At 58.6% G+C, this 55607-nt stretch carries 55 protein-coding genes, 5 tRNA genes and 1 pseudogene (1 of these 61 running past the window's edge); 42 read left to right on the top strand and 19 right to left on the bottom strand.

The features are described 5' to 3' along the window. The 14 genes from ACTQW0_RS04850 to folB all read left to right on the top strand — a co-directional run. Positions 1 to 2334, top strand: the 3' portion of a protein-coding gene (locus ACTQW0_RS04850; protein WP_441038751.1) for a GAF domain-containing SpoIIE family protein phosphatase. Its footprint begins 12 nt before the window's first position; 2334 of the gene's 2346 nt are visible here — the last part of the coding sequence; the start codon falls outside the window, past its left edge; the stop codon is at positions 2332 to 2334. An 81-nt stretch (positions 2335 to 2415) separates the two neighbouring features. After that, complete coding sequence (locus ACTQW0_RS04845) at positions 2416 to 3162, top strand: anti-sigma factor antagonist (RefSeq protein ID WP_441038749.1); 747 nt, start codon at positions 2416 to 2418, stop codon at positions 3160 to 3162. Positions 3163 to 3267: 105 nt separating this feature from the next. Then, positions 3268 to 3343, top strand: a tRNA-Gly gene (locus tag ACTQW0_RS04840). A gap of 35 nt (positions 3344 to 3378) precedes the next feature. Then, positions 3379 to 3452 (top strand) — tRNA-Cys (locus ACTQW0_RS04835). Positions 3453 to 3494: 42 nt separating this feature from the next. Beyond that, positions 3495 to 3570: transfer RNA gene (locus tag ACTQW0_RS04830), tRNA-Gly, on the top strand. Positions 3571 to 3664: 94 nt separating this feature from the next. After that, positions 3665 to 4576: an alpha-amylase family glycosyl hydrolase gene (locus ACTQW0_RS04825; RefSeq protein WP_441567150.1), complete on the top strand. Its 912-nt coding sequence runs from the start codon at positions 3665 to 3667 to the stop codon at positions 4574 to 4576. 81 nt (positions 4577 to 4657) lie between these two features. Then, positions 4658 to 4733, top strand: a tRNA-Gly gene (locus ACTQW0_RS04820). Between the two features lie 3 nt (positions 4734 to 4736). After that, positions 4737 to 4811 (top strand) — tRNA-Val (locus ACTQW0_RS04815). Positions 4812 to 5027: 216 nt separating this feature from the next. After that, positions 5028 to 5210, top strand: coding sequence for a hypothetical protein (locus ACTQW0_RS04810; RefSeq protein ID WP_427718618.1), 183 nt, complete (start codon positions 5028 to 5030; stop codon positions 5208 to 5210). Positions 5211 to 5777: 567 nt separating this feature from the next. Continuing rightward, on the top strand, positions 5778 to 8000 hold the full coding sequence (nrdD, locus tag ACTQW0_RS04805) for an anaerobic ribonucleoside-triphosphate reductase (RefSeq protein ID WP_441567148.1): 2223 nt from the start codon (positions 5778 to 5780) through the stop codon (positions 7998 to 8000). Between the two features lie 426 nt (positions 8001 to 8426). Further along, entirely contained in the window at positions 8427 to 9008 is a 582-nt protein-coding gene (nrdG, locus tag ACTQW0_RS04800; protein ID WP_154517419.1) for an anaerobic ribonucleoside-triphosphate reductase activating protein, read from the top strand. 67 nt (positions 9009 to 9075) lie between these two features. Next, positions 9076 to 9633 carry a GTP cyclohydrolase I FolE gene (gene folE, locus ACTQW0_RS04795; RefSeq protein WP_427718613.1) on the top strand — a complete coding sequence of 186 codons (558 nt, stop codon included), beginning with the start codon at positions 9076 to 9078 and terminating at the stop codon, positions 9631 to 9633. Positions 9634 to 9635: 2 nt separating this feature from the next. Then, positions 9636 to 10217: an HD domain-containing protein gene (locus ACTQW0_RS04790; protein ID WP_195838586.1), complete on the top strand. Its 582-nt coding sequence runs from the start codon at positions 9636 to 9638 to the stop codon at positions 10215 to 10217. A gap of 43 nt (positions 10218 to 10260) precedes the next feature. Next, positions 10261 to 10746, top strand: a complete 486-nt coding sequence (gene folB, locus ACTQW0_RS04785) for a dihydroneopterin aldolase (RefSeq protein ID WP_427718610.1) — start codon at positions 10261 to 10263, stop codon at positions 10744 to 10746. A 6-nt stretch (positions 10747 to 10752) separates the two neighbouring features. Here folB and ACTQW0_RS04780 read toward each other — a convergent pair whose 3' ends face one another. Then, positions 10753 to 11529: a M48 family metallopeptidase gene (locus tag ACTQW0_RS04780; RefSeq protein WP_427718607.1), complete on the bottom strand. Its 777-nt coding sequence runs from the start codon at positions 11527 to 11529 to the stop codon at positions 10753 to 10755. A 74-nt stretch (positions 11530 to 11603) separates the two neighbouring features. Further along, entirely contained in the window at positions 11604 to 12617 is a 1014-nt protein-coding gene (locus ACTQW0_RS04775; RefSeq protein ID WP_427718605.1) for a dipeptidase, read from the bottom strand. A 120-nt stretch (positions 12618 to 12737) separates the two neighbouring features. Here ACTQW0_RS04775 and ACTQW0_RS04770 point away from each other — a divergent pair, with 120 nt between their 5' ends. The 3 genes from ACTQW0_RS04770 (at position 12738) to ACTQW0_RS04760 (ending at position 14629) form a co-directional block, all read left to right on the top strand. Further along, a complete protein-coding gene (locus ACTQW0_RS04770) occupies positions 12738 to 13166 on the top strand; it encodes an FKBP-type peptidyl-prolyl cis-trans isomerase (RefSeq protein ID WP_055286916.1) in 429 nt (142 codons plus the stop codon). Between the two features lie 3 nt (positions 13167 to 13169). Beyond that, a complete protein-coding gene (locus ACTQW0_RS04765; protein WP_441015839.1) occupies positions 13170 to 13748 on the top strand; it encodes an urease accessory protein UreE in 579 nt (192 codons plus the stop codon). Between the two features lie 83 nt (positions 13749 to 13831). Continuing rightward, positions 13832 to 14629, top strand: a complete 798-nt coding sequence (locus ACTQW0_RS04760) for an HAD-IIB family hydrolase (protein ID WP_427718600.1) — start codon at positions 13832 to 13834, stop codon at positions 14627 to 14629. Positions 14630 to 14705: 76 nt separating this feature from the next. On the opposite strand, the gene ACTQW0_RS04755 is transcribed toward ACTQW0_RS04760, so the two are convergent. The 5 genes from ACTQW0_RS04755 to ACTQW0_RS04735 form a co-directional block, all read right to left on the bottom strand. Continuing rightward, a complete protein-coding gene (locus tag ACTQW0_RS04755) occupies positions 14706 to 15086 on the bottom strand; it encodes a Fur family transcriptional regulator (RefSeq protein WP_154517406.1) in 381 nt (126 codons plus the stop codon). A 61-nt stretch (positions 15087 to 15147) separates the two neighbouring features. Continuing rightward, entirely contained in the window at positions 15148 to 15558 is a 411-nt protein-coding gene (locus ACTQW0_RS04750; protein ID WP_427795950.1) for an acylphosphatase, read from the bottom strand. Positions 15559 to 15560: 2 nt separating this feature from the next. Continuing rightward, positions 15561 to 16667, bottom strand: a complete 1107-nt coding sequence (locus ACTQW0_RS04745; RefSeq protein WP_427718592.1) for a Gfo/Idh/MocA family protein — start codon at positions 16665 to 16667, stop codon at positions 15561 to 15563. 74 nt (positions 16668 to 16741) lie between these two features. Beyond that, positions 16742 to 17227, bottom strand: a complete 486-nt coding sequence (gene rnhA / locus ACTQW0_RS04740; protein WP_370450639.1) for a ribonuclease HI — start codon at positions 17225 to 17227, stop codon at positions 16742 to 16744. A 141-nt stretch (positions 17228 to 17368) separates the two neighbouring features. Further along, entirely contained in the window at positions 17369 to 18316 is a 948-nt protein-coding gene (locus ACTQW0_RS04735) for a LysR family transcriptional regulator (protein WP_427793852.1), read from the bottom strand. Positions 18317 to 18590: 274 nt separating this feature from the next. Between ACTQW0_RS04735 and ACTQW0_RS04730 the strand changes: the two genes are divergently transcribed. The 3 genes from ACTQW0_RS04730 (at position 18591) to ACTQW0_RS04720 (ending at position 21399) form a co-directional block, all read left to right on the top strand. Further along, positions 18591 to 19901 carry an O-acetylhomoserine aminocarboxypropyltransferase/cysteine synthase family protein gene (locus ACTQW0_RS04730; RefSeq protein ID WP_441545515.1) on the top strand — a complete coding sequence of 437 codons (1311 nt, stop codon included), beginning with the start codon at positions 18591 to 18593 and terminating at the stop codon, positions 19899 to 19901. Between the two features lie 317 nt (positions 19902 to 20218). Continuing rightward, positions 20219 to 20995, top strand: coding sequence for a hypothetical protein (locus tag ACTQW0_RS04725; RefSeq protein WP_441545516.1), 777 nt, complete (start codon positions 20219 to 20221; stop codon positions 20993 to 20995). 185 nt (positions 20996 to 21180) lie between these two features. Continuing rightward, on the top strand, positions 21181 to 21399 hold the full coding sequence (locus ACTQW0_RS04720; protein ID WP_154517389.1) for a hypothetical protein: 219 nt from the start codon (positions 21181 to 21183) through the stop codon (positions 21397 to 21399). Positions 21400 to 21490: 91 nt separating this feature from the next. On the opposite strand, the gene ACTQW0_RS04715 is transcribed toward ACTQW0_RS04720, so the two are convergent. Both ACTQW0_RS04715 and ACTQW0_RS04710 read right to left on the bottom strand, forming a co-directional pair. Further along, complete coding sequence (locus ACTQW0_RS04715; protein WP_441545517.1) at positions 21491 to 22405, bottom strand: ketopantoate reductase family protein; 915 nt, start codon at positions 22403 to 22405, stop codon at positions 21491 to 21493. 116 nt (positions 22406 to 22521) lie between these two features. Then, a complete protein-coding gene (locus tag ACTQW0_RS04710; protein WP_441545518.1) occupies positions 22522 to 23292 on the bottom strand; it encodes a cyclase family protein in 771 nt (256 codons plus the stop codon). Positions 23293 to 23454: 162 nt separating this feature from the next. Between ACTQW0_RS04710 and ACTQW0_RS04705 the strand changes: the two genes are divergently transcribed. The 5 genes from ACTQW0_RS04705 to ACTQW0_RS04685 all read left to right on the top strand — a co-directional run bounded on the left by ACTQW0_RS04705 (position 23455) and on the right by ACTQW0_RS04685 (position 28858). Next, positions 23455 to 24645 carry an aldo/keto reductase gene (locus ACTQW0_RS04705; protein WP_441545519.1) on the top strand — a complete coding sequence of 397 codons (1191 nt, stop codon included), beginning with the start codon at positions 23455 to 23457 and terminating at the stop codon, positions 24643 to 24645. Positions 24646 to 24740: 95 nt separating this feature from the next. Continuing rightward, positions 24741 to 25607 (top strand): deoxyribonuclease IV, encoded by an 867-nt coding sequence (locus ACTQW0_RS04700; RefSeq protein ID WP_441545520.1) that lies wholly within the window; start codon positions 24741 to 24743, stop codon positions 25605 to 25607. 147 nt (positions 25608 to 25754) lie between these two features. Further along, complete coding sequence (locus ACTQW0_RS04695) at positions 25755 to 26615, top strand: ABC transporter substrate-binding protein (RefSeq protein WP_441567145.1); 861 nt, start codon at positions 25755 to 25757, stop codon at positions 26613 to 26615. A 116-nt stretch (positions 26616 to 26731) separates the two neighbouring features. Then, a complete protein-coding gene (locus ACTQW0_RS04690) occupies positions 26732 to 28093 on the top strand; it encodes an ABC transporter permease subunit (RefSeq protein ID WP_441068495.1) in 1362 nt (453 codons plus the stop codon). Between the two features lie 12 nt (positions 28094 to 28105). After that, positions 28106 to 28858 (top strand): amino acid ABC transporter ATP-binding protein, encoded by a 753-nt coding sequence (locus ACTQW0_RS04685; protein WP_441545521.1) that lies wholly within the window; start codon positions 28106 to 28108, stop codon positions 28856 to 28858. A gap of 155 nt (positions 28859 to 29013) precedes the next feature. On the opposite strand, the pseudogene ACTQW0_RS04680 reads toward ACTQW0_RS04685, so the two are convergent. The 3 genes and pseudogenes from ACTQW0_RS04680 to ACTQW0_RS04670 all read right to left on the bottom strand — a co-directional run. Further along, positions 29014 to 29112 (bottom strand): annotated as a pseudogene (locus ACTQW0_RS04680) (flavodoxin domain-containing protein); the annotation flags it as partial. A 46-nt stretch (positions 29113 to 29158) separates the two neighbouring features. Beyond that, positions 29159 to 29428, bottom strand: a complete 270-nt coding sequence (locus ACTQW0_RS04675) for a DUF3793 family protein (protein ID WP_441567143.1) — start codon at positions 29426 to 29428, stop codon at positions 29159 to 29161. Further along, complete coding sequence (locus ACTQW0_RS04670; RefSeq protein WP_441567141.1) at positions 29403 to 30683, bottom strand: IS256 family transposase; 1281 nt, start codon at positions 30681 to 30683, stop codon at positions 29403 to 29405. The genes ACTQW0_RS04675 and ACTQW0_RS04670 overlap by 26 nt, the downstream gene beginning before the upstream one ends. Before the next feature lie 180 nt (positions 30684 to 30863). On the opposite strand from ACTQW0_RS04670, the gene ACTQW0_RS04665 reads away from it, so the two are divergent. Continuing rightward, positions 30864 to 31247, top strand: coding sequence for a heavy-metal-associated domain-containing protein (locus ACTQW0_RS04665; RefSeq protein ID WP_441038723.1), 384 nt, complete (start codon positions 30864 to 30866; stop codon positions 31245 to 31247). A 20-nt stretch (positions 31248 to 31267) separates the two neighbouring features. On the opposite strand, the gene ACTQW0_RS04660 is transcribed toward ACTQW0_RS04665, so the two are convergent. Both ACTQW0_RS04660 and ACTQW0_RS04655 read right to left on the bottom strand, forming a co-directional pair. After that, complete coding sequence (locus tag ACTQW0_RS04660) at positions 31268 to 31693, bottom strand: hypothetical protein (RefSeq protein WP_427727796.1); 426 nt, start codon at positions 31691 to 31693, stop codon at positions 31268 to 31270. Then, positions 31686 to 33257, bottom strand: coding sequence for a Y-family DNA polymerase (locus tag ACTQW0_RS04655; protein ID WP_441545522.1), 1572 nt, complete (start codon positions 33255 to 33257; stop codon positions 31686 to 31688). The genes ACTQW0_RS04660 and ACTQW0_RS04655 overlap by 8 nt, the downstream gene beginning before the upstream one ends. A gap of 235 nt (positions 33258 to 33492) precedes the next feature. Between ACTQW0_RS04655 and ACTQW0_RS04650 the strand changes: the two genes are divergently transcribed. Beyond that, entirely contained in the window at positions 33493 to 33996 is a 504-nt protein-coding gene (locus ACTQW0_RS04650) for an iron-containing alcohol dehydrogenase (protein WP_441038719.1), read from the top strand. A 199-nt stretch (positions 33997 to 34195) separates the two neighbouring features. Further along, the gene (gene pgi / locus ACTQW0_RS04645) at positions 34196 to 35890 is read left to right on the top strand and encodes a glucose-6-phosphate isomerase (protein WP_118345572.1); all 1695 of its coding nucleotides are present in this window, start codon (positions 34196 to 34198) and stop codon (positions 35888 to 35890) included. Positions 35891 to 36031: 141 nt separating this feature from the next. Here the strand turns inward: pgi and ACTQW0_RS04640 are convergent, their stop codons facing one another. The 3 genes from ACTQW0_RS04640 to ACTQW0_RS04630 form a co-directional block, all read right to left on the bottom strand. Continuing rightward, positions 36032 to 37336, bottom strand: coding sequence for a type IV secretory system conjugative DNA transfer family protein (locus tag ACTQW0_RS04640; protein ID WP_441038716.1), 1305 nt, complete (start codon positions 37334 to 37336; stop codon positions 36032 to 36034). After that, positions 37329 to 37946, bottom strand: coding sequence for an ATP-dependent Clp protease proteolytic subunit (locus ACTQW0_RS04635; RefSeq protein WP_441038714.1), 618 nt, complete (start codon positions 37944 to 37946; stop codon positions 37329 to 37331). The genes ACTQW0_RS04640 and ACTQW0_RS04635 overlap by 8 nt, the downstream gene beginning before the upstream one ends. 63 nt (positions 37947 to 38009) lie before the next feature. Then, a complete protein-coding gene (locus ACTQW0_RS04630; protein WP_441545523.1) occupies positions 38010 to 38900 on the bottom strand; it encodes a hypothetical protein in 891 nt (296 codons plus the stop codon). 773 nt (positions 38901 to 39673) lie between these two features. On the opposite strand from ACTQW0_RS04630, the gene deoC reads away from it, so the two are divergent. From deoC to ACTQW0_RS04560, 14 genes are all read left to right on the top strand, one after another. Continuing rightward, a complete protein-coding gene (deoC, locus tag ACTQW0_RS04625) occupies positions 39674 to 40348 on the top strand; it encodes a deoxyribose-phosphate aldolase (RefSeq protein ID WP_441031630.1) in 675 nt (224 codons plus the stop codon). 149 nt (positions 40349 to 40497) lie between these two features. Then, on the top strand, positions 40498 to 41340 hold the full coding sequence (locus ACTQW0_RS04620) for a Cof-type HAD-IIB family hydrolase (protein ID WP_197032805.1): 843 nt from the start codon (positions 40498 to 40500) through the stop codon (positions 41338 to 41340). 63 nt (positions 41341 to 41403) lie between these two features. Continuing rightward, complete coding sequence (locus ACTQW0_RS04615; protein WP_441031627.1) at positions 41404 to 42063, top strand: HAD family hydrolase; 660 nt, start codon at positions 41404 to 41406, stop codon at positions 42061 to 42063. 150 nt (positions 42064 to 42213) lie between these two features. After that, a complete protein-coding gene (locus tag ACTQW0_RS04610) occupies positions 42214 to 42957 on the top strand; it encodes a GntR family transcriptional regulator (protein WP_441031625.1) in 744 nt (247 codons plus the stop codon). Positions 42958 to 43175: 218 nt separating this feature from the next. Continuing rightward, entirely contained in the window at positions 43176 to 44639 is a 1464-nt protein-coding gene (locus tag ACTQW0_RS04605) for a YfcC family protein (protein WP_441031623.1), read from the top strand. 9 nt (positions 44640 to 44648) lie between these two features. Beyond that, a complete protein-coding gene (locus ACTQW0_RS04600; protein ID WP_441031621.1) occupies positions 44649 to 46232 on the top strand; it encodes an amidohydrolase in 1584 nt (527 codons plus the stop codon). 1 nt (position 46233) lies between these two features. Then, positions 46234 to 47085: a sugar phosphate isomerase/epimerase family protein gene (locus ACTQW0_RS04595; RefSeq protein ID WP_117840177.1), complete on the top strand. Its 852-nt coding sequence runs from the start codon at positions 46234 to 46236 to the stop codon at positions 47083 to 47085. Between the two features lie 62 nt (positions 47086 to 47147). Beyond that, entirely contained in the window at positions 47148 to 48116 is a 969-nt protein-coding gene (locus ACTQW0_RS04590) for an SIS domain-containing protein (RefSeq protein WP_022094440.1), read from the top strand. A 14-nt stretch (positions 48117 to 48130) separates the two neighbouring features. After that, on the top strand, positions 48131 to 48994 hold the full coding sequence (locus ACTQW0_RS04585) for a PfkB family carbohydrate kinase (RefSeq protein WP_441038712.1): 864 nt from the start codon (positions 48131 to 48133) through the stop codon (positions 48992 to 48994). Between the two features lie 121 nt (positions 48995 to 49115). Further along, a complete protein-coding gene (gene frlD / locus ACTQW0_RS04580) occupies positions 49116 to 49916 on the top strand; it encodes a fructoselysine 6-kinase (RefSeq protein WP_441031616.1) in 801 nt (266 codons plus the stop codon). Positions 49917 to 49943: 27 nt separating this feature from the next. Further along, a complete protein-coding gene (locus tag ACTQW0_RS04575; RefSeq protein ID WP_427718524.1) occupies positions 49944 to 50804 on the top strand; it encodes an amidohydrolase family protein in 861 nt (286 codons plus the stop codon). A 2-nt stretch (positions 50805 to 50806) separates the two neighbouring features. Continuing rightward, positions 50807 to 51235, top strand: coding sequence for a secondary thiamine-phosphate synthase enzyme YjbQ (locus tag ACTQW0_RS04570; RefSeq protein WP_117735290.1), 429 nt, complete (start codon positions 50807 to 50809; stop codon positions 51233 to 51235). Positions 51236 to 51268: 33 nt separating this feature from the next. Next, positions 51269 to 52078 carry a BtpA/SgcQ family protein gene (locus tag ACTQW0_RS04565; protein ID WP_441031613.1) on the top strand — a complete coding sequence of 270 codons (810 nt, stop codon included), beginning with the start codon at positions 51269 to 51271 and terminating at the stop codon, positions 52076 to 52078. A gap of 6 nt (positions 52079 to 52084) precedes the next feature. Then, positions 52085 to 53602, top strand: coding sequence for an FGGY-family carbohydrate kinase (locus ACTQW0_RS04560; protein WP_441031611.1), 1518 nt, complete (start codon positions 52085 to 52087; stop codon positions 53600 to 53602). 81 nt (positions 53603 to 53683) lie between these two features. On the opposite strand, the gene ACTQW0_RS04555 is transcribed toward ACTQW0_RS04560, so the two are convergent. Then, the gene (locus ACTQW0_RS04555; protein ID WP_441031609.1) at positions 53684 to 54466 is read right to left on the bottom strand and encodes a TatD family hydrolase; all 783 of its coding nucleotides are present in this window, start codon (positions 54464 to 54466) and stop codon (positions 53684 to 53686) included. A gap of 14 nt (positions 54467 to 54480) precedes the next feature. After that, entirely contained in the window at positions 54481 to 55278 is a 798-nt protein-coding gene (locus tag ACTQW0_RS04550; protein WP_441031607.1) for a tRNA threonylcarbamoyladenosine dehydratase, read from the bottom strand. Positions 55279 to 55607: the final 329 nt, after the last annotated feature.

The following is a 55607-nucleotide window of genomic DNA, read 5'->3' as shown; positions in this document are numbered from 1 at the left end:
GAGCGCAATGAGTGGGTTGACGTTGCCCAATTGGTCGATATTACGAGCGATGCTGTCATTATCTGCGAGCTCGACGGAACCATTTTGCATGTAAACAATCGCTTGCTCGACTTGATCTGCGAGGAACGTTCCGATGTGATCAACGGGGACGTTAAAGATCTCTTGTACTCGTCAGCATTTGAACGCGCGACAGAACATCGTCTTCCTTTTGAGACCAATGGTACCGAGAGCGAGCTGATGCTTAAGCTAAGTGACGGCTCCTTTATTCCCGTCCTAGTTTGTGCCGGCTCGGTTACGCCGCCTCGTATCTTTGGCCGCCGTGCGCCGCGTGTTCTCGTGGCGCTCCATAGTATCGAAGAGCAGTATTCGCATGACCGTCAGCTCAAGCGTGCGCTTTCGGAGCTCAGAGTGGCGAATAAGCGCCTCTCGGGCACGTTGTCGGTCATTATGAGCACGGTGGGCTCCGATGAGCTGCCTAGTTTGTTGGATACCGTTTTGAACCAGCTTGTAGGAACCCTCGATGCCTCGGGTGCTGCCATCTATTTTTCTGAGAGCGGCGGTTTTAAGCTTCGCGGTGTTTCCAAGGAGCTGTATGACAGCTACCTGCCCGAGTTTATGCCGTATGGTGCGGGTATCCCGACGTATGTGCTCCGTGAGTCTCGTGCCTGCCGCCTGTCGATTCAGCAGGACCTTGAGGGCGATAGGATTGCCTCGGGTATGTTCATGGACCTGGACAATCGTTCTAAGCACCTGCTACGCGTGCAAGATATGCCTCCATACCGCAGCGAGATATGTCTTCCCGTGTTTTATGGCACTCAGGTGCTCGGTGTGTTGGAGGTCGGTTGGAAACGTCCGCAGGCGCCGCTTGCCTATGATGTCAACGTGCTCGAGGTCATTTGCGATTATCTCTCCATCCAACTAGTCGGCATGGCATCGAGTCTGCGTTCACGTCGCACGGCAGAGCTTGGCCGTTCTCTCAACGTGCTGCGCGATGAGTTGTTTGCCTATCTCGATGATCCTATTGCCGCCTCGCGTGCGGTGTCGACCGAAATCTGCGCTGTGCTCAGTTGCCATTTCTGCCCCGTGGAGTATGATGCGGGCCTCGGAACCTATGTCATCGATTTTGAAGGCGGCAGTCGTGTGGCATTGCCGGGCGATCCGGAGTCACTCTTCTTTTCTGTCACGACGCCGGCGGCGCGCCTGGGGGCAATTTCCGATGGATTTGAGACATCGGTGCTGGGCGGGACGAGCGCCGACGACCTCAAGCACGTGCGCCTTACGCGCGTGGACGAATCCACGACTATGGGCGCATGGTTGAGAGCCCACGGCCTGCCGTGTCAGGGACTTTATGTCGATTCCGGTATCGAGGCGGGGCGCTGCCGCTCGGAGGCGGATGGTACGCGAAGCAACGATGCAATCGTGCCCGCTGATATCGCCAAGGGACCGACGAGGCGCGTTTTGCTGCTCCGTGATGGCAGCCAGGAGCCAATCGACGACCTTGAATACGACTACATGGTGCATTTGGCACACGACTTTGAGCTGATCTATGAGGGCGAGTCTCAAAAGCGTGAAGAGCGTCATATCGCTCAGACGCTTCAGATTGGCATGAGAAATTCGCTAGGCGACGTTCCGGGCATCGCAACCGATTCGGTATACCTGTCGGCAACGAATTCGGCGTTGGTTGGTGGTGACTTCTATACGCTTGTCCGTCTTCCCGACGATTGCGCCGTTATGATATTGGGCGATGTCTCCGGCAAAGGAATTGAGGCGGCGTCGATGTCGGCGCTCGTCAAGACGGCGTTGACGGCTTATGCCTGGGAGGGTGCGGGACCCGCTCGCATGGCCCGCTCGCTCAATAGCATGCTCATGGGCTTTTCGAGGGTCGAGACGTTTGTGACGGCGTTTATCGCCAAGATTGATCTTAAAGCGGGCCGCGCTACCTATTGCTCTGCGGGACATCCTCCCACTATGGTCATTAGGCCGTCGTCGACGCCGCATGGCGGAGGAGAGACCTGCGGGGGAGAAGTGGAGCTCCTTGGGTGCCAATCGGGCGTGATCGGTGCCTTTGAGAGCATGGTGTACGAGACGGGCGTGTTTACGTTCGATCCTGGTGACATGCTGTTTATGTATACCGACGGAACGATCGAAGCGCGCGACCGCTCGGGTGCTTTCTTTGGCGAGCAACGCCTGCGCGACCTTCTACTCTCTGTTTCGGGTGAGGGCGTATCGGGCATCTGCGGTAAGGTCTTGGGCGAGCTTGACCGCTTTACCGACTCGGCGCTGGACGATGACATTGCATTGGTGTCCCTTGAGTTTTTACGGGGTCGATCGTAGGTCGCGACGTTGGGCATACAGAATCCTAACGGTTGCAGAAAAGTTTGCATCGAGCGAGCTCTTTTGGGGAACCATGGTCGCATGAATGAGTGGAATGACATAGCGGTTTTGGCGCCACCGGGCGATATCGATATCGCCTCGGTGCCCGAGCTGCGCCGACGGTTGGATAATTTAATCGACCGGGGCGTGCGCCGTGTTGTCATCAATTGCCAGACCGTGGGTTTTATCGACTCGACGGGTTTGGCGTTTTTGCTTACGCGTGCCAGAGAGCTTATGAGACGAGAAGGGCTGCTTTCGCTTGTTAACGCCTCCGATGAGGTCGTTCGCTTTTTGGAGATTGCCCGACTTGTCGACATCCTTCATGTTGCGGGTCCGGTGCGGGAGTCGATTCCCGCCATTCCGGTGGGGGAGTTGCCGCGATGGAGCAAGAGCGTCAAGGTGCAGCGAGGCATCGAGAATCTCCCGTATTATCGGCACCGTGTGGCCGAGCTTCTCGAATCGCTTCCCCTGAGGCGTGATGAGCGCTATGACGTCGCATTAGCGTTGGGGGAGGCATTGGGTAACGCATATGACCATGCGGGCGGTGTTGGCTGCATCCTGACGATTCAGGCCTATGGGGACCGTGTTGTGCTTGAGGTGCTTGATCGAGGTTCTGGCTATTCTATCGATGGGGCGAGCGAACCTATGGCGTCCGAGGAACGCGGACGCGGTATCAAGCTTATGCGCATGCTCGTCGATAATGTGGAGGTTGCCCGTCGCACGGATGGTGCCGGCACACGCGTTCGGATGGTGAAGCTGTTTAGTTCGGCATTGGAATCGTGCGCTTAGCGCTTTGGGTTGACATGATTTTCCTGAGTGAACTTGCTTTGGGCAACTTTTTTGAAAAAAGTACTTGCGTCTTTTGGATAACTCGCGTAAATTAATAACCCGCAAGCGGACATGGCTCAGTTGGTAGAGCACAACCTTGCCAAGGTTGGGGTCGCGGGTTCGAGCCCCGTTGTCCGCTCCATTGCATTTCCGGACCGTTCTTAACGGTCCTTTTTCGGCGAAGTGGCCAAGTGGTAAGGCAGAGGCCTGCAAAGCCTTTACCCCCGGTTCGAATCCGGGCTTCGCCTCCAGGCAACATCCGGGCGCTCCGGCGCCCGTTTTGTTTTACATATGCGGACATGGCTCAGTTGGTAGAGCACAACCTTGCCAAGGTTGGGGTCGCGGGTTCGAGCCCCGTTGTCCGCTCCAAGCACAACAGCCCGACTACCACGGTAGCCGGGCTTTTTCGTACCCATTGCAGAGGCTCGAACCCGAGAGGGAGCGAGCGTCTTGGGGCGTGGCCGTGGCGTTATTTGCCGCGAATAACAGCTTTGGGCGTATCATCGCGGGCATTACCCAGCAGATGGACTATCTTGAGCGGCTGGGCATCGAGGCCATCTGGTTGAGCCCGTTTTACCCATCGCCTCTTGTCGATGGTGGCTATGATGTGGCGGACTACTGCGATGTCGACCCACGTCTCGGCTCGCTTGACGACTGCGATGACATGGTCGCTGCGGCTCACGCGCGCGGCATCAAGGTCATCGTCGACATCGTGCCCAATCATTCATCCAACCAGCACCCCTGGTTCAAAGCCGCTCTTGCCGCCCGCCCCGGATCGCCCGAGCGCGCCCGTTATATCTTCCGCGATGGTCGCGGCGAACATGGCGAGCTGCCTCCCACCAATTGGAATGCCAACTTTGGAGGCCCCGCCTGGACGCGTGTTGCGGACGGTCAGTGGTATCTGCATATGTTTACGCCCGAGCAGCCGGACTTTGTCTGGTCATGCCCCGAGGTTCATGCGTTCTTTTGCGACGTCCTGACGTTTTGGAGCGATCGAGGCGTCGATGGCTTTCGCATTGATGTGGCGCACGGTCTCGCCAAGGACCTCGACCGCGATGACCTAGACCGGTGGCATCTCGCCGAGGGCGATGACATGGTTGACGACGGCACCCATCCGCTGTGGGACCGCAACGAGGTCCACGAGATCTATCGCGAGTGGCGACGCGCTATGCCCTGCCGCAAATCAAGGCGACGCGCTACCACCAGATTTCGCTCGACTGGCTCTTACGCGACGGGTCGTCTTATGACGAGGACCGTGAACTCGGCGAGCGCCGCGCGCGGGCGGCCCTTTTGCTTGAGCTGGCGCTTCCGGGCTCGGCATACGTGTATCAGGGTGAGGAGCTCGGCCTTTTTGAGGTGGCTGATGTCTTCGTGAGGTTCGCGAGAGCGTCGCAAAACTTTTCAAAAAAAAGTTCTTGCATAGGATGCGGGTATCACGTAAGATTAATCCCTGTAAGCGGACATGGCTCAGTTGGTAGAGCACAACCTTGCCAAGGTTGGGGTCGCGGGTTCGAGCCCCGTTGTCCGCTCCATTTGGGCGTTTAGCTCAGGGGGAGAGCGCTTCCCTGACACGGAAGAGGTCACAAGTTCAAATCTTGTAACGCCCACCAAATGTTCGCAGTCCAGAGGCTTTGCTTCTGGACTGTTTTGTTATAAACACACATAATATGCCGTCAAATTATCGACCTCGGTCGCTTTTTCACGTTGCATTTGCTGCCCAGCATAATTTGTCGTTATTGGCCTCTTGGTCTCGTGGGAGATGATTATTTTGATCATAACCGTGCACGTCGCCCGCGTTTCCATGGTTGACCCCCGCGCAATCTTTTATGGTGATCGGTTTTGGCGAGATTGCCTTCCAGGGAGGATTCGGAACGATTGAAGGCCGTATGTTCTTCGCGCGCTGGGCGGGCCTTGTCACAAAGGGGTGGGCTTTTGTGGTTATCGCCGGCGTGCTGCTCGATCCCTTTACAGCGGCTCTCGGCCGCATGATAGCTCGCGAAGAGAACTAATAGCTCCTCGCCTATCGAATGCCGGCGGACGGGGTGTCGGGGCTGTAGTCTTCCGAGCGTTTGCAGCCCCGTCGCTCCGTCCGCCGGCATTCGACCGCAACATGTTGGTCAAGCATAATCTTTTGGATTCTTTTCGCGTGATCGGCTTGGTTTTGGTAGGATTTGTCGGCGGCTTGACTAGGGGGTTTTATAACTGCCTTGCAGGTAGCCGCGTTGGTAACGTTTTACCGACTTGCCAAGAAACCCTCATAATTAATGCGTCTGTAAAATGACCAATTGCTTTGACCTGCTGAAACACTATATGTTGTGTTTGACCTAAAAAAAGAATACAGGATATAGAGGCGTCTTTGTCGTATGATAGATAGCGGACAGAGAACGAAGACCTTGTTCGTCCCATTTGGACACGCCTTTGAGCCGCTTGATCGGCCGCGAGGATTGTCCGCATGAGGACCTATGGTTTATCGAGAACACAGATTGCGCGACGGCGCCGCAAGACAGGGACAAGCCCTGCCAGGCATCGTTTGGCTCTGAAGCGCAATGGGATTACGACGCGAAAGAGGCAAGAGGATGAAGATCATCAAGCGCAGCGGCACCGAGGTTGCCTTTGACATCGATAAGATCGTCAATGCGATTCGCGCCGCCAACTTGGAGGTCGAGGAGGGCTCTCGTCTTACCGACCGCCAGGTGATCTATGCGGCGCAAAACGTCGCCGAGGCATGTGAGAAGGCCGGCCATACCGTATCGGTCGAGGAGATCCAGGATCTGGTCGAGGACGAGATCATGCGTCTCGACTGCTACGAGGTCGCTCGCCGCTACATCATCTATCGTTATGTTCAGAGCCTGAAGCGCCAAAAGAACACGACCGACGACAAGATCCTGTCGCTGATCGAGTGCAATAACGAAGAGGTTAAGCAGGAGAACTCCAATAAGAATCCGACCGTCAATTCCGTTCAGCGCGACTATATGGCCGGCGAGATTTCCAAGGACCTGACCCAACGCGTGCTGCTGCCCCAGGAGATCGTGGATGCCCATAATGAGGGTCTGATCCATTTCCACGATTCGGATTACTTTGCCCAGCACATGCACAACTGTGATCTGGTGAACCTGGAGGACATGCTCCAGAACGGCACCGTTATCTCGGGCACGCTGATCGAGAAGCCGCACAGCTTCTCGACCGCCTGCAACATCGCGACGCAGATTATCGCCCAGGTTGCTTCCTCCCAGTACGGCGGTCAGTCTATTTCGCTGACCCATCTCGCCCCGTTCGTTGAGGTGAGCCGCCAAAAAATTCGCGGCGAGGTCGCTCGCGAGCTTGAGGAGCTCGGTGTTTCGGCATCTGCCGAGAAGGTTCGCGAGGTCGTTGAGGAACGCCTGCGCGATGAGATTCGTCGCGGCGTCCAGACGATTCAGTATCAGGTCGTGACCCTTATGACCACGAATGGCCAGGCGCCGTTCGTGACGGTCTTTATGTATCTCAATGAGGCCCGTACGCCCCAGGAGAAGCACGACCTTGCCATGATTGTGGAGGAGACGCTTCGTCAACGCTATGAGGGCGTTAAGAACGAAGCCGGCGTGTGGATCACCCCGGCGTTTCCCAAGCTCATCTACGTGCTCGAGGACGATAACATCCGCGAGGATTCGCCGTACTTCTATCTGACCAAGCTCGCCGCCAAGTGCACCGCCAAGCGCATGGTGCCCGACTACATCTCCGAGAAGAAGATGCGCGAGCTCAAGCTGTCTAAGGGCGAGACCGCCGGCAACGGCGATTGCTATACCTGCATGGGTTGCCGCAGTTTCCTGACGCCCGACCGTTCGGGCAACGGCTTTAACAATGTCGCCAACGCTCTGAACTATGACCCGACCAAGCCTAAGTACTATGGTCGCTTTAACCAGGGTGTTGTGACCATCAACCTGCCCGATGTCGCGCTGAGCTCGCATCAGGACATGGACAAGTTCTGGAAGATCTTCGATGAGCGCCTTGAGCTGTGCCACCGTGCCCTGCTGTGCCGTCATGAGCGCCTGATGGGCACGCTTTCGGATGCTGCGCCGATTCTTTGGCAGTACGGTGCCTTGGCGCGCCTTAAGAAGGGCGAGACGATCGACAAGCTGCTCGTGGGCGGCTATTCCACCATTAGCCTGGGTTACGCCGGTCTGTATGAGTGCGTCAAGTACATGACGGGCCACAGCCACACCGAGAAGGAGGGCACGCCGTTTGCCATGGCCGTCATGCAGCACATGAACGACAAGTGCGCCGAGTGGAAGGCCGAAAGCGATATCGACTTCTCGCTGTACGGCACCCCGCTTGAGTCGACGACCTACAAGTTCGCCAAGTGCCTGCAGCACCGTTTCGGCATTATCCCGGGCGTGACGGACAAGGGCTACATTACTAACAGCTATCACGTCCACGTGTCCGAGGAGATCGATGCCTTCGACAAGCTTAAGTTTGAGGGCATGTTCCAGCAGCTTTCGCCGGGCGGTGCTATCTCCTACGTTGAGGTTCCCAACATGCAGGACAACCTCAAGGCGGTCATTCGCGTAATGCAGTACATCTACGACAACATCATGTACGCCGAGCTCAACACCAAGAGCGATTACTGCCAGGTGTGCGGCTATGACGGCGAGATTCGCATTGTCGAGGACGATGGCAAACTGGTGTGGGAGTGCCCCAATTGCGGCAATCGTGACCAGGAGAAGATGAATGTCGCCCGTCGCACGTGCGGCTACATCGGTACCCAGTTCTGGAACCAGGGTCGAACCGAGGAGATCCGCGACCGCGTGCTGCATCTCTAATAACCACCCCAGGCTGCCCCGTAGCGAGGCCCCGGACCTTTAATCGCTATTTCGGACAGTCCTGGCTCACGACGGAGGCGCCACTGGCGCCTCCTGTTCGTGCGGAGCTCATATCGAGCAAAGGTCCGGGGCCTCGCTACGGGGCAGCCAAGTTGATGTAGCTGAGATGCAGCATGCGGTCTGCTCACTCCTCGAAGTTCTTAGCGGTAATAATTCGAGCTGCAGCTGCGATTTACTTGCGATGGCGGTTGAGCCACAACCCAGTTTTTATTGGGCCTCGAACCCCATACTCGATGTTCGCTTCGTTCACCGAGTGTCGCTCGCGAGGGGTCTGGAGCATATCGTCCCGCCCGCAGTTTCGCAGGCCGAAGGCCGAGAATGTTTGAGGACGGGATGATATGCTCCAGACCCCCAGGAAGGTTACCTATGAACTACGCGAACATTAAGTATTTCGACATTGCTGATGGAGAAGGCGTTCGTACTTCTCTGTTTGTGAGTGGGTGCCGTCGTGGGTGCAAGAATTGTTTTAACTCCGTCGCGTGGGACTTTGCCGCGGGTGAACCGTTCGATCGTGCCGTCGAGGACAAAATCATCGATAGTCTTGATCATCCCTTTATTGATGGCCTGACGATTCTGGGCGGGGAGCCTATGGAACCCGAGAACCAGGCGGGGCTCGTTGATTTTATCGAACGCGTGCGTGCGACCTATCCTGTGGAGTCTGGGAAGACCATTTGGTGCTTTACCGGTGATGTGCTCGAGGAACTAATGCCGGGCGGCCGTCACCATACCGACGTGACGGACCGTATCCTTGCTTGCCTCGACATGCTGGTAGACGGTCCGTTCGTTCAAGATCTGTACGATATCTCGTTGCGCTTTAGGGGCTCGAGCAATCAGCGCGTGATCGACATGAACGCCACGCGCGCTCGTGCTGCGCGCGAGGGCGTTGCGCTTTGCGACGCTGTGGAGCTTTGGCGGGACGATCCGGTCTATTCGACCCATACTATGTAGCTGGAAGAGGTTGCGTGCCAGCGTGGTACCATAGCGCGAACGCGAAATCGAAAAAAGTGAGGCCCAGATGGTCGATCAGGAAAAAGTCGAGACTGCTATTAAGCTGCTGCTTGAAGGTATAGGCGAGGACCCAACTCGTGAGGGCCTGCTGGAGACCCCGGCACGCGTCGCCCGTATGTATGGCGAGATTGCCGGCGGTATGGGCCGGAGTGCCGAGGAGCACCTGTCCAAAACCTTTGCCGTCGCTTCGAACGATTTGGTTATCGAGCGCGATATTACGTTTTACTCGCTGTGCGAGCACCATCTGCTGCCGTTTTATGGCAAGGCTGCGATCGGCTATATCCCTAACGGTCGCGTGGCGGGTCTGTCTAAGCTTGCTCGCACGGTTGAGGTCTATGCCCGTCGTCTGCAGCTGCAGGAGCAGCTGTGCGCGCAGGTTGCCGATGCCCTCATGGAATATCTTGCTCCCCAAGGGGCGATCGTGCTGATGGAAGCCGAGCATATGTGCATGACCATGCGCGGCGTGCAAAAGCCCGGTACCAAGACCGTAACGCTTGCTCGTCGCGGTGTCTTTGAGACCGATCCCGCGCTCGAGGAGCGATTCTTTAGGATGCTGGGCCGCTAACCATGAGAGTCGTCAACGACTTTACATCGAAGACCGATGAGGGGACGCCGCGTCGCGGTTTTATGGCTTCGGGCCTGACTCCCTTTGGCGCCATGCCTCGCATTGATTACATTTGTGCCAACGGGCTGTTCCGGCGGCACCTGGGCAACATTGCACAGTTGGAATCGGGGCGCATCTTTTGCCGCCACGGTATTGACCATCTGCTGGATGTCGCGCGCATTATGTGGATTAAGAATCTTGAGGAACAGCTCGAATTTGACCGCGAGGTCATCTACGCCACGGCACTTCTTCACGATATCGGCAAAGATGAACAGTATGAATCGGGTATATCCCATGATGTTGCAAGCGAGCGCGTCGCTGATGCGATTCTTGGCGGCATGCCCGATGACGTGGCATTTGATCCGGCCGATGCCGCGGCCATTAAGACGGCCATTTTAGGCCATAGAAAGCTGCGCGTGAACAGCCAACCGCTTGAGCGTCTGCTCTATGCAGCTGACAAAGCGTCGCGCGCCTGCTTTGCATGCCCCGCGCGCAATGCCTGCAACTGGAGCGATGATAAAAAGAACCTGTCGATTCGCGTGTAGTTGGTTTGCGCGGTCGGGGTTCTAAACGAAGGAGACGATCGCGATGACCAACAAGAAACTGCCCGAGAATGCAACCAAGACTGAAGGCGCCGAGCTCGCCCGCCGTGGAAGGGGCGAAATATCCACCGCAACGGCGGTGCCCCACGTGAGCTATGACGATCTGCGCCATGCCGATCGCATCACCGTTGAAGGTCTTGAGGTCTTTGCCAACCACGGCGTGTATCCCGAGGAGAACGCCCTGGGTCAGAAGTTCATCGTGTCCTTGGTGCTCTATGCCGACCTGCGTGCAGCAGGGGAGCACGATAACCTGGATGCCTCGATTGACTACGGCTCAGTGTGCCACGATGTCGATGGCTATCTGCGCGAGCATACGTTTAAGCTCATCGAGGCCGCAGCCGAGGGCGTGGCCCAGATGCTGCTACGTCGTTACCCTCTGCTGCTCGGCGTGCGTGTTAAGCTCGATAAGCCTTGGGCGCCCGTCGGTCTTCCCCTGGCAAGCTGCGGTGTCGAGATCGAGCGCGTGCGCTAACCGGTTCTAATACGTCTCTATGGGTGGCTGCTTGAGCCGCTGCGACAGAGCTCTATTGTTGGGGCAGTACGTGTCGAGCAGGGCGTGAAACCGCTGATTGTGGCTTGGCTCGAGCAAGTGGACGAGCTCGTGGGCGACAACCATGTCAAGGCACTCGACGGGGTAGGCGGCAAGCTCGCGTGCGATGCGAATGGCACCGGTTTTGGGCGTACACGAGCCCCAGCGCGTTTTCATGCTGCGCACGGAAGCGCGGGAAGCGACGACACCCATTGCGATTTCGTATGTGCGCACCATATCGCGCAGCGCCGTGGTGACCTCGGATGTATAGAGCTGGTCGATGCGGGCTTGGAGCTCATCGGGCGTTAGGCCGTCGAGGGCCGTGCGCTGCTTTGCCTGCGCGCGCCCACTTGGCTCGTCGGTACCCATAAAACTTGCGAAGGTGGCCTGTTTGGGTCGCGGTGCGGGTGATGCAAAGTTGTGATCGAGCGCATCTTGTACCGTGATGGGCTTGCCCCAAAGCGCAATGATGGACGAGGGGCTGAGCGGCTCTCGCTCCGTCGCCTGACGTTGCTCGCGCTGGGCAAGTCGGCTGATAATCCAGGCGCTGTTGCGCTTCACAAATGCTTCGATACGCTCGCGGGTGGCACCGAGCGGCGCACTGGCGTGGACCTCACCGCTCGATGTGACGCGTAGGTTGAAGTTCTTGACACGCTTTTTGGTAACGACGACGGGGATGGGCATCCCATCCGGTCGGGATACGGAAATCGTAAACTGCTGCGTCAAAAGCGGTCCTTCAGATTGGGGACGGGCCGGCATGTCGACCGTTCGGCATGCCGGCCCGCTCAAGGGATGTGAAATTAATAACGCTCAAAGAAGGCAAGCGCGTTGTCGCTGCAGAGCTTTTGCATCACGGTCTTGCCAAAATGCTTGGAGAGCATGTTCTGGAACTCGGGCATCTTGCTGGCATCGGAGAGGAAAGCGGGCACCGTGGCGCCGTCCCAGTCGCCGCCGAGCGCGATGACGTCCTCGCCGCCCAGGTCGAGCCAGTGCTCGATATGTGCCGCCAGCTGATCGAAGGTGACGTCTGCGGCGGTCTTGTCGGTTGCGTCGTTGGAAAGGAACTCGCTGCAGTAGTTGAGGCCGACGATGCCACCCATGTCGCGAATGGTGCGGAACTGGTCGTCGGTAAGATTGCGTTTGGCGCCGCAAACCGCACGGGAGTTGGAGTGGCTGGCGACGAAGGGACGCGTGGCGCGGACGGCGACCTCGTCAAAGCACTCATCGTTGAGATGGGAGACGTCAAGCACCATGCCGGCGTGCTCCATCTGCGTAAGTGCCTCGATGCCGGCGGCGGTGAGGCCGGCGTGGGTATCGTGTCCGCTCGCGAGCGGCCCCTGCGCGTTCCAGCTGAGTGATGACATGAGTACGCCCAAGCTCTTGAGCACCTCGATCAGTGCGGGGTCCTCGGCAAAGAACGTGGCGTTTTCGATGGTGTGGATGCAGGCGACCTTGCCGTCCTTGAGCGCGGGGCGAATGTCCGCGGCGCTGCGCACGTTGACCATGCGGTCGTGGTTGAGCATTGCCTGGCCGCTCATATGCGCCATGATCTGCGCCTGGAAGCGCGCGGCGTGGGCGGTGGGAATCTCGTCGGGGATAAACGTGGCGAAGCACTGTGCCCACGGCGTGTTGCCGATCTTTGCGAGCGAGATGGCGCAGGCATTGCCCTCGATGAGGTCGAAATCTTGCGGATGCGTCTCGTCGCCGGGGAAATAACCGTCGGTGCCGGCGGTAAAGCGCAGGTCGAGATCGAGCGTGGCCCAGCCGATGCGGTCGGCGGTGTCGCAGTGCAAGTCAAATACGGGATATGCCATGGTTCCTCCGGTTGCAGCGTTTCTTTGCAAACTGTCTTCGAATTGTATGACTAGGGTATAGTTAGCGCCATACGTTCATGGCGGCCCGCGTTGTGTGCCGCCCTTATCACGGAGGTTTCCATGTCCAACCAGGGCAAGAAGGTCAAGACTCATTATCGCGGCACGCTCGACGACGGCACGCAGTTCGATAGCTCCTACGATCGCGGCGAGCCGCTGGAGTTCACCTGCGGTGCCGGTCAGATGATCAAGGGCTTCGATGCCGCCGTTGTCGACATGCAGGTGGGCGAGAAGAAGACCGTGCACATTCCTGCTGCCGATGCCTACGGCGAGCACAATCCCGAGATGGTTATCACCTTCCCGGCCGAGCAGGTTCCCAACATCGAGCAGATCGAGAAGGGCATGAAGCTCTTCCTGTCCACGCCGAGCGGCATGCCTGTCCCTGCCGTTGTCATCGATGTGACGCCCGAGGCCGTGACGCTCGATGCTAACCACGAGCTGGCCGGCAAGGATCTCAACTTTGATATCGAGCTCGTCGAGGTCGAGGGTTAGAGTATGCCTGAACGCTTGGTTTCGACGACATGCTTGGGAAATCTCAACGATCCGTCCTATGAACTCCTGCTTCGTCGGGAGCTGGGTGGCATCTTTGAAGTTGACGAGCTGCTGCTCGATTGGGACCAGGCTGATGTTTGCGCGTTTGCGGGCGTGACGGAGCTGGGGCGCACGGTCGATGTTCGGCTAGATGCTGCCGACGGCAGTCGTCTTGCCGACGGCGACGTGCTCGCCATCGACCGTTCGGGCATGGTGCCCGTGGCGGTTGTCGTGCGCCTGCGCAGCGCCGAGGTCTATTTGGTCGAAGTCGACCGCATGGATCCGATTGCGCTCGCGCATGCGTGCTGGGAGATCGGCAATATGCACGCGCCGCTTTTCCGAGGCGATTCGGACGAGCATACCGTGCGCATGTATACGCCGGTGCAGCCTGTTTTGGGCCGCATGCTCCGGGGCGTCGAGGGTGTTCGGCTCTCGGTGGTTACCCGTGAACTCGATACGGACCGGCGCTTTGCGTCGAGTGCGGCGGAGGTCGTCGTGAGTATGGCTCCCGACTTTACGATCGTAAAAAAGGCGCGCGGTTAACGTGCGTATGAGCAAGACGGACTTTGAGAGGCAGCTATTCAAAGTCCGTCTTGCTGTTGATGAGGTGCTGTGGGGGAAAGCATATGGGTCTTGAGGGAATCAAGCTGATTGCATGCGATTTGGACGGCACGTTGCTGCATCCGGGGGAGTGCGAGCCGCGTTCCGAGGCCTTTGAGCTCATCGATGAGCTGCATCGTCGTGGCATCGTGTTTATGCCGGCGAGCGGCCGTCAATATGCGAGCTTGCGCTATCTGTTTGCCCCGGTGGCCGATGAGCTCGCCTATGTATGCGAAAACGGAGCCCTCGTGATGAGCGAGGGGCGTGCCGTTGTCAAGCGTTCCATGGAGCGTAACCTTGCTATGGATATCGCGAATGCCGTGGTTGCGTATCCCCATGCCGACGTGACCCTTTCCTGCGAGGGACACCTCTACACCATAAGCGGCAACGATGCATTCGTCGACCATTTGCGCTACGAGGTCCATTGCGATGTGGCGGTGGTCGACCGCCCCGAGGACATCGACGAGGACGTCATTAAGATCGCGTTTCAAACGCCCGAGACAGAGCAGCCGGCGGCGCTGGAGTATTTCGTCCGTCGCTTTGGCGACCGGGTCGATGTGATGACGTCGGGAACCGAATGGACCGACTTTATCGGCTTTGATTCGGGCAAGGGGTCCGCGCTTGCCGATTATGGTCGTGCGCTGGGGATCTCACCTAACGAAATGATGGCGTTTGGCGATAATGAAAACGACCGCGACATGCTCAACGTGGTGGGCCATCCCTATCTGATGGAGAGCTGCAATCCCAGCATGCGCGGTATCAACGACCGCGTCCGTTACGTGCGCACGGTCGAAGAAGAGCTGCGTCGCCTACTTGCTGAGTAGACATTTGGGACATGCCTGGAAATCTTCCTTTTGCCGCAATCGGTGAAAAAGTTGTTTTTAAGGCATGTCCCAAAATCTACCTACAGTTGGGGCAGAGGCCCTCGAAGATGGTGTAGTGCGAGCTGACGCTCCATCCGATTTGTTCGGATGCTCTGGCGTCGAGCTGGGTATTGAAGGGGAGCGGCACATCGATGACGCGGCCACACGAGGTGCAGATGATATGCGCATGCGGCTCGATGGCACGATCGAAGCGGCTGCCGCCCGGCGTTTTAATCGAGAGAATCTCCCCGGCATCGGCCAAGAGATTGAGGTTGCGGTAGACCGTACCGCGGCTGATTTTGTCATCCTGCGCGCGCACAGCGTTGTAGATCTCTTCGGCGGTGGGATGGTTGTAGCTTTGGCGCACGGCATCAAGAACTAGCTTTCGCTGCCTGGTATTCCTTCTTTGCACCGCCATGCGCCTCGCCTCTTTTCTATTAACGGTCGTAGGTAAATGATACCGTATTTAGCACACAATACTAATAATGAGGAGTGAAACCGTCTTCATTGGCAAGTGGGGCTCGGACCTGGGCGTCTACGAGGCGAAAACGCGTTCCCATGCGCTCGTAGGAGGCATGAAGCGCCTCAAGATGAGATAGGATGTTTGCTGGAGCTCCCTGTATCTCCATCTCGACTGAGCCGTCTTCCATGTTACGCACCCAGCCGGTGAGTGCGCGTGCCTGCGCGAGGTTGGTGTTGGTAAAGCGAAAACCAACGCCTTGGACCTGTCCCTCCCAGCGCAGGAAATAGCGCAGGGGAGTGTCTTGAGTGGCCTCGTCGCTTGCGAGCACAGTAAGCCTGCGGCGCAGCTCGAGCTCGACGCCAGAGGGCTTTTGGGGCTCGCGGCTGCCGCCGGCGACGCCCGAGAAAAGCTTGTCGAAAATACCCATCGCTAGGCCTGCTTGACAGAATCGGCGGGGAAGGTAATGCCGGCCTGTTGGCGCACGGCATCCATGATGCGCAGCGAGACAAGCGTGACATCGCGATAGTGGCCAAGCTCGTGACGTCCCGCCGGGGTCTCCCAAATCTCTTCCTTGACGTTATCGATGCCGCCGATGGCGGTGATAAAGTCTGCGAGTTCGTATTCCATGGTGTTGCTCGATTTGGGAAGGTCGAGCACGCGGCCGTTGTCGCTCTGTTCGCGCGGCGCCTCGGTCGCCGAGCCGCGTACGACATCGCCGCGATAGTCGATGCGGACGTTGCGGGGCGTGGACAGATGGTCAATCTGGATAGTGCCACGCTCGCCTTCGATCTGCGAGGGCAGTAGGTCATTCGTAATTTTGGAGTGCGCGAGCTCGACGGAGATACGGCCACCGCCGTAGCTGGCGAGGATGGAACCGCAGCCATCGATGGGGCCATGGGTGAGCTCTTGCGTGGTGGGGTCGAGCAGAGTAGCCATGCTCGTAAGGCCGGAGGGCATGCCGAAGATCTCGACCATGGGCTCGACGGTGTAGACGCCAATATCCATGAGGGAGCCCGAGGCCATGTGGCAGTCGAAGATGTTGGTGGCGCGTCCCGCGAGAACCTCGTTGTAGCGTGAAGAATACTTGCCAAAGCGCAGTGAGGCGCGACGAATGGGCGCAATCTCGCCCAGGGCGTCCTCGATGGCGTGGAAAGCGGGGTCATGGAGCGGGCGCATGGCCTCGAGGGCTACGACGCCCGCCGCCTCGGCGGCGCGGAAGACTTCCAGCGCCTGCGCCTCGGTGGCGCAGAAGGGCTTCTCGACGATGACGTGCTTGCCGCTGGCGATGCAGGCAAGGGCCTGCTCGTAGTGAAGTGCGTTTGGGCTGCCGATATAGACGGCGTCGACGTCGGCGGCTGCTGCAAGCTCATCAAGTGAAGTAAAGTTTCGTTCGCCGCCGTGCTCGGCAGTAAAGGCGGCGCCGCGCTCGGCGTTGCGCGAGAGCGTGCCTACGAATACAGCCTGGTCGTTGGCATTGACGACCTGGATAAAGTCGTCGGTGATCATGGATGTGCCGATGGTCGCGATGCGCAGCATACGTCCCCCTTGCGTTGTTTTGGTCTACAGGATGAGTGTAGCGCGTGGGGATATAAAGCTGCGCGAAAACGCTATTACAGGTCGCTCTCGTTAAAGCCGGTGTCGATATCGAGGTTGACTCCATCGGCCGCGGTGGTGGCGAGTTCGTCGCAGCGCTCGTTGAGCTCGTGGCCGGCATGCCCCTTAACCCAGATGAACTCCACCTTATGCTTGCTCTTTGCGGCAAGCAGGCGCTCCCACAGGTCGCGGTTCTTAACGGGCTGCTTGTTGGCAGTTTTCCATCCGCGCTTTTTCCAACCGTCGATCCAGTGCCTGTTAAAGGCGTTGACGACGTACTGCGAGTCGGAGTGGACCTCGACCTCGCAGGGACGGTTGAGTGCCTCGAGCGCCACGATGACCGCCATGAGCTCCATGCGGTTGTTGGTGGTCTTGGCGTAGCCACGCGAAAGCTCGGAGGTGAAGGTCTTGCCGGCGGGGTTGGTGTATTTGAGCACGGCGCCGTAGCCACCGCGTCCCGGATTGGATCGAGCCGAGCCGTCGGTATAGATGATGACCTTCACAGACTTCCTTTCGTCGAGTTCCTCTCTTGCGGCTGTCTATTGTAGCGCCCGGTCCATCCTGTTTTATGCGAGGCGCGCCGCTCCACAAGGATGGTGGAGACGTTGTCGCCAAGAAAGATGGGCGACCTGAATTGTCAAGAGCTAGAGGGCTTTTAAATCTGCCATTTCTATCCCGTCCCCAAATGGTTGGTTTTCGTGGATGATGCGTTCGAGTTCGTCGAGGTATTGCCGCAGCAGGGGAGAGGGCTTGCGCTCATCGTGCATGATGTAGCCCACGCGCATCATTGGGGCGTCTGCCAACGGGATCGATGCCATGCCCCATTGCATTTCATTGGAGAGGACACCGGTCGACAACGTGTAACCGTTCGACGTGATGAGCAGATTGGTGAGCGTGCCACGGTCGGAAACGCGGATGTTGCGGTCGCAGGGGATATAGCTAAACGGCTCCTCGGCGTAATAGAAGGAGTTCGAGGTCCCCTGCTCAAAGCTGTAGCGCGTATAGGGCGTAAGGTCGGCAAGCGATAGCTGGGGGCGGCGTGCGAGCGGATGGCGCTCGCTAACGAAGACGTGGACCGTTGCATCGAAGAGGGGATGGAAGCTTGCGCGGGCGTCGGCGAAGGCCTTCTGCAGGACGCGGGCGTTAAAGTCATCCAGATACAGAATGCCGATATCGCTGCGAAATGCGCGGACGTCGTCGATGATCTGTGACGTGGTGGTCTCGCGCATGATGAACTCAAACTTACTGTCGCGGCAGCGCTCGACGACGTTGACAAAGGCCTCGACCGAAAAAGCGTAGTGCTGGGCCGAGACGGCAAGGCGTGCCTGGGGTGTGCCGCCGTCCTCGTAGCGGGCCTCGAGCATATCGGCCTGCTCTACGACCTGGCGCGCATAGCCTAAAAGCTCGGTGCCGTCGTTGGTGAGTGTGACGCCGCGGCTGGAGCGCGTAAAGATTTCCAGACGGAGCTCCTGCTCTAGGCTTTTGACGGCGTTGGAGATATTGGATTGCGCGGTATAGAGGCGCTGAGCTGCGGCGTTAATTGAGCCGGATTCTGCCACGGCGATAAGAAAACGAAGCTGCTGGAGGGTCATCGGCACCCGTCCTTTCGATAGCTATCTAAAAAACCGATAACAGGTTAGCGCTTTTAAGTGATTGACCGCGCGAAACAATGCTCGTACTATTCAAAACACACAAAGGCGGTAGGTAATTAAGCCGACCACGAGAACGGGTTGTCAAAAGGAGGACCGCATATGAACTGCTTACTAAGACGAATGCCGGGCTCCTGCTTGCGCCCGTCGGCGTGATCAGGAGACGGCGACTTACTTCTCTTACTCTTATTACTTTTGTTTGATCAAGGAGATCATTATGAGCCAGTTTATCAACAACCCCGAGCACACCTTTGGTTTCGACACCCTGCAGCTGCACGTTGGCCAGGAGAGCGCCGACCCCGCATCCGATTCCCGCGCCGTGCCTATCTACCAGACCACGAGCTATGTGTTCCGCAACTCCCAGCACGCCGCTGACCGCTTTGGCCTTGCCGACGCCGGTAATATCTACGGTCGTCTGACCAACTCCACCCAGGGCGTCTTTGAGGACCGCATTGCCGCGCTCGAGGGCGGCGTTGCAGGTCTTGCCGTCGCCTCTGGCGCCGCCGCCATCACCTATACCCTGCAGGCCCTCGCTCAGGCCGGCGACCATGTGGTGGCCCAAAAGACCATCTACGGTGGTTCCTACAACCTGCTGGAGCACACGCTCTCCCAGTTTGGTGTCGAGACCACCTTCGTCGATGCCCACAACCTGGACGAGGTCGAGGGCGCCATCAGGGACAACACCACGGTCATTTACTTCGAGACGCTCGGTAACCCCAACTCCGATATCCCCAACATCGACGCTATCTCCGAGGTCGCTAAGAAGCATGGTCTTCCGGTTGTTGTCGATAACACCTTCGGCACCCCGTATCTGTTCCGTCCGCTGGAGCACGGCGCCAACATCGTCGTTCACTCTGCAACTAAGTTTATTGGCGGCCACGGCACCTCGTTGGGCGGCGTGATTATCGATGGCGGCAACTTCGACTGGAAGGCGAGCGGCAAGTATGCGCAGATCGCCGAGCCCAATCCCTCCTACCATGGCGTCTCGTTTGCCGAGGCCGCCGGCCCCGCTGCCTTCGCGACCTATGTCCGTGCTATCTTGCTGCGTGACGAGGGCGCCTGCATTAGCCCGTTTAACGCCTGGGTCCTGCTCCAGGGCACCGAGACCCTGTCGCTGCGCGTTGACCGCCATGTCGAGAACACCAAGAAGGTCGTTGAGTTCCTGATCGGTGACGGCCATGTTGCCAAGGTGAACCACCCGAGCCTGCCCGAGCACCCCGACCATGAGCTGTACCAGAAGTATTTCCCCCGTGGCGGCGCCTCGATCTTCACCTTCGAGATCAAGGGCGGCCAGGAGGCTGCTTGGAAGTTCATTGACCACCTGCAGGTGTTCTCGCTGCTCGCCAACGTGGCCGACGTCAAGTCGCTCGTCGTGCACCCGGCTACCACCACGCACTCCCAGCTCTCTTCCGAGGAGCTTGCCGAGCAGAACATTACGCCCTCTACAATCCGTCTTTCCATTGGTACCGAGAACGCCGAGGACATCATTTGGGATCTGAAGCAGGCCTTTGCCGCGCTGGACGAGTAAGGCGACTTGTGCAAGGGCCCCTTGCGACTCGATAGGTATAACTGAACTGCATAAAATGCCTGCTCAAGGCGCCTGCGCGAACAATGGTTGCGCAGGCGCCTTTTTTGCATAGGAAGGGCGCTATTACAGGGTTTTTGGCATGATTTATGCAATCGAGATGTGGAAAACTCCTGTTGAGAGGATGTGAGTTTTACGCAAATGACGTGCACCTTTTGAGAAAAAGCGCAGGTCACGATTTACTCGGGGTACTATGCAGCGCGATCGAATCACACGCAGCTTAAACGCAGCAAAAACTCACTACGGAGGTTTCCAGCTACATGAGGATCGATTCACGAAAACCGAAGGCCGCTGCCCTTTCTGCCACGCTTGCCGTGGCGCTTTTAGTGGGTGCCGGCGTAACCGATGCCCACGCGGCAACACTGTCCGACGCGGTCGGATCAACGCCGTCCGAGGCGACCCTGATGCAGCCCGTCGACTATCGTGGCGACGGCTTTGGCTCCATGCAGGAGTGGAACGCCTCGATGGGGGCCAAGCGCGATTCCCTAGAGGTCCGCGCGCAGATCATCATGAACATGTACGGTGACTATGCCACCGATGACGAGCGCGCTGTACTGCAGGGTTGTATCGACGGTGCGGGCAGTCTTTTGACGATGGAGGAGGTCGACGCGAAGTCGGCCGAGCTCGACGAGCTTCGCTCCACGCTCGAGGATGCTAAGCGCGAGGCGCTCGAGGCTGCGGCCGTCGAGGCAGAAGCTGCCGAGCCCGTTCAGGCTTCGTATTACAACGCCGGCTCCGGCTCGTCTTACGCGTCTGCTGCGTATTACGCGAACGGCTCGGGCCTGACGCGCTCGAGCGGCGTCAATAACTACAACGGTCGTCGCGAGACCTATTACAGCAGCAACGTGTTGTATCACCACCGCACGGGTGAGTGGACGCTGGATTCCGAGGGCTTTTGGCGTGATTCCGACGGCTACTACGTGGTGGCTGCGAGCGATAAGTCCCAGGGCTCGACCTTTACAGGCTCTAAGGGCGAGTGCAAGGTCTACGATTCGGGTTGCGCAGCCGGAACTACCGATTACTACACCGGTTGGTAATCTGTCGGCATCGATTGCACATGATGGACGGGCGTCTTTACCGAGCTTTCGGGCAATGTAAAGGCGCCCGTTTTTATATGCATTTGGGTTAACAGAGCCCTTACCGTGGCACTACGTTGGGCATATGGGCACGGGGCATACTAAGTCATGAGAAACAAGGTCTTTCTCGTGGAGGAAGTGATCCCATGAACGCTCGAGATGTCGCTATTGCCGTCGTTGCCCTTTTGATCGGATGTCTTGGTCCGACGGCGGCGTTAGTTGCCGGCTTGCAGTCCACTACGGGTGCCGCTCCTGTGGTTGTGAGCGCCTTGATTGCAGCGGCGCTGTTGGGAAGCGCCGGCGTGGTGCTTTGCCGCGATGACGAGGACGAGGTCCCGGAGTCGCAAAACGAGCCTCAGTTTTAGCCTCGGCCTAAATGCGACAGGCCTTCGCGAGCGATGGGATCCTCGCGAAGGCCTGTCTGCTTACATTGCGCGCGCCGCCGTGCGGGCGAGGCTACCAGCTGCTTTCTATTTCGCGAATCCTCTGGTAGAGCCAATCGTTTTGCGGCACTTGGATATCGTGTTTGGCGGCCAGGCGGCAGATGGTGCCCGCGAACTCCTCGACTTCGGTTTTACGTTGTGCGATGCGGTCCTGCGCCATCGAGGGCATGCCGGCGGGGTCGATTCCCTCGATGAGGTGCACCATCTGCGTCAGGTCTGCCTCGGTAAGCTCAACGCCCTCGGCGTTGGCGACCGCAAGTGTCTCGCGCATGGCGGAAACAAAGCAGCGACGCTGCTCGGAGTCCTGTTCCGTGGCGCTCCCGTACGTGCCGCCGTAGGCCATGCAGGTCTGGTTGATGCCATCGTTGAGCATGAGTTTGGCCCACATGCGGTGCGCAATGTCGCTCTCGACGGTATGGGCGATGCCGCAGCGCGTGTAGAGCTCATCGATGGCGGTGACGGTTGCGGGCTCGGTGCCTGCTGCCGCGCCAAAGCGAATCTCGCCCGCATTGGTAAAGGTGAGCGCGCCGTTAAGGAATACGGCGTCCATGCCCTGGCAGATGCCCAGGACGGTGTGCTTCCAGCCAAAGCGCTCGGCTATTTTTTGCTCGCTCGTAATGCCGTTGCACAGCGAGGCGATGAGTGTGTTGGGTCCCACGACGCGCTCCATAGTCTTGAGTGCTTGTCTGAGCTCCGTCGTCTTGACCGTGAGAATGACCAGATCGGCGGGCGTTGCCTCGCTGGCGCGGACGGACTTGAGCGCGCAGGGCTTTCCGTTGACGGTGAGCGCATCGCCCACGTGGCGCTCGAAACGCGCGTCATCCATGACGTATTCGACGGCGTCATTGCCGAGGGCCTTGGCAATCGTACTGCCGTAGAGCAGGCCGACGCCGCCCTTGCCGATAAAGGCGACCTTGTTGATCTGCATGTGAATCATCTCCTCACAAAAAGGCGCCCGCGTGCGGGGCGCCTGATGGATTGTATGCCGCTGGGGCATGTGGCGTACACCGGAGGCTGAATTTAGAAGAACAAACGCATGGGAACTTATGCCGCGGGGCAGATGGCAAAAACGCGCGCGGGATATCCAACGCCATCGCGCACCTTGGGGAAGGTGCAGAAGATGACGGCGCCTGTGGCGGGAAGCTCGTCCAGATGGTCCATGACCTCGATCTGGTAACGGTCGACCGAGAGGATGTATTGTTCGCCGGGATAGGGGTAGGCGTCCTCGTGTGTGGTAATGGTTGCGGGGTCGGTGTCTGCCGGTTCGTGGCCAATGGCGCCGATGTTGCGCTCTTCAACGAGCCACTTTATGGCGTCGAGGTCCCAGCCGGGATAGTGGGGCTGGCCGTCCTCGCCCTTGTTTTCGAGGTCGGCGAGCTTGGACCAGTCGGAGCGGAAGGCGACGAATGCGTCCTCGGGAATGCGACCGTGCTCGTCCTCCCAAGCTTTGAGGTCATCGATAGTCAGGATAAAGTCGGGGTTTGCGGCGCACTCCTCGTGCTTATCGATCACGCAGAGCGGATGCATAAACTCGACGGGCTCGATCTCGCCGAGGGAGCGGCCGTCAACATGAAAGTGGCGCGGCGCATCGACGTGGGTGCCGTACTGCGAGGCGACCGAATACTGGAAGCAACGCATGGGCGCGAGCATATCCTCGGGCGTGCCGGGCAGGTAGTCGAAGAGCTTGGTGGACTCAAATGGCTTAAAGCCAAACCAGTGCGGGGTGTCGCACGAGAGCGTGTGGGTGAGGTCGATCCAGCGGTAATCGGTGCTTTTGAGCTGGGTGGCGAGGTTCCAAAGGTCGAGCGTGGGCATGGCTGGCTCCTTTCATCGGACTTTTTGCTGATGTTAAAGCGCTGCCATGACGACTCGATTTCTGTTGGGTTACGATACGTTCTCGATTGCGATTCCGATGTGTTTCGGTGACGTGACGGGTTTGTTTCGCCGCGTCAGAGCTTCGATGGGGGAGGAGGGGCCGTGCAGTATCGCGTTGACCCCAAAAGCGGTAACCGTATCTCGGCGTTGGGGCTGGGGTGCATGAGGTTTCCCGGTGCGCCGGGACGCCCCGATGCGAAGACAGCCGATGCTATCATTTCCCGCGCCGTGGAGCAGGGGATAAATTACCTGGATACGGCTTATCTTTATCCCGGCAACGAGGCTTGCGTAGGCGCTTCGCTTGAGCGCTTGGGCCTGCGCGACCAGGTTTTGCTCGCGACCAAGCTGCCGCACGCCTCGTGCAAGTGCGCGGAGGATTTCGACCGTTTCTTTGATGAGCAGCTGCGCCGCCTGCGGACTGACCATATCGACTACTACCTCATGCACAACATCACCTCGCCCGCCCAGTGGGAACGTGTGGTGGCGTTGGGCATCGAGGACTGGATCGCGCGTCAAAAGGCGGCGGGGCGCATTCGCCAGATTGGTTTTTCGTATCACGGCAGCGCGGCGGATTTCCTGACGATGCTTGACGCATATGACTGGGATTTTTGCCAGATACAGTACAACTATGCCGGTGAGCGTTACCAAGCGGGAACGGCGGGGCTCATGGCCGCCGCCGAGCGAGGCCTCGCGGTGTTTGTGATGGAGCCGCTACTGGGCGGGCGTCTAGCAGGCAAGCTGCCCCCGCGGGCCCGCGCTGTGCTCGATGACGCCTGTGACCCGCATTTGCGCACCCCTGCCGCCTGGGGGCTTTCGTGGGTGTGGAATCATCCTCAGGTGACGATGCTGCTTTCGGGTATGACCGATACCGCGCAGGTGGATGAGAACGCGGCGTTGGCCGATCGGGCCCTGCCGGATTCGATGACAGCTACTCAGCTCGATGCCATCGCACGCGTGCTGGAGGAGTTTGAAAAATCGAATCGCGTGCCCTGCACGGGATGCGGCTATTGCATGCCGTGTCCTAAAGGCATCAATATTCCTGGGTGTTTTGCCGCCTACAACGCAAGCTATGCGCACAGCTGGTTTACGGGTCTATCGCAGTACTTTACGGCGAGTGCGGTGCGCACAAGCGAGCCCAAGTTGGTGAGCAATTGCGTCAAGTGCGGCAAATGCGCACGCCACTGCCCGCAGCACATCGATATTCCCGAGCGTCTCGACGATGTGCGCCGACGTTTCCAGCCTGGCCCCGTGACGGCGGTGCTTAAGGCCTTCGGCAAAACGCGCTCCTCATGACCCTTTTATAACTTGCGGTGGAATAGTTCCTGTTTGCGGCAGAATAAGGCATCAACAGGAACTATTTCACCGTAACTGATGAGGGGGAGCTGGGGATGCTGACGATTGGGTGTCACCTATCCACGACGAAGGGCTATCGGGCGATGGGGGAGACGGCACTATCCATTGGCGCCAATACCTTTGCATTCTTTACGCGCAACCCGCGCGGCGGCAAGGCGAAAGACCTTGACATGCATGACGTGGCGGCCCTACGCGAGCTTATGGAACAAAACGATTTTGGTCCCCTCGTGGCCCATGCTCCGTATACCTATAACCCCTGCTCGGCCAAAGAGCGGGCGCGCGAGTTTGCCCTGGAGGCCATGGCTGAGGATCTGCAGCGTCTGGAAGCGCTGCCCGGCAACTTCTACAATTTCCATCCCGGTGCGCATGTGGGACAGGGCTCCGACGCCGGCATTCAGATGATCGTCGACACCCTGTGCCAGGTGATGTTTGAGGGCCAGCAGACGACGGTGCTGCTCGAGACCATGGCCGGCAAGGGCACCGAGGTGGGCCGCAGCTTTGAGGAACTGGCGATCATCATCGAGGGCGTTGCTGACAGGCGCCCCGAGCTGTCGGCCAAGCTGGGCGTTTGCCTGGACACCTGCCATGTAAATGACGCCGGCTATGATATCGTCCAAGATCTTGACGGTGTGCTCGACGAGTTCGATCGTGTGGTGGGTATCGAGCGCCTGCGCGCTGTGCATATCAATGATTCCAAGAATCCCCGCGGTGCCCATAAGGACCGGCATGAATGCATCGGCAAGGGTTACCTCGGCAGCGAGGAACTTGGCGGTGGAATGCAGGTTATGCAGAATATTGTATCGAATAGCTGCCTGCGATCACTGCCATTCATTTTGGAAACGCCGAACGAACTTGCAGGTTATGCGGCTGAAATTAAACTATTAAGGTCATTGCAGCAGTAATGACTGTCATAAAGTGGAGTGTTCCATTCACGTTATGGGTTTGTTTCAATCAGTTTTCTAATTGCAGATTCTCTCACGCGGGTGCATAATAGCCCTCAGTTTTTGCAGGCCCCTGAATCACATGGGGCCATTGGAAGGAGACTGATTATGAAGCTGAAGAAGCTTGGCGCATTTGCCGCCACGGGCGCCATGGCGCTCGCCCTCGCACTGACGGGCTGCGGCTCGTCCAACGCCACCTCTGGTTCTGATGCCGGTTCCAGCAGCTCTGACGACGCTAAGGTCGAGAAGGTCGACGGCTCCAAGGAGTACGCGCTCGTCAAGGACGGTACGCTGACCGTCGGCACCTCTGCCGAGTACGCTCCGTTTGAGTACAAGGATGACAACGGCGATTATCAGGGCTTTGACCTTGAGCTCATCAAGGCTATCGGCGACAAGCTGGGCCTGGATGTCGAGTACGTCAACAACGACTTCGACACGCTCGTCCCCGGCGTCGCTTCGGGCACCAAGTATGACGTCTCCATTGCGGCTATCACCGACACGCCCGAGCGTGAGAAGGAAGTCGCTTTCTCCGATTCCTACTACATGGACGATCAGGCTATCGTGACCAAGGTCGATAACACCGACATCACGGCCGACAATTACAGCGAGAAGCTCAACAACGCCGACGCTACCATTATCGTCCAGTCTGGCTCGACCGCCGAGGCCTTTGCTCAGGAGAACTTCCCCAAGGCCAAGATCATCCCCTACAAGGACGCTACCGAGTGCTTCAGCGCCCTGCAGTCCGACAAGGGCGATGCCGTAGTCACCAACCGCTCCGTTGCCAGCCAGCTGACCGCCGAGCAGTTCAACACCTGCCACACGGTTAAACAGATCAGCACCGGCGAGGAGTACGCCATTGCCATCAACCAGGGCAATACCAAGCTCAAGGACGACATCAACCAGGCCATCAAGGACCTGACCGACTACGGTACCGTTGACGCCCTCATGGCTAAGTACAACATCAAGTAAACAGATACTTGATTGCGTTTGGGCCCTTTCCGTTTAGCGGAGAGGGCCTTTGCGCTTCTCTCGACGGAGAGTGTTTCCGTCTCTATTTGCCGGCAACTTCTACGATAGGAGCCACCTTGTCTCGACTGAACAAAGGGGCCGCTGGGCAGCGTTCTTCACTACCCGCCTTGCTCCAAAAGCTAGCCTGCGTCATGGCCGTGGCGCTCGCGCTGGTGTGCGTGGGGGCATCTGCGCCCTCGACTGCCCAAGCGCTTGAGACCGCAAAGATTACCGCCCGACCCAACACCGGTTCGGGCAGCGATGTGGTCGGCGGCACCGAGACACGCATTACCTGGGAAGTTCAGGCCGACGCCGACGAGGAGCTGAGCGGTCTTTCGCTGACGTTTGTCGACGGCACGACGTTTGGTACCGATGACACGCGATTGACGATGCTCTCGGGCGAGGACCTCATGGATCGCACACCCATGAAGCCCACGTGCACGGCTGATGGCCAGACGCTCAAGATCGACTTTGGCGAGACGGCGCCTGCCGGCGGCTTTTTCCGTGTCGAGGTGTACGGCGTGACCTTCCCCGTCGAAGGCGGCGACGAGGCCTTTAGCGGCACCTATACGCTCGCCGACGGTTCGACCAAGAAGATTTCCAAGATTCCTTCCGTCGAGATTAAGGGCGTGACGGCCTTCGATAACTTCCAGGCCGATCTTAAGGAACAGCCGTGGGTCGAGGCTTGGAATTCCAATATGTTCCTGCGTCTGTTCTTGAACCCGGTCATTTTGGTCCAGAGCCTGCCGGTCGTATTTAAGGGCTTCCTTATGTCGCTCTCGATCGTGCTTGTGGCGTTTCCGCTGGCAATCCCCTTTGGCTTTGCCTTGTCGCTCATGCGCATCTCCAAGTCGCGCATTCTGCGCTGTCTTGCCGGCATCTACGTGAATATCATCCGCGGTACGCCGGCGTTCCTGCAGATCTATATCGCGTTCTTTGGCTTGCCACTTGCCGGCGTCAAGGTGGACGACTACGTCTTGGGCGTTATCGTCATGGCCATGAACTCGTCTGCGTACCTGTGCGAGATCTTCCGTGCCGGTATTCAGTCGATTCCCAAGGGCCAAAACGAGGCTGCCCGCTCGCTGGGCATGAATGCCTTTCAGACGTTGCTCTACGTTATGATTCCGCAGACGTTCCGCAATGTCCTGCCTACGCTGACCAGCGAGTTTATCCTGCTTTACAAGGATACGTCGCTGCTCGCCGCCGTGGGCGTGGTCGAGATCGTCATGAATGCCCGCACCATCGTGGCGACGACGGGCTCCATCACGCCGTATGTGGTTGCCGCCCTGTTCTATCTGGTCATTACCCTGCCGCTTGCGCGCTTGGTGAGCGGTCTTGAGGCGAGACTTCTGGGGACGGCCGAAACCAAAAAGAAGCGTCCCACCAAGAGCGCCGGACAGGTTGTCGCGACACCCGCCGATCATATTGCAGGTCTGTAAGGAGGTTCTATTATGAGCGAAACCAATAACTCGAACGAGGTCGTCGTCAGCATCAAGAATCTCCAGAAGGCCTTTGGCGATAACGTGGTCCTGCGCGACATTGATCTGGATGTGCACAAGGGTGAGGTCGTCGTGGTCCTGGGCCCCTCGGGCTCGGGTAAGTCGACGATGCTTCGCTGCATTAACCGTCTTGAGGAGCCCACGAGCGGCTCGATTGTCGTTGAGGGCGTGGATGTGTGCGCCAAGGGCGTCGACCTCAATAAGGTGCGTACGCACTTGGGCATGGTGTTTCAGCAGTTCAATCTGTTCCCGCACCTGTCGGTCAAAAAGAACGTCATGCTTGCGCAACAAAAGGTGCTCAAGCGCAGCAAGGAAGAGGCCGAGAAGATTGCCGTCGAGGAGCTGACCAAGGTCGGTCTGGCCGAGCGCATCGATTTTATGCCGAGCCAGCTTTCGGGCGGCCAGCAACAGCGCGTGGCCATCGCCCGCGCCCTGTCGATGAATCCGCACGTGATGCTCTTTGACGAGGCTACGTCGGCGCTTGACCCCGAGCTCGTCCGCGACGTTCTGGGTGTCATGCGCGATCTTGCGCGTGACGGCATGACGATGATCGTGGTGACGCACGAGATGGGCTTTGCCCGCGACGTCGCCGACCGCGTCGTCTTTATGGACGGCGGCGTTATCGTGGAGGAGGGCACGCCGAGCGAGGTCTTCGACCATCCCAAGAGCGGGCGCACCAAGGCGTTCTTGGGCAATATCTCGTAGCTGCTTTATGTGGCTGACATAGCAGAAAACGGGGCTGGATTTGGATCCAGCCCCGTTTTTGTTGGGATGCGAATGTGTTTTGGTGCAGAGCCGCGTATGGGCGGAGCTTATCGCCGTTAGGCGAGCTCGGCTCCAAGGGCGCGACAGGCGGCCTCTGCCTCGGCGCCGGCTGACGCCGCGCCCTCGGCAACGAGGTTTGCCATGGCTTCGGTGTTGCCTGTGCCGCTCCAGTAGACGACTGCGATCTTGCTCATATGTTTTCCTTTCGGTTGTGCGGCGTGCGGCCGCGGTTTGTATGTTCTATCGGGTTGCCTGGGCAAGTTTTGCGAGGCTGTGGCCCTGCTGATAGACATGGGTGAGGTGCTGCGTGCAAGCGCGGTAGGATTCGAACGTCGCAAGCGCTTGCTCGACATTTGTGTAGACCTTCCAGGCGCCAAAGACCGTGTAGTTCTCGCCGCGCTGGGTAGTGTCGAGAAAGTTGGTGTAGCGCCCGATCCGAAGCGAGTCGGCCCGGCGTCCCAGAATCTGGAATACGGTTGATATCCTATGCCGCCTCGACCCTGTCCGCAAGCTCGAGGCCGGACTCGAGCATCTTCCTTGCCTCCGCCTCGAGCCGCGCCCAATCGACGGGACCGTCGGTCCCCCGGGTGCGACCGTCGTCGTAGAGCTCGTTCATCCTCGCCTCCGAGAAGTACCTGGACTCCTGCCATATCTCGTCCTGCTCGCACATGACCGCGCCCGCGAGCCGCACCAGCGAGCCCGTGGAGGGGAACACCTGCACGACGCGCGACCTGCGCTTTATCTCCCGGTTGGTCCTCTCCTGCACGTTGTTGGTGCGCAGGCGCTTCCAGTGGGTCGGCGGGAAGTCGAGGTAGGCCAGCGCGTCGGGCTCGGCCTCCTCCAGCACCGCCGCCGCCCTGGGGCAGCACCCCGCCAGCATGTCGCACGCCGCGTGGTACATGGCCGTCACGGTGGCGGCGTCGCGCCCGCGGAACACCTGCGACACGATCCTGCCCACGCGGCGCCTGAGCTGCCAGGAGCCGGCCTCGCGCATGCAGTCGCGCATGAGGTGGACCGCGCAGCGCTGCCACGCGGCGCCCTGGAAGACCTCGCCGAGCGCCCGGACGAGCCCCGGGTGGGCGTCCGAGACGACGAGCCGCACGCCCGCCGCCCCGCGCGAGCGGATAGCCCGCAGGAAGGCGAGCCACGAGTCGTAAGACTCGGTGTCAACCACGTCGACACCGAGGACGCGCCTCCAGCCGCCCGCATCGCAGCCGATGGCGGTGACCACGGCGGTGGAGGCGACGCGCCCCCCGCGGCGGCACTTGACGTAGGTCGCGTCGAGCCAGACGTAGGGCACCGGCGAGCCGTCGAGCGGCCTTCCGCACAGATCCTCGATGTCTGCGTCCAGGCTCGAGGCGATTGCGCTCACCTGGTCCTTCGAGAGCCTGGAGACGCCCATCTTCTCGGCCACCCTCTGCACCTTGCGGGTGCTCGTGCCCGTGGCGTACATCTCGGCGACGGCGGCAACGAGGGCGCGGTCGACGCGCTGGTAGCGCTCGAGCACGTCCTCCGGGAAGAAGCTGCCGGAGCGCAGCTTGGGGATGCGCAGCGTCAGCGTGCCGACGCAGGTGGCGAGCGACCTCTCGCGGTAGCCGTTTCGGCTGTTCGCCCCGCCACCGCAGAGCTGGTCGGCCTCGGCGTCCATCACGGCGTTCACGACCTGCTCGGCGAGTCTGCGAAGCAGCTCCTGCATATCGATGGCGCCGTCGTCGAAACGGGGCATGGCGAGCATGTCCGGCGTCGGGTCTGATAAGATTTCCATAGCGGTCTTCGTCCTTTCCTAGAACCTGTTGTTGTGGTGATTTCAGATTCTAGGACGAAGGCCGTTCTTCGTTAAACGGGCGCTAGGGTGTCACCCTTACACCAACATTTTCGACGCGATCCCGCGCTGGACGATAAACTCGTGCACGTCGTCGTAGGGATAGCCCAGGAAATAACCAATATGGAGGATTTGCTTAACCCTGCAAACATCATTGTGCTTGCCGTAATTGCCGCCGGCTTATTTTTTGGATTCCGGCGTATTGTCGCATCGGCGCATGGCAAATGCTGTTGCGGCGATGGGGCGGGCAGAAAGAAGGTCAAGAGGGTCGCGGTCGCGGACATCGATGTGTCTCACTACCCCTATAGCTATGAGCTGCTTATTGGCGGTATGAGCTGCGGCGGCTGCGCGCAAAATGTGACGAACGCCCTCAACGCTCTCGATGGCATTTGGGCCACAGTGACGTATACAGACCACACGGCGTGCATCCGTTCTAAAAACCCGATCGATCGTGAGGTGCTTGAGGCTGCCGTGAGGGATGCGGGCTATTACGTCATGAAGCCGTAGGGCCGGGCGTACGCTTGCGCCTAGGCTCGGCCGCGCAGCTCGATGTCTTGGATATCGTCGAAGCCGATGGCGATGTCTCGGAGTTTGAGCAGCTTGAACGCGGGGAGCACTTCGTCGAGAATGCCGGTGCGGCTACGATAGCCGTATGTATCGTAATAAGTGACGCGCACCAAGTCGCCGCGTTTGAGGCCCTCGAGCTTTTTTGAAAGTTCGAGGGCTTTTTCTTCCGTGAGTTCGCATTTGGGCTCAACAGAGATCTCTTGTTTGCGCACGAGCTCATAGTATCCCGTGAGGGCGGCAAAGGGCATAAACTGCGCGGCGCGGTTGGCGCGAACGGCACCGTTGGCGGTGAGCCTGGGGTCGGCGGCGCGACGTCTTCCCTCGGGGTCCGCCAGGCGTTCAAAAGGTGTCGGCGGCCGCATCGGCTGTTGTTGGGCCTTAGGCACGATGTCCTCCTACCTGATCGTTGCGTTCGCGTGCGGTGGCGCCGGCGGTAAAGCTTAATCCCTTGACCAGGGCGTTCTTGCCGTACTTGCCCTTCACGGCCAGAACGGCGCGGGCCAGGTCGCGCTCGCGTTCATCGGCCTTAACATCGCTGAACAGATCGATGGTGGCAAATTCCTCGGGCATGAGGTTGCCAAATCCCAGGTTGATGCGCTTGACCGGCCGTTTGGGATCGACGGTCTGCGCCCAGAGCTCATCGAAATAGCCCATGATCTTCTTAAACGAATTGGTGCGCTCGGGCAGCTTGCGCGAAGCGTTAGAGTGCGCAAAGAGCGCGGCATAGCCGCCACGCGGTTTGCCGCCATGCTCTCCCACAAAGATGCCATCGATTGCCTGCGCCTCACGTACCAGACGGCGTCGTTCGTCATCGCGCTGGACGGGCTTGGGTGCACGGGGTGCGAGCTCGGGGCCGGCGGTTGCGGCGGGTTCGATGCTCGACGTGCTCGAACGCAAATGTCCGCATCCGTCCACATATTGCGCTGTGCCGCTGGCGTCGAGGCGGCGTATGTCGGCGCGCTCGCTCGCGTAGCCTACAAAGAGCGAGATGCTGTCGCAGACCACGTGCTTATCGACCAAGTCCAGTACGGCGTTGTCGACCATCTCGCGCAAGACGGTGTAGGCCTGCTCGTAGGCATAACCCTTCGAGAGCACTTGTCCTGTGGTGGTTGAAGTTGCCTGCGGGCGATAGGCCTGAATATCGGCGATAGTTGTCGGCTCGCGCCCAAAGGCGTGGTCGATAAGATACTCGGCATTGACGCCGAGCTCGTCGTAGAGCAGGTTTTCGTCGAGCGCGGCGACACCCATCAGATCGTATACCCCGTACTTTTCGAGGCGATCTGCCACGCCGGGGCCGATACCCCAGATATCGGTGATGGGGCGATGGGGCCAGATCTCCTTGCGAAAGGTCTCGTCGTCGAGTATACCGATGCGGCTGGGTACGTGCTTAGCGGTAATGTCGAGCGCCACCTTGGCCTGGAATAGGTTGGGGCCGATGCCGACTGTCGCCGTGATGCCGGTGCGCGCGAGGACCTCATCGCGCAGCATGCAGGCAAAGCTTTTGACATTGGTATGGTAGAGCTCTAGATAGGGTGTCACGTCGATAAAGCACTCGTCAATTGAGTAGACGTGAACGTCTTGCGGACTGACGTATTCCAGGTAGATACCGTAGATCTGCGCCGACACCTCCATGTAGTGCTGCATGCGCGGTACGGCCTTGATGTAGTCGATGCCGTCGGGAATCTCAAACAGGCGACAGCGGTTGTGTATCCCGAGGTCTTTCATGGCCTGGGTAATGGCGAGGCAGATGGTCGTACGCCCGCGTGATTCGTCGGCAACGACCAGATGGGTGGTGAGCGGATCGAGCCCGCGGTCGACGCACTCGACGCTGGCGTAAAACGTCTTGAGGTCGATGCAGATATAGGTGTGACGCCCGTGCCCCACGCGTTCTCCCATCAGACACATGTTCTTATCGAATACATGTTCGATAATACCCGCTCGTCCGGACATCGTCAAAACCTGCCAAAAAGGGACAGGTTTATTTTGGTAGGTAAAACGCTTGACCGACCAAAACAAACCTGTCCCTTTTTGGCAGGTATGGTCGGGCGGTTGCATCGGGTTTTAACGCAGCTCTAAAGAGCGCGAAACAGCTCGGAAAACCTCTCTTCGTAGCATGAGCCTAACGATCGATACCACCATAAAGCACGGAAGGGTTGTGGGGATAATGGTCAACTATGGGTTTGGTATGCCTACGCGCCTTGTTACGGATGGAGACGTGGCTCGCTGGTGTGGACGATTGGTCGCTCACTACGGCGGCACCAAGGCGCTGGTGGTGCTGGGTGGCGACAAACATACGCGCGATGAGCTTGTCTCGGCGGCGCTCGGCTCGCTTGACCGAGCTCTGCTCGAGCGCGTGCTTTTTCGTTGCGGCTCGGTTGAGGGCGACGGGGGAGACGAGCTGATCGACGAGGCCGTGGCCCTGGCGACCGACGAAGGCGTGGACTTTGTCCTGGCGATCGGCGATGCCGATACTGCAGGCTTTGCGCGCGAACTCGCGCGTCGCATGGCGGCGCTCGATGCCGGCGAAGACGGTTTTGTCCCTTATGGATGTATTGTCTCGGAGGGCAAAGTGCCTGCTGTCGTGGGGGCCGGTGAGGTTCCCGTTTTTGCCATTATCGCTCCCGAACTGCTTGAGGGCATTGGGTCTCCTCTGCGTGAGTTGCTAGGCAGCGTGTGCGCCGCGGCCTAATGTCTGCCATAAAGAGATGGGCTATTTTTGGTAGGTAAAGCGTTTGACCTGCCAAAATAAACCTGTCCCTTTTTGGTCGGTCGCCGTTTGGGGGCGGATTGGCAACGCTCGCTGATTACGGTCTTGACCTGCGCTAGAATAGGGGCATCTGATTATCCGGGCGCATGGAGGTTTGCGCCCGTATGTTGAGGAGGACGTTATGGCAACTGTTGCCGCACCTATCGACGCTACGTCGACCGCCGCTTGGAAGGCGCTCGAGGCTCATCAGGAGAAGCTCGAGGCCGAAGGTATCGACCTCAAGGCCTGGTTCGCTGCCGATGCAGAGCGCGTGAACAAGCTGAGCTTTGACGCCGGTGACCTGCACTTCGACCTGTCCAAGAACCTGGTGACCGATGAGACCGTCAAGCTGTTGTGCGATCTTGCCCGCGAGGTGAAGCTCGAGGAGCGCCGCGATGCCATGTTCTCCGGCGAGCACATCAACACCACCGAGGACCGTGCCGTCCTGCACACCGCGCTGCGCCGCCCGGCAACCGAGAAGGGCCAGCTCATCGTCGACGGCCAGGACGTTGTCGCCGACGTGCACGAGGTCCTCGACCGCATGTACGCCTTTGCCGAGCGCGTGCGCTCCGGTGAGTGGAAGGGCGTTACCGGCAAGAAGATCGAGCATCTGGTGTCCATCGGCATCGGTGGCTCCGACTTGGGCCCGGTCATGGCCTACGAGGCTCTGCGCCCCTATGCCGACGCCGGTATCGACTGCCGCTATATCTCCAACATCGACCCCAACGACCAGGCCGAGAAGCTCAAGGGCCTCGATCCCGAGACCACGCTCGTGATCATCGTGTCCAAGACCTTTACCACGCTCGAGACCCTCACCAACGCCCGCGAGGTCAAGACCTGGATGCTCGAGCAGCTCAAGGCTCAGGGTGCCATCGACGGCTCTGATGAGCAGAACGCCGAGGCCGTGGCCAAGCACTTCGTTGCCGTTTCCACCGCACTCGACAAGGTCGAGGCCTTCGGCATCGACCCCGCCAACGCCTTCGGTTTCTGGAACTGGGTCGGCGGCCGCTATTCCGTCGACTCCGCCGTGGGTCTGTCGCTGATCGTCGTGCTCGGTCCCGAGCGCTTCCAGCAGTTCCTCGAGGGTTTCCACGCCATCGACGAGTACTTCTGCAATACCCCGCTCGAGAACAACGCCGTCGCGCTGATGGGCCTGCTCAACGTCTGGTACGTCAACTTCTTCGGTTCCAAGAGCCACGCCGTGCTGCCGTACTGCCAGTACCTGCACCGCTTCCCGGCCTACCTGCAGCAGCTCACCATGGAGTCCAACGGCAAGCACGTCCGCTGGGACGGCAGCGCCGTGACCTCCGACACCGGTGAGATCTTCTGGGGCGAGCCCGGCACCAACGGCCAGCACGCCTTCTACCAGCTGCTGCACCAGGGCACCGTGGTGGTCCCGGCCGACTTTATCGCCTTCGCCAACACTGCCAACCCCGCAACCGACAGCGGCCAGGATGTTCACGAGCTGTTCCTGGGCAACTTCCTGGCGCAGACCAAGGCACTCGCCTTTGGTAAGACGGCCGATGAGGTGCGCGCCGAGGGCACGCCCGAGCAGATCGTCCCGGCCCGCTGCTTTGAGGGCAACCGTCCGACGACCTCGATCTTCGGCGATACGTTGACCCCGTTCGCACTCGGCGAGCTCATCGCCCTGTACGAGCACATCACGTTTGTCGAGGGCACGGTCTGGGGCATCGACTCTTACGACCAGTGGGGCGTCGAGCTGGGCAAGCAGCTTGCCAAGCAGATTACCCCGGCCTTCCACGACGACGCCGCCAAGGCCGAGCAGGACGCTTCGACCCAGGCACTCATCGAGTTCTACCGCGCTCACCGCAAGTAGTCGCTGCTGTTAACGCATCGCGCCTTATAGCCAGGGGCCCGTATCCCATTGGATACGGGCCCCTTTGCTTTGCCGTGGCCCCGGGGCGCACGGCCTTTAAGGATCTTCGCCGGAGCGTCGCGTGCTGCGAGGGCCCTGCGTCTAGAGCTCGGCCTCCGCTTGGCCTCGCTGCGCCTCGGGCAGCTCCCCGTAGAGCGGATGGTCTTCGAGCCTAAAGCGCTCGACCTGTTCGGGAGTGTGGCCGCGCACAAAGAGCCACGAGCGATCGATCGGCGTCGCCATGAGCGTGCTGGGCAGTGCGTCGGCGCGGTCGGAAAACACCCGGGCGCTCTCGGGATCCTGGAACGCCAGCACCAGATGCGTGTCGCAGTTGCCCATGATGGAGCGTGCGCGTGCCTCGCCATAGAGCGCATCGAGCTGGTTGGTCGACTGCAGCAGCAGCGTTGCCCAGATGTTGCGGCTTCGGATAATCGAGAGCACGTTGTCGATCTGGGGGATCTGCAGATTTGCGAAGTCATCGAGCATAAAGCGCACGGGCACGGGCAGGCTGCCGTCGGGCTGCCTATCGGCTTCGCGAATGAGGCCCATAAATGCCTGCGTAATAAAGAGGCCGGTCAGCGGATCGAGATTGCGGTCAATATCGCTTACGGTTACAAACAGGGCGCAGGGGGTGTGTCCCATGGAGGCGAAGTCCACCTGATGGCACTCACGATAGAGCTGTGCCGCACCGTCGAATCCCAGGCACATGACCTTTTCGGCAAGGATGCCGACGATGCTCGCGTGCATGCGCTCGGCATTTTGCGTAATGGCGTAGCGCCGCCATAGCGAGAGGGCATAGCTTTGGGGGTCGGTCGTGATCAGATCGTCAAACAATCGGGCCGTGGCACCGTCCTGCAGGTGCTCGATCAGCTTGATGACTGAGCTGATCGTCTGCTCGTCGGCGGGTAGCTGTTCGGTGACGTAGGCGATAAGGCACGACAGCAGGTTTGCCGCCGCATGATCCCAAAAAGGCTGGTTGTTGTCCTCGATGGGGCAGATGGCCTTTGCCACCGAGAGGATGTCCTGCTGGTTGGGCCTGCCGTCCGCCTTGCGGCGAATGTGCCTCAGGGGGTTGTAGCCGCAGCGCTCGATGCCGGGCGCAAGGGCCGGGACGGTGTTGAGGTCGGCGAAGTTGAGACATTGCACGCGGCAACCGTGGGCTGCCAGCACGGGTCCCACTTCGCGACAGAGCGTGCCTTTGGTGTCGAGCACGATGTAGCTTGCGTTCATCTGCAGCAGGTTGGGCTTGAGGACGTTTCGGGTCTTGCCGGCTCCCGAGGGGCCGATCACAAGTGCGTTGTTGTTGAGTCCCGTTTGGCGGGTGTCGCAGGAAAGCGTTCGATCCTTGGCGAGGATGGTGGACGATGCGGACTCAGATGCGGCGAGGCGGCTGGCGAGGTTAGACATGGGCGATCTCCTTGGTGGTCGAGAGGATTTCGTGGGCAAAGCCGAGCTCGACGGCGCGCTCGGCCGAAAGGTAGGTGTCTTTTGCAGTGAGGGACTGGATGCGCTTGGGCGTGAGGCCGCTGCGGTCCGAGAGGATTTGCGTGAGGGTCTTGCGGGTCTGCATGAGACGCCGGCTGGTTTCCTGCAGCGCAAGTGCCGAGCCGCCTGCCCCCTGGGGGATCAGCGGGTCGTGAATCATGAGCTCTGCATGGGGCGCCATACGGCGATCGTCGCCGCCCATAAAGATCACGGCGCCCATGGACGCGGCGAATTCCAGGCAGACGGTGCGGATGGGGCACGATGCGAGGCGCATGGCGTCATAGATCGCAAGACCCGATCGCACGCTTCCGCCGGCGCTGGCGACAAATATGGTGATGGGGCGGCTGGGGTCGGTGGCATCGAGCAGGCGGATCTGCTGGCATAGGTCGTGGGCCATTGGGGTTTCGATGTTTCCCATGACGGAGAGCTCGCGACGGGCGAGCATCTCATCGTAAATGCTGGTGAGCGTGATACCTCGGGCGGATTCACGCATGGTGAGGGGGCTGATGATGGGGGAATGATTGGTGTCCATGAGGACTCCTTTCTGTTGGTTGTGTTGTGGAATAGGATTGTTGCCCGCGGAAAGGCTGGCGGGCTACAGGGTTCGTCCGAGCCTGAGATCGAGCTCGGTTGTGGGGCAGGCTGCCTGTTCGTGCGGCTCGCAAGCGCCAAGGGCTCCAAAGCGATGGAGCGTTGCGACGGGCGTGGTGTAGGCGAGCCGCAGCTGATGCTCGACAGGGGCACATCCGTCATTTTTGTAATGAGCCGCGTAGTACTGCGCGATGCTGGCGTTCATCTCGCTGCCATTGCGATGGCGCTCAAACTGGCGCCTGCAGGTCTCGATGATCTTTGCTACCGACTTGGGTGCCGTCGCGGGAACAAGGGCGAGATAGCCCTCAAATAGCTCGTTGATGCTCAGGAGGCACAGCAGGTCGATCAGCGTCCTTATGGCTGCTCCCTCGGCGGAAAAGTGCGCGGTCATGCGGTTATATTGGTTTCGGTCGACGATGGCCGCATGGGGTCTTGGAGTTTTCTGCCCTGTGGCCTCGGGCTTTTGCCGCGCCTGTGTATTGAGCTCGACGTTGCAGCGCTTGAGCCCGTCCAACGGAAGGAACAGTGCGGTGCGCAGGGTGTTCCGCTTGCTTTCGAGTTCATGACGCTCGTCGGGTTCCCATTCGAGCTTGAGTTTCGTGTCGAGTGCCGTAAGCATATGGGCTAGGCAGCCTACGGTAAGAACGTACGAATCGTTGTCGCGTTTTGGGGCATAGGGGTCTGTCAGCTTGCGAATGTTGGGGTCGCCCATGATCTTTGCGCAGCGCTTCAGCAGTTGAGGGTGGTCGTCCAAGATCGTCGCGAGCGGTAGCGACGCGTAGTTCTTGATGGTCGCGGCGGCAAAGGCGGCGTCATATTCGTTTGCATATGCTCGCTCAATGCGGGCATCCAGAATGCTTTTCTTATCGCCGTCTTCAGCGTGGTGGTTTGTCATAGCTTCTCCAATCGGTTGATGTTCGTGCTGTTTGTTGATGTGTTGGTTGTCGTGAGTGATGTGCTTGCCGTGGGTGATGTGCTGTCGTTGGGGTGCTATGCGGTTTTCAATGAGCCCGTGAGGCAGTTGCTGCAGAGGCGGGATGGAACGGCCCATGCAAGGCGGAAGGCATCGTGCTCAAAATCGAGACAGCAATGCCCTGGGTGCCTCACATGTGGCAGTTACCTCATTAAGTTGTCATTGCGTTTGGGGCTGTACTTTGCCGATCTTCTTTCTCTTACACGCTAAAAACTGAAACTTCATATGCTCGATCTACTTAAAACCGCAACGGCGGTCTTTTATCAACTTATATGTCGGAACGTGTCTTTGCAAGTACTTTTTTGCGTTTGTTTCAAATGGGGTGGTTTTGCAACCGTCACGCGCCACGCTATACGAACGTGCCCCGGCTCGGATAAGATGGTGCGATCGAGTTCTACCGCGCTCACCGCAAGTAGTCTTTGTTGCTGAGATAGGTCATGGCCGAAAGGGGCCCGTATCCGTTGGGATACGGGCCCCTTGCTATTTGAATGGGCATGAGGGTGTATTGAGGGGGGGGTGCCTGGCTGTCGGCATCCGCATGCGGCGCCATTTGCTGTCCGTAAATATACTTCTACGGCTAATTTCATACCACTTGCCGGAATGCGGACGCTGTCCTTGCATGTCGGGCGTAGATTGAACGTGGTTTTCGCGTGAAACCACGAATCGGTTGTCAGCCCTGAACAAGGAGGCCCAGCATGACGCTTGCCAAACCCATCAATAAATACATCGACTATATCGATGCCCCCGAGGACACGTTTGAGCAGTATGTTGAGAAGGCGCTAAAGTACAACTTTCGCTGCGTATTTGCGAACCTGCAGGAGTACGAGACGGGCCGCGCAATGCTCGAGGGCTCTGACATCATCCTTGCCGGCGCTATCGACTTTCCCCAGGGCACTATGACGCTTGAGGAGAAGCTTGCGAGGTTTGAGGAATACGCTGTGTGCGGCTTTACCGAGATTGACTACGTTTTGAATCAGGAGTCGGTCGAGAACCGCGATTTTGATGCCATCGAGCGCGAGATGACTGCCATTGCTGATTTTTGTCGCGCGCATGGCATCACTGACAAGGTGATCGTCGAGATGTGCAAGCTGGACGGCGACGATGCCGCCAAGCGTCGCGTCTGTGAGATTGCGCTGGAGGCTAAGCCGGGATTCCTTAAGACATCGACTGGCAGAAGCTTTGGCGGCGCTAAGCTCGAAGACGTGCGGCTGATGCACGAGGTGCTCGGCGATGCCGTGGCAATTAAGGCGGCGGGCGGTATCCATAATTACGAAGAGGCTTGTGCATTCATCGAGGCCGGCGCCAGCGCGTTGGGTGCATCGGCGGGCATCGCGATCGTCGAGGGTGCACCGACGGAGGAGCGTCGCTAGCAGACGTATTTGACCTGAGCGATAAAGCTTCACGACCACGCACCGTTCATGTTTGGGACAATATGACATTTTTCCCGTTGCAGACAGAGTCGCCGTGGGTGTTCTGTATGATGGCTCAGACAAGGTTGTTCAATGACGGGGAGGCATATATGGCTATCAAAGCCATCGCAATGGATATCGACGGTACGCTCACCAACGACCAAAAGGTCATCAGCCCGCGTACGCGCGAGAAGCTGCTCGCGGCGCAGGAGTCGGGCATTAAGCTCATCTTGGCTTCGGGCCGTCCCGCATGGGGACTGCACGCCTTGGCGCAGGAGCTCGACCTTCAAAACCATGACGGTCTGCTAGTTGCCTTTAATGGTGCGCATGTGGTCGACGCTCAGACCGATGAGGTCCTTTTTGACCAGGCCATGCCGGCTGACGAGCTGCACCGTCTGATTGATCATCTGCGCAATTTCGACGTGATCCCTATGATTTCGCTCGGTCGCGATCTGCATGTCGAGGATTCGTATCGCTGCATGATTACGCTGCCGGATGGCTCGCAGAAAAACATCGTCAAATACGAGCGCGATGCGTGCGACCTTAAGATCCGCGAGGTCGAGAGCTTGCATGAGGTCGCGGACGCTTATCCCGTGGACAAGCTGCTGACGGCGGGCGATCCGGCCTACCTGCAGGCGCATTACGAGGAGATGTATGCGCCCTTTACCCAGACGCTTTCGGGCATGTTTACGGCCGACTGGTACTTTGAGTACACGGCGCCTGGTATCGACAAGGCCCGCGCGCTCGAGGGCGCCCTGCCCAAGCTCGGTATCGATGCCAGCGAGGTCGTATCGTTTGGTGACGGCCAGAACGACAAGTCCATGATTGAGTGGGCCGGCACCGGTGTTGCCATGGGCAACGCGGTCGATGAGGTTAAGGCGGTAGCCCAGATGGTGACCGCCAATAACAACGAAGACGGTATTGCGGTGGCGTTGGATAAGCTGCTGGGTTAGAATCGCCGATAATGCATGGTTCGGGCGCCTGCTTACAGGCGCCCTTTTGTTAGGGAGGGTGCCGTGTCCGCATTTCCGTTTGACGCCGTTATCTTTGACATGGACGGCGTCATTGTCGATACCGAGTATTACTACCTGGGCGAGACTGCCGCGTTTGCCAAGGAGCTTGGGCTTAACCTGACTCAAGAGGAGTTGAACGGGCAGGTCGGTACCTCGCATCAGTTCTTCCTGCATATGCTGGTCGATTGGTTTGAGCGCGCCGGTAAGGGGCATTTATCTGGCGAGGAAGCGTTGGCCCGTTGGGACGAGTGGGCGCATAAGCGTCCGCGCGACTATCAGGCTTTGATTAACCCAGGCGCCGTGGATACGATTCGAGAGCTGCCGCGCCGCGGCGTTCGCGTGGCGCTTGCCAGCTCGTCTCCCATGGATAGCATCGAGGAAGTGCTCAATGCGTGCGGGCTGTCGGATGCCTTTGAGTATGTGGTGAGCGGCGAGCAGTTTAAGGAGAGCAAGCCCGAGCCCGACATCTACCTGCATGCGCTGGACCTGCTGGGACTTCCCGCGAATCGCTGCTGCTGCGTTGAGGATTCGGTGCCTGGTATCACTGCCGGCAAGCGAGCCGGCCTGACGGTCATTGCCAAGCGCGAGGAACGCTTCGGCTTTAGCCAAGATGCCGCGGACAAGATTATCGACCAGCTGCCGGAGCTGCTCACGCTTTCTTAGGAGCGCGTTAGTTGCGCGTTTTTCGGGTCAGATGAGTAAAAACCCGACATTTTGGTGCGGCAGCAAGCATACTTAATGCTAGTGCGGGCTTAAGGACTTGCTGAATGCCCTTGGGCCCGCATTAGACTTAATTGTGCTGGGAGAGGGTATATGCCACCGACTGAAGGGCTAGCTGACGGTAAAGCAGCGATACCGCTGTACCAACAGGTTATCGATATCATTAAAAACGAAATTAACTCCGGTGCCTACAAGGCGGGCGCGCGGATACCCAACGAATTCGAATTGGCTGAGAATTATAAAGTTGGCCGCGTTACCGTGCGACGCGCTATTGAGGAGCTCGTCCAGCAGGGCTATCTAACGAAGCGACAGGGGAAAGGCACGTTTGTCAATGCCCCCAAGCTTAAGCGCAAGATTCGCCAGAAGGATGACGTCCAGAGTTTTTCGGACGCATGCCGCGTTAACGGAATGGAGGCGGGGGCGCGCGTCATTTCGAGAAAGATACTGCCGGCGGATTCCACCGAAGCGCAGTTCTTTGGTGTTCCTGTTGGAACTGATTTGATTTGCGTTGAGCGTGTGCGTACTGCCGATGGGGTCCCCGTCATGCTCGAGAACAACATATACGTTTACGAGGACAACGCTTATCTATCAACGGCACCTCTATCTAACCAATCCATTTTTGAGCTCGTGCGCAACCGGACGGGCCGCACGCCCGCGTTTACCGACCCGTGCACGCTCGAGATCGCGTGCGCATCGCCCGAGGTCGCTCGGCTGTTGGCAGTTCCCGTTGGCGAACCCCTGTTTTATATGGAAGCCTTCTTTTTCGATGAGCAGCGGCGGCCGTTTATCATCGGTCGTCAGCGGATCGTTGGGTCTCGCTACGTTTTTGACATCTAGGATATTGCGAATGGAGACGCCCGGTGGATCATCTCACCTGGCGTCTCCATACCGTTCACGGCGCGAACGCAACCATTCAACCGTGTCGCGACAATCAGTTTGAAATAATCTTGATGACGAGAAAAGCTGCTGGTAATCTATAGAACGTCATAGAACGTTTGCTTTGTGCAAGCGTTGAGGCGAGATGCGATGCATTCTCGAGTTCTTTGGAGGTATCTATGTCAGATACGAAGGCGAAGAAGACAAACAGACGTTTTAAGTTCAAATTACCGCATGTCTATACGATCATGTTCTTGCTGATCGTTGTCTTTGCGGTCCTGACTTGGATCGTTCCCTCTGGTCAGTATCAGCGCAAGACGATTTCGACAGCGGCGGGCGAGCGTGAAGTCGCTGTTGCTGGAACCTATGAACAGGTCGATAAGAATTACACCGATTCCGAGACCGGCGAGACCATCAATCTGGGCCAGGATATCTTCGCGGTCCTGCAAGCGCCCACTAAGGGCATCCAGGAGGCTGCCGACGTCGTTGCGTTCGTCTTATTGATTGGCGGATCGTTCGCAATCATCACCAAGACCAACGCTTTGAATGCCGGCATGAGCCGTGTGATTAAAAAGCTCAAGAACAAGGACATCCTCATCATTCCCATCACGATGACGTTGCTGTCCATTTGCGGCACTACGTTTGGTATGTCTGAGGAAGCCCTGCCGTTCTATGCCATCTTCATTCCCATCATGATGGGCATCGGGTATGACTCGATGACGGCATTCATCATCTGCTTCCTTGGTCCTAACCTGGGATATTGTGCTTCGACCATCGACCCGTTTAATGTTTTGATCGCCCAAGGCATCATTGGTATCGAGGGCAATCCTCAACTGTGGCTGCGCGCCGTTTCTTGGGTCATCTTCACTGCCGTCGGTATCGCATGGGCCATGCGCTACGCCATGCGCGTCAAGAAAAACCCCGAGTCGTCCATTACGTACGAGGACGATAAGCTCAAGCGTATCGAGTTTTCCGTGACCGATGCTTCCTTCGAGGAAGAGTTCACTATCCGTCAGAAGCTCGTGCTTATCGATTTTGCTTGCGGTATGGGCATTATCGTCTGGGGTCTTGTTACCCAGGGTTGGTACATGAATGAGATTTCCGCCGTGTTCCTTGGCATGGGCTTGCTTGCCGGTATCCTGGGCGGTCTTGACCAGCAGACGATTGCTGAGGAGTTCGTTAAAGGTCTCGCCGACTTTGCGTACGCTGCCATCGTTATCGGTATCGCTCGCGGTATTCTGGTCATCGCCGAGGGCGGCATGATCATCGACACCATTCTCCAGGCGCTCGCTACTGCGCTCGCCGGTGCACCCGCCGCCGTCTACACCACGTTTATGTATATCGTCCTTGGCCTGCTCTCTTTGCTGGTTCCCTCGAGTTCTGGCCTGGCGGCGCTCACCATGCCCGTTATGGGCCCCCTGACCGAGCTCATGGGCCTCAATCCCGAGGCGGCCGTCACCGCGCTCCAGTTTGCCAACCAGACCATCAACACCATCAGCCCCGTGGCGGGCATGACGGTCGCCGGTCTTGCCGTGGCTAGGATTTCGTTTGGCCAATGGTGGAAGACCATTTGGAAGTTCTTCATCTTCATGGTCGTGTTTGGATTGGTCATTACTGCCATTTCCGGCATGCTTCCGGCGTAGGTGGTTGTGATGTCTGATCGTTTGACGGTCCTGACGTCTAAGAGCGTCTTTACCGGTACGGGGGACCTGCCGTTTGAAGGTTTCGTAGCGGTCCGTGGCAATCGAATTGAGGCTGTTGGCGCCAAGTGTGAGGTAGCTTCGTATTTGACCCAGGCGGACGAGGTAGTTGACCTGGGCGACCGCACTGTCATGCCCGGCCTGATCGATGTGCATACCTTCTATACAGGTTGGGCGCTGCGGACGTTGGGGTCTGATCTGTCCGGCATCGCTGATGCCAAAGAGGCTGTGTCGCTCTTGCGTGCATGGAAAGAAGATCATCCGGATTGCGCGGCGGCTTTTGGCCACAACCTACCCGAAACGTTGGCATCGGATGCCGAGAACGCAAATACGGCAGCTGTGTTTGACGATTGTTTTGGCGATATCCCTGTCGTCTGCTTTACACCGGGAGCGGAGACCTGCGTTCTCAATGCTGCCGCCAGTGCGCGATACGGCTTTACACCCCAGGCGTGCTATGCCGAGAAGATCTGGCGCATGATGAGCGATTTCCTCGCGCTGCCCGAGGTGCGTGCCGGGTATTCGGACTACATGAGCATGCTTAACGAGCGCGGCGTTACCGCCATCAAGGAGATGGCGTTTGATGACTACTACGGCTTTGCCGACGAAATGGCTCGCCGTGAGGAATCTGGTGAGCTGACGGTTCGCGTCTCTATGATGTCGCAGCCGGTGGGTGCCGGTGCAAATCTGGCATATGCCCGCGAGGCACGAGAGCGCTTCCGGGGACCGTTCGTTCGTTTTTCCGGCTTCAACCGTATGACCGATCGCGGTGTATGGGCGGGGCTTGCCGAGATGATTGACCCCTATGAAGACACGGCCGATGCGGGCGCTGCCGGCAAGACGGTCGTCGAGGAGCCAGAGTGGGATCTGATTGAGAGCGAGCTGCGTGCAATTGATGCTGACGGCTTCCGATATTCCTTGCATTGCCAGGGCGATGGCGCCGTTCGTCGCACCGTGGCGCTCTATGCCTCGCTGCCTCGAGACGAGCATGGACGGATGCTTCGCCGCCATGCGATTACCGATCTCGAGAACTCTGACCCGACCGATCTTGTCGAGTTTGGCAAGTTAGGTGGAATTTGCGAGGTCTATCCGCAGATTCTGACGCTGGACCGGCGTGAGGATTGCCTGTCGATGATGCGTCGACAAATTGGCGAGACGCGACTTTTGCACAGCTGGAATCGCCGCGGCATGGAAGATTCCGGATGCACAGTGTGCTGTGGAACGGATTTGCCGCTGCTGATTCCGAGCCTGGGCGAGTCAATCTACAGTGCGTGCGGCGGATACTTCGACGACGGACTGCCCGTGAATGAGGTCAACGCGCTGACGCTTGTCGAGCTCTTGCGCGCTTGGACTGCCGGGGGCGCGTACGACCTGATGCGCGAAGACGAGCTGGGTACACTCGAGGTCGGCAAGCTTGCCGATATCTGCGTGCTCGATCGGGATGTGTTTGACCTCGATTATCGCGACGCACGCGATCTTGCGGTTGATATGACGATGTCGGACGGACAAATCGTGTTTGATCGAAATAAGGAGGCATAAGATGCCTGAATCCAAACCGACGCTGCGCCGCGAGCAGATTGCGGGCATGAATATCCACTACATCATGTGGTCGCTCGATTACTTCCTTGATGTGCAGCAGCGTTTGGGCTTTGAGTCCATTGAGCTGTGGTGTGCAGAGCCGCATGTGACGCTCGACCATACGGGCTACTTTGAGGCTGAGGTCCTGGCGAAAAAGGCTGCAGACCGTGGGCTTAGGTATCGCACTCTGTGCCCCGAGAATGTTGTCTATCCTTGGCAGTACTGCGCACGCAAACCGCTGCATGAACAGCGCAGCCTGGCGTACTTTAAGCACGGCATTGAGCTTGCCGAGGTACTTGGGTGCGACCGTATGTCCGTCAACTCGGGCTGGGGCGACTGGGACGAGGACCGCGAGGAAGCCTGGAAGCGCAGCCGCGAGCACTTGTCCATTCTGGCGGAGTATGCTGGTGAGCACGGTCTGGTGCTTACGATGGAAAGCCTGCGCCCCGAGGAGAGCAACCTTGTGACGACGGTTTCCGATGCGAAGCGCATGATTGACGAGGTCGCGAGTCCGTACTTACAGCCCATGGTTGATACAACCGCGATGGGCGTTGCAGGCGAGACGCTCGAGGACTGGTTTGCTGCCTTTGGTGATGGGGCAATTCACGAGATGCACTTTATCGACGGTGACCCGTATGGCCATCTGGTGTGGGGCGATGGCAAGCACGATATGGACGCCTTCGTCGCCACACTCAACGCCCATGGTTTCGACGGCATGCTGGGCCAGGAAATCACGGACGGTCGTTACTACGATGACCCGGCGGCGGCAGATGCCAAGAACATGGCCGCATTCGAGAAATATCTGATTGACTAAACCAACTATCGGCTACGCAACCAACGTCATTGATTGCGGGCCAAACAAGAAAGGAACTGGATATGAACGCACATGATCTGATCAAAGAGGCAATTGCCGAGAAGGGCAAGTTCGACAGCGTCTACTGGATTGCTTGCGGTGGCTCCATGATCGATTTGATCCCGGCTCATGAGCTTCTGCAGCGCGAGGCAACCACCTTCACTTCGTATATCTATACGGCTCGCGAGTTTGATATCATGCGTCCGCGTCGTCTGGGCGAGAAGTCCCTGGTCATCGCCTGTAGCCACAGTGGCAACACCCCCGAGGTCGTCGAGGGCTGCGAGATTGCCCTTGCTGCCGGCGCTACGGTGATCGCCCAGACCGATAACGCTGGATCCAAGATTGACTCCGGCAAGTGGACCACGTGGGTCTACCCGTGGGGCGAGGGCGTGCCGCAGGCCGAGGTCCCCGCTGGTATTTCGCTGTCGCTTGCGGCAGAGCTGCTCGATCAGCAGGAGGGCTACGCCGATCTTGCCGATATGTATGCCGGTATTGCCGAGATGGATAAGATTCTTCCCCCGGCACGCGAGAAGGTAAATGCCGAGCTGGGTGATCGCTTTGCCAAGCTTTGCCAGGAGCACGAGTTCTTCTATATTCTGGGCAGCGGTCCCAACTTTAGCCAGACCTACGGTTTCGCTATCTGCTCTCTTATGGAGATGCAGTGGCAGCACTGCAGCTACATCCACTCTGCCGAGTACTTCCATGGCCCCTTCGAGGCTACTCAGGATGGCGTTTTTTACTTCCTGCAGATGGGCTCCAGCGAGTGCCGTGCTATGGACGAGCGCGCCCTGGCGTTCCTTAAGACGCATACCGATACGCTGATGGTGCTCGATGCCAAGGAGTACGGTATGGAAGCCGTGCCGGCGAGCGTCCGCGCCTATCTGGACCCGGTGCTGTTCTACGCTATGAACTGCGAACTGCGTGCTGCGCGCGGCAAGGTGTTTGATCACGATCCCGATTTCCGCCGCTACATGGGCGTCGTCGAGTACTAGAAGGGACAAAGACCATGGCATTTAACGTTAACGCGCTCGGATTTGGCGACAACGTCGTCGATCGCTACGAGCATATCCATACCATGTATCCTGGCGGCAATGCGGTGAACTTCGCCGTTTATGCCAAGAAATGCGGTGCCGCACGCTCCTCATACATGGGCATTTTTGGCAATGACGCCGCCGCCGAGCATGTCATTGCAAGCCTCGAGGATGAGGGTATCGAGCTTGACAAGTGCGAGCAGATGATTGGCGAGAACGGAGCGGCTCGCGTGACCGTCGTTGACGGTGACCGTGTCTTCCTTGGCTCCAACGAGGGCGGTATCCGTGGCGATGCGCGCTATGTCCTCGATCGCTTTGACCTTGCGTACATGAAGCAGTTCGATGTGGTTCATTCGGGCAACTATTGCTTTACCGAGCGCGAGCTGCCCAAGCTGAAGGCTGCGGGCGTCACGGTCTCTTTTGACTTTTCGGACGACTCCACCGACGAGTACTACGAGCAGATTGCGCCCTACGTCGATTTCGCTTTCTTTAGTGCGGCGGATGCCGCGAGTGAGGACGAGATTCGCGAGCGTCTGGCATGGGTGAAGGGCTTGGGTCCGCGTTTTGTGTCGGCTACGGCGGGCGCCGAGGGCTGCATTGCTTACGACGGCGAGCGTTATTACCGCCAGCTGGCTAAACCGGTAACGGACATGAAGGACACCATGGGGGCGGGCGACTCGTTCCTCACCTCGTTTTTGATGTGCTATCTCGATTCCGCCAAGCGTGGTGAGGACGGCGCCGAGGCCATCGAGCGCGCGCTCGACTTTGCTGCCGGGTTTGCCTCGACCGTGTGCGGCATGGAAGGATCTTGGGGCCACGGAGCACCAATCGTCGAATAGCTTAAGAAAGCGTACGACGGTCTGGCTATGAGGCCTTGGACAGCCGACGCAAAACAATAAGCGAAACGCGAAAAGGGGGCTCGCCATGTGGTGGGCCCCCTTTTGAACATTGGAGAAGACCATGGGTATTAAAGCGTGCGCAGCTGGTTTTTGCTGTGCGGACGTCTATCAAAACATCGGCGTATTCTATCCGACTGGTAATGGCATTGACTGGGGTATCCATCTTGCACGAATGGGCGTTTCGGTATCCGCCGTGTCGGTTGTCGGCAAGGACGAGTACGGAGACAAGATGAGAGAGGCGCTGGCCGCTGAGGGGTTCGATATCTCACATCTGCGGGTGGAGGATGGCGACACCTCGGTGATGCTCATGGCGTTGAAAGACGGCGTCGATCGCGTACATCTCGAGGCAATCGATGGCGTAATGGAGACATATCGACCGAGTGAAGACGACCGGGCGTTTATTCTAGAGCATGACATCATTCATACTGACCTGTTTGGCAATTGTTTGGACCTCTTGCCCGAATGGCATGATGCGGGCAAGACGGTGGTAATGGACTTCTCGGTGTTCAGCCAGGATCCCGAATATGCCTGCGAGAATCATTTCCCCTACGTTGACTACGCATTTATGTCGTTTGAAGAGGACACTCCGGAGCTGCGAGACTGGGTGCGCCACGTGCAGGAATTGGGACCGCGCGTTGCGGTCGCCACGCTTGGCGAGAAGGGAAGCATTGCCTATGACGGTGAGCGCTTCTATGAGTGCGGGATCGTACCGGCGGAGAAGGTCGTTAACACCGTGGGCGCCGGCGACTCGTATATTGCCGGGTTTACCAAGGGCGTGATCGATGGCCTTGATATTCCGGCGTGTATGAAGGCGGGCGCCGAGCTGTCGTCCCGAGTGATTGGTTCGTTTGAGCCGTACTAGGGTCAAATGCCTGGAAAGGAGTACGAAGTGGTTATCGACATGTTGGTTCAGCCCATGCTCTACGGCGAGATCTGTACGCCGGGTGATGAGCCTGATGGATTCGGTTTTTGGTCACGAGAATTTGGTATGGGGCATATGGGTCCCATGGATTGGGACGAGCTTCAAGTTGAGATGGATGTCTGCGATGTGCAGAAGAGCTTGCTCATGCCGCTCGATGTAACCACGGCATGCGGAGGACATTTTGGCACCAATGACCAGATTGCCATGCTGGTTGCCGCGCATCCCGATCGTCTGTGGGGATTTGCGAGCGTAGATCCGCGGGTGAGCAGTGCCGCAGGCGAATTGGAGCGCGCCTTTACCGAGCTGGGGGCAAAGGGGCTTTGCCTGCATCCGGCAAAGCAAGGTTTTGACCCCGATGATGCTGTGGCTGAGCCGCTTTACGAGCTGTGCGGGCGCTATAACAAGCCGGTGGTTTTCCATGCCGGTATGTCTTGGGAGCCGGGCGCAGAGCTCTCGCGCAGTAACCCGCTTGCATTTGAGCACACAATCGCAACGCATCCAAATGTGCGTTTTAGTTTGACCCACTTTGGCTGGCCCTGGGTGCGCGAGACCGTGGCGATGCTGCTCAAGTATCCCAACTGCTACACGGACACCTCTATCACTTACATCGATTCGCCCGAGGAGATGATGCAGCGTCTTTTCACGGTCGATATGGGGCCGCTGTGGTATGAGCGCGCGCTATCGCATCAAGTGATGTTCGCCAGCAATACGCCGCGTTTCCGTGCGTTCAAACTCAAGCGGGCGCTCGATACCGTGTCCATGCGCGATGATGCGCGAGAAAGGCTCTACTGGGGTAATGCCCTGCGTTTTCTTGAAGGGGATGAGTGAACATGGTGACGCTCGAGACATTGAGCTATCTATCGACTGCTCCGGACCAGTTCATCGATATTACCGAGGACGTGCACGCTGCCATCGAACGCAGCTCGGTGACGAATGGCTTGGCAGCAATTATTTTGTCGCATACGACCTGTGGAATCGTGGTAAACGAGGGACTGCCCTGCGTGGAGACGGATCTTATGGAGACGCTTGATCGCATCGCCCCGCTCGATGCCCCCTATGCGCATGCACACTTCCTGCCGAGCTATGGAGCCACCGGCAACAACTCCTGTGGGCATATCAAGAGCATGATTTGTGGAAACAGTTGCTTCTTTCCCGTCCAAGATGGCCACATCGTGTGTGGAGGTGCCCAGAACATCTATCTTGCGGAGTTTGACGGTCCGCAGAAGCGAAAAGTGTACGTCGAAGTGCTGGGGGAGTAACGTTCCTGCAATAACCCTATGAAGGAGCATGTTATGTCGTTTCTAACCTCGATGTTCGAGACCGAAAAGCCGGTGATCGGAATGCTGCACCTGCGTCCTCTGCCGGGCGATCCACTGTATTACCCGGGCGGAAGCGTGTCGCAGGTCGTGGAAGCCGCCAAGCGCGATCTCGAGGCGTTGCAGCAGGGCGGTGTCGATGGCATTTTGATTACCAATGAGCTCTCGATGCCCTACGAGCAGCACGTTTCTCCCTCAACCCTTGCATCGATGGGCTATATAATCGGGGCTCTATCCCATGATCTGTCGACTCCTTGGGGAGCTGAGGCTATTTACGATGGTGATGCCACAATCGAGCTGTGCGCTGCCGTAGATGCGCAGTTCACACGCTGCAATTTTTGCGGTGCCTGGGCCGGTGATCTCGGGCTAATAAACCGAGATTTCGCTCACACCATGCGTCGCAAGGCGGCATTGCGCTTGGACGACCTCAAGCTTTTTCACTTCATTACGAGCGAGGGGGAGGTTTATCTCAACGACCGCACGACTTCGGACATTGCCGATTCACTTCTCTTTAATTGCCTACCGGATGCAATGGTCATCGGCGGCTCGGCTGCCGGTCGTGGCGCTTCGGGCGAACTTGCCGATGAGGTCCGCGAGCGTGTTGGCCGAGTACCTGTGGTATGTGGCACCGGTTGTCGCGAAAATACCGTGACTGACGTATTTGCTCACTACGATGGCGCGTTTGTCGGCACGTGCTTAAAGCGCGATGGAAAGCTGGATGCCCCGGTTGATGTTGAGCGGGTGGTCCGTTTTATGGCTGCCGCTCGTACGGCGCGAGGGGAGTAGGCGCTCATGGCGTTCTATCTGGGTATTGATATTGGGACAAGCGCCTCTAAAGGCGTTTTAATCGATGATCGATGCAACATCGTTTGCCAAGCCTCTTGTGGACACGAGACGGACAACCCGCGTGACGGATGGTACCAGCATGATGCGGAGGCAGTTTGGTGGGGTGATTTTTGTCGCTTGTCGCGCGAGCTGGTGGTGCGATCGGGGGTTAACGCGGCGCAGATCGGATGCGTGGGCCTTTCCGCATTGGGTTGCGACTGCGTGCCGGTCGATACCGAGTGCAACGCGCTGGCGCCCGCGATTTTGTATGGAGTCGATGCACGTTCGAAGCCGCAGATTGACGAGATTCTTTCCGAATATGGGTCAGACCGCGCACGCGAGCTTTTCGGGCACGATCCCTGTTCGTCAGATATTGCTCCCAAGATCTTGTGGTTTAAGGAGAATATGCCCGAGATGCATGAACGTGCCGCGAAGTTCCTGACGGCGTCATCGTTTCTGTGCGCGAAGTTGACGGGGCGTTTTACGGTGGACCGTTATTTGGCGGAGGATTTTCTTCCCCTCTACGACCGCTACACTTGGAAGGTTGATGCTCGGGAATGTGCTCGTTTCTGCCGGCCTGACCAGATGGCGGAGGTAATGTCGGCTACCGATATTGCCGGGGTGATTACGCAGCGCGCGGCTGAGGCGACGGGGCTCGCGGCAGGGACACCTGTCTTAGTGGGAACGGGCGACTCTGGTGCCGAGGCCATTTCGACGGGTGTATTCCGTCCTGGCGATATGATGGTTCAGTTGGGGAGCACGGCGTATTTCATCTACCTAGCTGATCATATGGTCGATGATGCCCGCCTGTGGCCAGGGACGTTTATCATTCCCGGAACTTACGGGATCTGCGCGGGGACCAATACGGCGGGTGCACTCACATCGTGGTTGCGCCAAGAGCTGTATCGTGACGCCGTAGAGGCCGAGGGCCACGGTGGCCCCGATGCATATTCGGTTATGGCGCATGATGCCGCCGGTGTGGCGCCGGGTGCCGATGGGCTCCTGTGTCTGCCGTACTTTGCGGGGGAGCGTACTCCGCTCAACGATCCCGAGGCGCGTGGCGTCTTCTTTGGCCTGACCGGAAGGCATACGAGAGCCCATATGGTTCGTGCCGCCTTGGAAGGCGTCGCGTATACCGTTGCATCCCATGTCGACATTATCGAGCGAGAGCATGGACTGTCAATTGGGCGCATTATGCTTGTCGGAGGTGGAACCAAGAATCCAGTTTGGATGCAAGCTATCGCCGACGTATGCGGACGCGAGGTCTCGGTTGCCAAGGTTACGGTGGGTGCATGCTTCGGTGATGCCATCATGGCAGCTCTCGCAGGTGGCGCCTATGCATCATGGGATGAACTCGCCCGAGTCCTTGGCGTTGCGCAAACAATCGTGCCCGATATGACTGCCCACGAGTTATATGCGTCGCGCCGTCATATCTTTGATGAATTGTATGCACGCAACCGTGATCTCATGCACGAATTGGTGTAATGCTGCCGAATTGTACTGCCTTCCAAAATAGGGACTGCGTTGTGCGATGCGCATGTCCCTTGGCATTTTTGCCCACAGGGGTTAGCGAAGGCCAAAAATAGAGTGCGCATTTGCTAAAACTGCCGATTCGATGCGCTTTGCGTCACAATTTTTGAGCGAGGCGATGCGCATCGAGGTCCTTGTGAGCGATTTGATGAGCGACTGCGCGCTTGTTTCTGTGTTTGCTTCGGCTGGGGCGTCGGTCTCGAGCAGTAAACGATCGAGCGGAATCTGTCGTACGTATTCGCGTCCTCGCTTAGACGCGAGCATGCGTTCGTTGACAGAAAAATAGCAGCCCGCATTACGCGCGCGGACGAGTTCATCCGAAGTACCGCTAAACCAGTGGAAGATGATAGCGGGGGAGTCGGGGTTTGGGATGAGTAGACCATGCGATTCGAGGACGTCCAGTACGGCTCCTGCCGAACGAACGGCGTGAATTGATATCACGCGCCCGGCAAGAGGACACTGCACGAGCGCATCGCAGAGCCGGTCAAGTGCCTGTATTTGCAGCGGTTCGCTTCCGGCAAAGCGCGCGGAAAAGTCGAGTCCGACTTCGCCGATATAGCGCTCTTGGGCAGCAACTTTGCAAAGCAGATTGACTTCGGCAGGACCGCAGCGGCCGTCGGCGAGCCACCAGGGATGGAGGCCAACGCCCGCGATAATGTTTGGGTAACGGCTGGCCCGCTTTTTTGCCGCCGCGAAGTCGCGTGGGTCGACCCCGCAATCAAAGACCCCCAGCCCTATAGCCGCAGTTTCGTCGGCAACAGCATTCGGGTAAGCCATCAAATCAAGATGGCAGTGTGCATCAATTAACCGGGGCTCCATCTCGGCGCGCTCCGCTAGTCCAGGCGCTGGCCATCGGCGCGCACGTGCTCGGTGCCGCGCCCACTGATCTGGCGGATAACCTCGCCGGCAATCATCTGACCCATGATGGGCGGCATAAAGCTGGCGGTTCCCAGCTCGGTACGCTCATGGATATTGGAAGGGTCGCGGGGCTGTGTCTTAACCGATTCCTCGCAGCTAAACAATACATGTAGGCTCTTGATTCCGCGCTTCTTACATTCTTTGCGCATAATGCGGCTCATGGGGTCACGTACCGTATCGAAGATGTCGGCAAAGCGGAGGCACTCGGGATGGAGCTTGTTGGCCCCGCCCATGGAGCTAACCAAACGAATGTCGTGGTCCTGAGCATATTTGGCAATGGTGAGCTTGGCCGAGATGGTGTCGATGGCGTCGACGACGTAGTCGAGCTTGCCGCCCGTCTGCTCAAAAACGCCCGAAAAGAATTCGTCGATGTTGTCGCTCAACAGGTATTCGGTACGCTTGATGACGGTAGCGGCGGGATTGATATCGCGAATCATGGCTTCCATCACGTCCACCTTGCGCTTGCCGACGGTGCTGTGAAAGGCGATGGCCTGGCGATTGATATTGCTGGGCGCGATGATGTCCTTGTCCAGAATGACGAAATGACCGATGCCGCCGCGGGCGAGTGCCTCGCAGCAATTGGAGCCCACACCTCCGCAGCCGAGCACCAGCACCGTAGCATCGGCGAGCTTATCGAGTGCCTCGCGGCCCATGATGATCTCGAGCTTGGTGTCGCGTGTCTCGATAGCGGCTGCGGCAGCGGTTTCGGTCATAAATATCCTCCGATGGGGAAGCGAGTCGTGTTTTAGCTATCGCCATTATAGGTATTATTGCGATGGTTGATTTCCGATCTCAACCGAACACATTGAGCTGACGGCACGCTCCCGCAGTTAACCGAACGCCCCCGAGGTCCTATCCGGGACCCGGGGGCGCCATTTTCCCAGTTGAAGGAATGGTGGAGATGTGTTTCGATGGGTCCGGTGGCCATGCCCCGCCCGCCGCCCGGCACCTCTTCCCAGACTCAGCCGGACGGTCGGTCCGTCTATTCCGTTTTTTCTCCTAGGCTAGGCCAGCGGGGCATCGCCCCTCTCTGCGCGCGCCC

This window comes from Collinsella sp. LCP19S3_B7 (assembly GCF_052121795.1).
Taxonomy (GTDB): domain Bacteria; phylum Actinomycetota; class Coriobacteriia; order Coriobacteriales; family Coriobacteriaceae; genus Collinsella.
This window is presented reverse-complemented; position numbering and strand designations above follow the sequence as displayed.

What these genes read in the sequence shown, in the direction of transcription:
- ACTQW0_RS04810 (WP_427718618.1), top strand. Translation starts at nt 5,028, where the DNA reads ATGGTGATCGGTTTTGGCGAGATTGCCTTCCAGGGAGGATTCGGAACG.
- ACTQW0_RS04550 (WP_441031607.1), bottom strand. Translation starts at nt 55,278, where the DNA reads ATGACCGAAACCGCTGCCGCAGCCGCTATCGAGACACGCGACACCAAG.
- ACTQW0_RS04600 (WP_441031621.1), top strand. Translation starts at nt 44,649, where the DNA reads ATGTCTGATCGTTTGACGGTCCTGACGTCTAAGAGCGTCTTTACCGGT.
- ACTQW0_RS04560 (WP_441031611.1), top strand. Translation starts at nt 52,085, where the DNA reads ATGGCGTTCTATCTGGGTATTGATATTGGGACAAGCGCCTCTAAAGGC.
- ACTQW0_RS04760 (WP_427718600.1), top strand. Translation starts at nt 13,832, where the DNA reads ATGGGTCTTGAGGGAATCAAGCTGATTGCATGCGATTTGGACGGCACG.
- folE (WP_427718613.1), top strand. Translation starts at nt 9,076, where the DNA reads ATGGTCGATCAGGAAAAAGTCGAGACTGCTATTAAGCTGCTGCTTGAA.
- deoC (WP_441031630.1), top strand. Translation starts at nt 39,674, where the DNA reads ATGACGCTTGCCAAACCCATCAATAAATACATCGACTATATCGATGCC.
- ACTQW0_RS04620 (WP_197032805.1), top strand. Translation starts at nt 40,498, where the DNA reads ATGGCTATCAAAGCCATCGCAATGGATATCGACGGTACGCTCACCAAC.
- ACTQW0_RS04585 (WP_441038712.1), top strand. Translation starts at nt 48,131, where the DNA reads ATGGCATTTAACGTTAACGCGCTCGGATTTGGCGACAACGTCGTCGAT.
- ACTQW0_RS04770 (WP_055286916.1), top strand. Translation starts at nt 12,738, where the DNA reads ATGTCCAACCAGGGCAAGAAGGTCAAGACTCATTATCGCGGCACGCTC.
- ACTQW0_RS04775 (WP_427718605.1), bottom strand. Translation starts at nt 12,617, where the DNA reads ATGGCATATCCCGTATTTGACTTGCACTGCGACACCGCCGACCGCATC.
- folB (WP_427718610.1), top strand. Translation starts at nt 10,261, where the DNA reads ATGACCAACAAGAAACTGCCCGAGAATGCAACCAAGACTGAAGGCGCC.
- ACTQW0_RS04715 (WP_441545517.1), bottom strand. Translation starts at nt 22,405, where the DNA reads ATGCAGATCAACAAGGTCGCCTTTATCGGCAAGGGCGGCGTCGGCCTG.
- pgi (WP_118345572.1), top strand. Translation starts at nt 34,196, where the DNA reads ATGGCAACTGTTGCCGCACCTATCGACGCTACGTCGACCGCCGCTTGG.
- ACTQW0_RS04635 (WP_441038714.1), bottom strand. Translation starts at nt 37,946, where the DNA reads ATGGACACCAATCATTCCCCCATCATCAGCCCCCTCACCATGCGTGAA.
- nrdG (WP_154517419.1), top strand. Translation starts at nt 8,427, where the DNA reads ATGAACTACGCGAACATTAAGTATTTCGACATTGCTGATGGAGAAGGC.
- ACTQW0_RS04650 (WP_441038719.1), top strand. Translation starts at nt 33,493, where the DNA reads ATGCCTACGCGCCTTGTTACGGATGGAGACGTGGCTCGCTGGTGTGGA.
- ACTQW0_RS04555 (WP_441031609.1), bottom strand. Translation starts at nt 54,466, where the DNA reads ATGGAGCCCCGGTTAATTGATGCACACTGCCATCTTGATTTGATGGCT.
- ACTQW0_RS04765 (WP_441015839.1), top strand. Translation starts at nt 13,170, where the DNA reads ATGCCTGAACGCTTGGTTTCGACGACATGCTTGGGAAATCTCAACGAT.
- ACTQW0_RS04700 (WP_441545520.1), top strand. Translation starts at nt 24,741, where the DNA reads ATGCTGACGATTGGGTGTCACCTATCCACGACGAAGGGCTATCGGGCG.
- ACTQW0_RS04750 (WP_427795950.1), bottom strand. Translation starts at nt 15,558, where the DNA reads ATGGGTATTTTCGACAAGCTTTTCTCGGGCGTCGCCGGCGGCAGCCGC.
- ACTQW0_RS04845 (WP_441038749.1), top strand. Translation starts at nt 2,416, where the DNA reads ATGAATGAGTGGAATGACATAGCGGTTTTGGCGCCACCGGGCGATATC.
- ACTQW0_RS04695 (WP_441567145.1), top strand. Translation starts at nt 25,755, where the DNA reads ATGAAGCTGAAGAAGCTTGGCGCATTTGCCGCCACGGGCGCCATGGCG.
- ACTQW0_RS04595 (WP_117840177.1), top strand. Translation starts at nt 46,234, where the DNA reads ATGCCTGAATCCAAACCGACGCTGCGCCGCGAGCAGATTGCGGGCATG.
- ACTQW0_RS04710 (WP_441545518.1), bottom strand. Translation starts at nt 23,292, where the DNA reads ATGCCCACGCTCGACCTTTGGAACCTCGCCACCCAGCTCAAAAGCACC.
- ACTQW0_RS04735 (WP_427793852.1), bottom strand. Translation starts at nt 18,316, where the DNA reads ATGACCCTCCAGCAGCTTCGTTTTCTTATCGCCGTGGCAGAATCCGGC.
- ACTQW0_RS04565 (WP_441031613.1), top strand. Translation starts at nt 51,269, where the DNA reads ATGTCGTTTCTAACCTCGATGTTCGAGACCGAAAAGCCGGTGATCGGA.
- ACTQW0_RS04655 (WP_441545522.1), bottom strand. Translation starts at nt 33,257, where the DNA reads ATGTCCGGACGAGCGGGTATTATCGAACATGTATTCGATAAGAACATG.
- ACTQW0_RS04725 (WP_441545516.1), top strand. Translation starts at nt 20,219, where the DNA reads ATGAGGATCGATTCACGAAAACCGAAGGCCGCTGCCCTTTCTGCCACG.
- ACTQW0_RS04605 (WP_441031623.1), top strand. Translation starts at nt 43,176, where the DNA reads ATGTCAGATACGAAGGCGAAGAAGACAAACAGACGTTTTAAGTTCAAA.
- ACTQW0_RS04640 (WP_441038716.1), bottom strand. Translation starts at nt 37,336, where the DNA reads ATGTCTAACCTCGCCAGCCGCCTCGCCGCATCTGAGTCCGCATCGTCC.
- ACTQW0_RS04665 (WP_441038723.1), top strand. Translation starts at nt 30,864, where the DNA reads ATGGAGGATTTGCTTAACCCTGCAAACATCATTGTGCTTGCCGTAATT.
- ACTQW0_RS04790 (WP_195838586.1), top strand. Translation starts at nt 9,636, where the DNA reads ATGAGAGTCGTCAACGACTTTACATCGAAGACCGATGAGGGGACGCCG.
- ACTQW0_RS04630 (WP_441545523.1), bottom strand. Translation starts at nt 38,900, where the DNA reads ATGACAAACCACCACGCTGAAGACGGCGATAAGAAAAGCATTCTGGAT.
- ACTQW0_RS04730 (WP_441545515.1), top strand. Translation starts at nt 18,591, where the DNA reads ATGAGCCAGTTTATCAACAACCCCGAGCACACCTTTGGTTTCGACACC.
- ACTQW0_RS04610 (WP_441031625.1), top strand. Translation starts at nt 42,214, where the DNA reads ATGCCACCGACTGAAGGGCTAGCTGACGGTAAAGCAGCGATACCGCTG.
- ACTQW0_RS04685 (WP_441545521.1), top strand. Translation starts at nt 28,106, where the DNA reads ATGAGCGAAACCAATAACTCGAACGAGGTCGTCGTCAGCATCAAGAAT.
- ACTQW0_RS04720 (WP_154517389.1), top strand. Translation starts at nt 21,181, where the DNA reads ATGAACGCTCGAGATGTCGCTATTGCCGTCGTTGCCCTTTTGATCGGA.
- ACTQW0_RS04755 (WP_154517406.1), bottom strand. Translation starts at nt 15,086, where the DNA reads ATGGCGGTGCAAAGAAGGAATACCAGGCAGCGAAAGCTAGTTCTTGAT.
- ACTQW0_RS04670 (WP_441567141.1), bottom strand. Translation starts at nt 30,683, where the DNA reads ATGGAAATCTTATCAGACCCGACGCCGGACATGCTCGCCATGCCCCGT.
- ACTQW0_RS04570 (WP_117735290.1), top strand. Translation starts at nt 50,807, where the DNA reads ATGGTGACGCTCGAGACATTGAGCTATCTATCGACTGCTCCGGACCAG.
- nrdD (WP_441567148.1), top strand. Translation starts at nt 5,778, where the DNA reads ATGAAGATCATCAAGCGCAGCGGCACCGAGGTTGCCTTTGACATCGAT.
- ACTQW0_RS04745 (WP_427718592.1), bottom strand. Translation starts at nt 16,667, where the DNA reads ATGCTGCGCATCGCGACCATCGGCACATCCATGATCACCGACGACTTT.
- frlD (WP_441031616.1), top strand. Translation starts at nt 49,116, where the DNA reads ATGGGTATTAAAGCGTGCGCAGCTGGTTTTTGCTGTGCGGACGTCTAT.
- ACTQW0_RS04590 (WP_022094440.1), top strand. Translation starts at nt 47,148, where the DNA reads ATGAACGCACATGATCTGATCAAAGAGGCAATTGCCGAGAAGGGCAAG.